The sequence below is a fragment of the Peribacillus psychrosaccharolyticus ATCC 23296 genome (assembly GCF_000305495.1).
Classification (GTDB): Bacteria; Bacillota; Bacilli; order Bacillales; family DSM-1321; genus Peribacillus; species Peribacillus psychrosaccharolyticus.
This window is the reverse complement of sequence record NZ_AJTN02000203.1, coordinates 1-52,216: the sequence shown is the minus strand read 5'-3', so window position 1 is coordinate 52,216 and position 52,216 is coordinate 1. Positions and strand designations below refer to the sequence as shown.

At 39.3% G+C, this 52,216-nt stretch carries 53 protein-coding genes, 2 tRNA genes and 1 pseudogene; 53 read left to right on the top strand and 3 right to left on the bottom strand.

The annotated features are described in order from the left end of the window. The 11 genes from WYK_RS25680 to rsmI all read left to right on the top strand — a co-directional run. On the top strand, nucleotides 1-199 hold a 199-nt coding region (locus WYK_RS25680), incomplete at its 5' end, for a hypothetical protein (protein WP_235782507.1). Nucleotides 200-581: 382 nt separating this feature from the next. Continuing rightward, nucleotides 582-776: a sigma factor G inhibitor Gin gene (locus WYK_RS13525; protein WP_051387511.1), complete on the top strand. Its 195-nt coding sequence runs from the start codon at nucleotides 582-584 to the stop codon at nucleotides 774-776. Between the two features lie 120 nt (nucleotides 777-896). Then, on the top strand, nucleotides 897-2,318 hold the full coding sequence (locus tag WYK_RS13520) for an aminotransferase class I/II-fold pyridoxal phosphate-dependent enzyme (RefSeq protein ID WP_040375006.1): 1,422 nt from the start codon (nucleotides 897-899) through the stop codon (nucleotides 2,316-2,318). Nucleotides 2,319-2,378: 60 nt separating this feature from the next. Then, the gene (tmk, locus tag WYK_RS13515) at nucleotides 2,379-3,014 is read left to right on the top strand and encodes a dTMP kinase (protein WP_040375005.1); all 636 of its coding nucleotides are present in this window, start codon (nucleotides 2,379-2,381) and stop codon (nucleotides 3,012-3,014) included. Between the two features lie 104 nt (nucleotides 3,015-3,118). Further along, nucleotides 3,119-3,448 carry a cyclic-di-AMP receptor gene (locus tag WYK_RS13510; protein WP_040375004.1) on the top strand — a complete coding sequence of 110 codons (330 nt, stop codon included), beginning with the start codon at nucleotides 3,119-3,121 and terminating at the stop codon, nucleotides 3,446-3,448. Between the two features lie 83 nt (nucleotides 3,449-3,531). Continuing rightward, on the top strand, nucleotides 3,532-4,518 hold the full coding sequence (gene holB / locus WYK_RS13505) for a DNA polymerase III subunit delta' (protein WP_040375013.1): 987 nt from the start codon (nucleotides 3,532-3,534) through the stop codon (nucleotides 4,516-4,518). Beyond that, nucleotides 4,511-5,338, top strand: coding sequence for a PSP1 domain-containing protein (locus tag WYK_RS13500; protein ID WP_040375003.1), 828 nt, complete (start codon nucleotides 4,511-4,513; stop codon nucleotides 5,336-5,338). The genes holB and WYK_RS13500 overlap by 8 nt, the downstream gene beginning before the upstream one ends. 18 nt (nucleotides 5,339-5,356) lie before the next feature. Beyond that, nucleotides 5,357-5,722, top strand: a complete 366-nt coding sequence (yabA, locus tag WYK_RS13495) for a DNA replication initiation control protein YabA (protein ID WP_040375002.1) — start codon at nucleotides 5,357-5,359, stop codon at nucleotides 5,720-5,722. An 85-nt stretch (nucleotides 5,723-5,807) separates the two neighbouring features. Next, nucleotides 5,808-6,548 (top strand): tRNA1(Val) (adenine(37)-N6)-methyltransferase, encoded by a 741-nt coding sequence (locus WYK_RS13490; protein WP_040375001.1) that lies wholly within the window; start codon nucleotides 5,808-5,810, stop codon nucleotides 6,546-6,548. After that, nucleotides 6,535-6,792: a GIY-YIG nuclease family protein gene (locus WYK_RS13485; protein ID WP_040375000.1), complete on the top strand. Its 258-nt coding sequence runs from the start codon at nucleotides 6,535-6,537 to the stop codon at nucleotides 6,790-6,792. The genes WYK_RS13490 and WYK_RS13485 overlap by 14 nt, the downstream gene beginning before the upstream one ends. Nucleotides 6,793-6,799: 7 nt before the next feature. Then, entirely contained in the window at nucleotides 6,800-7,678 is an 879-nt protein-coding gene (gene rsmI / locus WYK_RS13480) for a 16S rRNA (cytidine(1402)-2'-O)-methyltransferase (protein WP_040374999.1), read from the top strand. 76 nt (nucleotides 7,679-7,754) lie between these two features. On the opposite strand, the pseudogene WYK_RS13475 reads toward rsmI, so the two are convergent. Further along, nucleotides 7,755-8,035: pseudogene (locus tag WYK_RS13475) on the bottom strand (AbrB/MazE/SpoVT family DNA-binding domain-containing protein). 638 nt (nucleotides 8,036-8,673) lie between these two features. On the opposite strand from WYK_RS13475, the gene metG reads away from it, so the two are divergent. From metG to WYK_RS13345, 26 genes are all read left to right on the top strand, one after another. After that, nucleotides 8,674-10,638: a methionine--tRNA ligase gene (gene metG, locus WYK_RS13470; protein ID WP_040374998.1), complete on the top strand. Its 1,965-nt coding sequence runs from the start codon at nucleotides 8,674-8,676 to the stop codon at nucleotides 10,636-10,638. Between the two features lie 145 nt (nucleotides 10,639-10,783). Next, nucleotides 10,784-11,551 carry a TatD family hydrolase gene (locus WYK_RS13465; protein WP_040374997.1) on the top strand — a complete coding sequence of 256 codons (768 nt, stop codon included), beginning with the start codon at nucleotides 10,784-10,786 and terminating at the stop codon, nucleotides 11,549-11,551. A 293-nt stretch (nucleotides 11,552-11,844) separates the two neighbouring features. Continuing rightward, nucleotides 11,845-12,966 (top strand): ubiquitin-like domain-containing protein, encoded by a 1,122-nt coding sequence (locus WYK_RS13460; RefSeq protein ID WP_328286291.1) that lies wholly within the window; start codon nucleotides 11,845-11,847, stop codon nucleotides 12,964-12,966. Between the two features lie 161 nt (nucleotides 12,967-13,127). Further along, entirely contained in the window at nucleotides 13,128-13,691 is a 564-nt protein-coding gene (gene rnmV, locus WYK_RS13455) for a ribonuclease M5 (protein WP_040374995.1), read from the top strand. After that, the gene (gene rsmA, locus WYK_RS13450) at nucleotides 13,684-14,562 is read left to right on the top strand and encodes a 16S rRNA (adenine(1518)-N(6)/adenine(1519)-N(6))-dimethyltransferase RsmA (protein WP_040374994.1); all 879 of its coding nucleotides are present in this window, start codon (nucleotides 13,684-13,686) and stop codon (nucleotides 14,560-14,562) included. Before rnmV ends, rsmA begins: the two co-directional genes overlap by 8 nt. A 140-nt stretch (nucleotides 14,563-14,702) precedes the next feature. Then, nucleotides 14,703-15,575 carry a sporulation peptidase YabG gene (yabG, locus tag WYK_RS13445; protein WP_040374993.1) on the top strand — a complete coding sequence of 291 codons (873 nt, stop codon included), beginning with the start codon at nucleotides 14,703-14,705 and terminating at the stop codon, nucleotides 15,573-15,575. Between the two features lie 237 nt (nucleotides 15,576-15,812). Then, nucleotides 15,813-16,064: a biofilm formation stimulator Veg gene (gene veg, locus WYK_RS13440; RefSeq protein ID WP_040374992.1), complete on the top strand. Its 252-nt coding sequence runs from the start codon at nucleotides 15,813-15,815 to the stop codon at nucleotides 16,062-16,064. 189 nt (nucleotides 16,065-16,253) lie between these two features. Next, nucleotides 16,254-16,430, top strand: coding sequence for a protein sspF (locus tag WYK_RS13435; protein ID WP_081704885.1), 177 nt, complete (start codon nucleotides 16,254-16,256; stop codon nucleotides 16,428-16,430). 264 nt (nucleotides 16,431-16,694) lie between these two features. Then, nucleotides 16,695-17,564: a 4-(cytidine 5'-diphospho)-2-C-methyl-D-erythritol kinase gene (ispE, locus tag WYK_RS13430; RefSeq protein ID WP_040374990.1), complete on the top strand. Its 870-nt coding sequence runs from the start codon at nucleotides 16,695-16,697 to the stop codon at nucleotides 17,562-17,564. A gap of 60 nt (nucleotides 17,565-17,624) precedes the next feature. Next, nucleotides 17,625-18,452: a pur operon repressor gene (gene purR, locus WYK_RS13425; protein ID WP_040374989.1), complete on the top strand. Its 828-nt coding sequence runs from the start codon at nucleotides 17,625-17,627 to the stop codon at nucleotides 18,450-18,452. Between the two features lie 15 nt (nucleotides 18,453-18,467). After that, nucleotides 18,468-18,842, top strand: a complete 375-nt coding sequence (locus WYK_RS13420; RefSeq protein WP_040374988.1) for a RidA family protein — start codon at nucleotides 18,468-18,470, stop codon at nucleotides 18,840-18,842. 256 nt (nucleotides 18,843-19,098) lie between these two features. Then, the gene (gene spoVG / locus WYK_RS13415) at nucleotides 19,099-19,395 is read left to right on the top strand and encodes a septation regulator SpoVG (RefSeq protein ID WP_028390521.1); all 297 of its coding nucleotides are present in this window, start codon (nucleotides 19,099-19,101) and stop codon (nucleotides 19,393-19,395) included. 337 nt (nucleotides 19,396-19,732) lie between these two features. Continuing rightward, nucleotides 19,733-21,106 (top strand): bifunctional UDP-N-acetylglucosamine diphosphorylase/glucosamine-1-phosphate N-acetyltransferase GlmU, encoded by a 1,374-nt coding sequence (glmU, locus tag WYK_RS13410; RefSeq protein WP_040374987.1) that lies wholly within the window; start codon nucleotides 19,733-19,735, stop codon nucleotides 21,104-21,106. Between the two features lie 17 nt (nucleotides 21,107-21,123). Continuing rightward, nucleotides 21,124-22,077, top strand: coding sequence for a ribose-phosphate diphosphokinase (locus WYK_RS13405; RefSeq protein ID WP_040374986.1), 954 nt, complete (start codon nucleotides 21,124-21,126; stop codon nucleotides 22,075-22,077). 136 nt (nucleotides 22,078-22,213) lie between these two features. Then, entirely contained in the window at nucleotides 22,214-22,831 is a 618-nt protein-coding gene (locus WYK_RS13400; RefSeq protein ID WP_040374985.1) for a 50S ribosomal protein L25/general stress protein Ctc, read from the top strand. A 123-nt stretch (nucleotides 22,832-22,954) separates the two neighbouring features. Further along, nucleotides 22,955-23,518 (top strand): aminoacyl-tRNA hydrolase, encoded by a 564-nt coding sequence (gene pth / locus WYK_RS13395; RefSeq protein WP_040374984.1) that lies wholly within the window; start codon nucleotides 22,955-22,957, stop codon nucleotides 23,516-23,518. A gap of 100 nt (nucleotides 23,519-23,618) precedes the next feature. After that, complete coding sequence (locus WYK_RS13390; RefSeq protein ID WP_040374983.1) at nucleotides 23,619-23,849, top strand: anti-sigma-F factor Fin family protein; 231 nt, start codon at nucleotides 23,619-23,621, stop codon at nucleotides 23,847-23,849. A 106-nt stretch (nucleotides 23,850-23,955) separates the two neighbouring features. Continuing rightward, a complete protein-coding gene (mfd, locus tag WYK_RS13385) occupies nucleotides 23,956-27,486 on the top strand; it encodes a transcription-repair coupling factor (protein WP_040374982.1) in 3,531 nt (1,176 codons plus the stop codon). A 166-nt stretch (nucleotides 27,487-27,652) separates the two neighbouring features. Further along, nucleotides 27,653-28,189, top strand: coding sequence for a stage V sporulation protein T (gene spoVT, locus WYK_RS13380; protein WP_040374981.1), 537 nt, complete (start codon nucleotides 27,653-27,655; stop codon nucleotides 28,187-28,189). Nucleotides 28,190-28,666: 477 nt separating this feature from the next. Continuing rightward, a complete protein-coding gene (locus WYK_RS13375) occupies nucleotides 28,667-30,289 on the top strand; it encodes a putative polysaccharide biosynthesis protein (RefSeq protein ID WP_161629134.1) in 1,623 nt (540 codons plus the stop codon). A 4-nt stretch (nucleotides 30,290-30,293) separates the two neighbouring features. Then, nucleotides 30,294-31,769, top strand: a complete 1,476-nt coding sequence (gene yabN, locus WYK_RS13370; protein ID WP_040374980.1) for a bifunctional methyltransferase/pyrophosphohydrolase YabN — start codon at nucleotides 30,294-30,296, stop codon at nucleotides 31,767-31,769. Nucleotides 31,770-31,790: 21 nt separating this feature from the next. Then, nucleotides 31,791-32,054, top strand: a complete 264-nt coding sequence (locus WYK_RS13365; RefSeq protein WP_040375011.1) for an RNA-binding S4 domain-containing protein — start codon at nucleotides 31,791-31,793, stop codon at nucleotides 32,052-32,054. A 72-nt stretch (nucleotides 32,055-32,126) separates the two neighbouring features. Further along, nucleotides 32,127-32,435 (top strand): sporulation protein YabP, encoded by a 309-nt coding sequence (yabP, locus tag WYK_RS13360; protein ID WP_040374979.1) that lies wholly within the window; start codon nucleotides 32,127-32,129, stop codon nucleotides 32,433-32,435. Continuing rightward, on the top strand, nucleotides 32,432-33,055 hold the full coding sequence (gene yabQ / locus WYK_RS13355; RefSeq protein ID WP_040374978.1) for a spore cortex biosynthesis protein YabQ: 624 nt from the start codon (nucleotides 32,432-32,434) through the stop codon (nucleotides 33,053-33,055). The genes yabP and yabQ overlap by 4 nt, the downstream gene beginning before the upstream one ends. A gap of 15 nt (nucleotides 33,056-33,070) precedes the next feature. Then, nucleotides 33,071-33,463, top strand: coding sequence for an FtsB family cell division protein (locus WYK_RS13350; protein ID WP_040374977.1), 393 nt, complete (start codon nucleotides 33,071-33,073; stop codon nucleotides 33,461-33,463). Nucleotides 33,464-33,534: 71 nt separating this feature from the next. After that, nucleotides 33,535-33,993, top strand: a complete 459-nt coding sequence (locus tag WYK_RS13345) for a S1 domain-containing RNA-binding protein (RefSeq protein ID WP_040374976.1) — start codon at nucleotides 33,535-33,537, stop codon at nucleotides 33,991-33,993. Between the two features lie 428 nt (nucleotides 33,994-34,421). Here WYK_RS13345 and WYK_RS13340 read toward each other — a convergent pair. Both WYK_RS13340 and WYK_RS13335 read right to left on the bottom strand, forming a co-directional pair. Further along, nucleotides 34,422-34,493: transfer RNA gene (locus WYK_RS13340), tRNA-Glu, on the bottom strand. 8 nt (nucleotides 34,494-34,501) lie between these two features. Next, nucleotides 34,502-34,575: transfer RNA gene (locus WYK_RS13335), tRNA-Met, on the bottom strand. A gap of 327 nt (nucleotides 34,576-34,902) precedes the next feature. On the opposite strand from WYK_RS13335, the gene spoIIE reads away from it, so the two are divergent. From spoIIE to lysS, 16 genes are all read left to right on the top strand, one after another. Further along, nucleotides 34,903-37,374, top strand: coding sequence for a stage II sporulation protein E (spoIIE, locus tag WYK_RS13330; RefSeq protein ID WP_040374975.1), 2,472 nt, complete (start codon nucleotides 34,903-34,905; stop codon nucleotides 37,372-37,374). A 59-nt stretch (nucleotides 37,375-37,433) separates the two neighbouring features. Beyond that, the gene (locus WYK_RS13325; protein WP_268870058.1) at nucleotides 37,434-38,189 is read left to right on the top strand and encodes a vWA domain-containing protein; all 756 of its coding nucleotides are present in this window, start codon (nucleotides 37,434-37,436) and stop codon (nucleotides 38,187-38,189) included. Continuing rightward, nucleotides 38,155-39,141 (top strand): protein kinase domain-containing protein, encoded by a 987-nt coding sequence (locus tag WYK_RS13320; protein ID WP_407951435.1) that lies wholly within the window; start codon nucleotides 38,155-38,157, stop codon nucleotides 39,139-39,141. The genes WYK_RS13325 and WYK_RS13320 overlap by 35 nt, the downstream gene beginning before the upstream one ends. A gap of 94 nt (nucleotides 39,142-39,235) precedes the next feature. After that, on the top strand, nucleotides 39,236-40,630 hold the full coding sequence (gene tilS, locus WYK_RS13315) for a tRNA lysidine(34) synthetase TilS (RefSeq protein ID WP_040374973.1): 1,395 nt from the start codon (nucleotides 39,236-39,238) through the stop codon (nucleotides 40,628-40,630). A 32-nt stretch (nucleotides 40,631-40,662) separates the two neighbouring features. After that, on the top strand, nucleotides 40,663-41,205 hold the full coding sequence (gene hpt / locus WYK_RS13310; protein WP_040375009.1) for a hypoxanthine phosphoribosyltransferase: 543 nt from the start codon (nucleotides 40,663-40,665) through the stop codon (nucleotides 41,203-41,205). 129 nt (nucleotides 41,206-41,334) lie between these two features. After that, nucleotides 41,335-43,380, top strand: coding sequence for an ATP-dependent zinc metalloprotease FtsH (gene ftsH, locus WYK_RS13305; RefSeq protein WP_040374972.1), 2,046 nt, complete (start codon nucleotides 41,335-41,337; stop codon nucleotides 43,378-43,380). Nucleotides 43,381-43,521: 141 nt separating this feature from the next. Beyond that, the gene (locus tag WYK_RS13300) at nucleotides 43,522-44,292 is read left to right on the top strand and encodes a type III pantothenate kinase (protein ID WP_161629135.1); all 771 of its coding nucleotides are present in this window, start codon (nucleotides 43,522-43,524) and stop codon (nucleotides 44,290-44,292) included. Nucleotides 44,293-44,319: 27 nt separating this feature from the next. Beyond that, nucleotides 44,320-45,198: an Hsp33 family molecular chaperone HslO gene (gene hslO / locus WYK_RS13295; RefSeq protein ID WP_040374971.1), complete on the top strand. Its 879-nt coding sequence runs from the start codon at nucleotides 44,320-44,322 to the stop codon at nucleotides 45,196-45,198. 24 nt (nucleotides 45,199-45,222) lie between these two features. Then, nucleotides 45,223-46,107: a peptidyl-prolyl cis-trans isomerase gene (locus tag WYK_RS13290; protein ID WP_040374970.1), complete on the top strand. Its 885-nt coding sequence runs from the start codon at nucleotides 45,223-45,225 to the stop codon at nucleotides 46,105-46,107. 149 nt (nucleotides 46,108-46,256) lie between these two features. Then, nucleotides 46,257-47,180 (top strand): cysteine synthase A, encoded by a 924-nt coding sequence (gene cysK, locus WYK_RS13285; RefSeq protein WP_040374969.1) that lies wholly within the window; start codon nucleotides 46,257-46,259, stop codon nucleotides 47,178-47,180. Between the two features lie 134 nt (nucleotides 47,181-47,314). Next, complete coding sequence (folP, locus tag WYK_RS13280; protein WP_040374968.1) at nucleotides 47,315-48,148, top strand: dihydropteroate synthase; 834 nt, start codon at nucleotides 47,315-47,317, stop codon at nucleotides 48,146-48,148. Then, nucleotides 48,141-48,500: a dihydroneopterin aldolase gene (gene folB, locus WYK_RS13275; RefSeq protein ID WP_040374967.1), complete on the top strand. Its 360-nt coding sequence runs from the start codon at nucleotides 48,141-48,143 to the stop codon at nucleotides 48,498-48,500. The genes folP and folB overlap by 8 nt, the downstream gene beginning before the upstream one ends. Before the next feature lies 1 nt (nucleotide 48,501). Beyond that, nucleotides 48,502-49,029, top strand: coding sequence for a 2-amino-4-hydroxy-6-hydroxymethyldihydropteridine diphosphokinase (gene folK, locus WYK_RS13270; RefSeq protein WP_040374966.1), 528 nt, complete (start codon nucleotides 48,502-48,504; stop codon nucleotides 49,027-49,029). Continuing rightward, entirely contained in the window at nucleotides 48,981-49,199 is a 219-nt protein-coding gene (locus tag WYK_RS13265) for a helix-turn-helix domain-containing protein (protein WP_040374965.1), read from the top strand. Before folK ends, WYK_RS13265 begins: the two co-directional genes overlap by 49 nt. Nucleotides 49,200-49,221: 22 nt before the next feature. After that, nucleotides 49,222-50,220: a tRNA dihydrouridine synthase DusB gene (gene dusB, locus WYK_RS13260; protein ID WP_040374964.1), complete on the top strand. Its 999-nt coding sequence runs from the start codon at nucleotides 49,222-49,224 to the stop codon at nucleotides 50,218-50,220. Between the two features lie 249 nt (nucleotides 50,221-50,469). Continuing rightward, nucleotides 50,470-51,906, top strand: coding sequence for a lysine--tRNA ligase (gene lysS, locus WYK_RS13255; protein ID WP_051387513.1), 1,437 nt, complete (start codon nucleotides 50,470-50,472; stop codon nucleotides 51,904-51,906). Nucleotides 51,907-52,216: the final 310 nt, after the last annotated feature.

The following is a 52,216-nucleotide window of genomic DNA, read 5'->3' as shown; positions in this document are numbered from 1 at the left end:
ACCTATGGGGTATTTTAGAGCTGAAAATCATACTCAGACGGGAATAAGCATGATCCAGACGGGATTAATGGCCGGAATAGCCCAAAAACAGATAAAATACCCCCCATGGGAATCTAGAAGTCAGCATGTTTTCTTAAATGGGAATCATGATGCCCCATGGGTGCCTAGACGGGAATACGTTGCCTTTAGACAGGACTAACAGGAAGAGCATAAAAAAATCCCCCAAAGTCAACGGGTCTGCTTAAATAGTGTGCCTAAAACTCACAAATGTATTTTCAACCCCCGCTTAAAACCTATGGGGTATTCTTGTGCACTCAGACGGGATTAACAATTTAAGAGATATACTTTCATATAAACTGCCTCACCACGCAGCATGCTTGTGTAGGAATGAATCTAACTATTCAGGAACAGTAAAAAAATACCCTTTTCGTAGGAAATAAAACTTCTAGGGAGACATACACGATTGAATGGGTAACATCATAGATTGATATAGGCTAAAAAACCAATTATTAGTTAGAAAATTCAAAAAATAGTATACAATAGTTGGTTTATGGGAAGAATGGAGGGTACGGGAGGTGGAGATGTTGGATACAACAGCGGCCAAGCAATTGCCAGAGGAACTGTGTGTGGTTTGTGACAGGTATAAAGAATATGGCATCCGTCTATATACATCATATCTTTGTATAGATTGTGAAAAAGAGATAATCTCTACAGAAACTTCAGATCCGAAATATAAGTATTATTTAGAACAGCTTAAAAAAGTTACTTCTTCATAAATACCAGACGATGTTCTTACATAGGACATCGTTTTTTTTATCCAAATTGTTACGTATACATCAGGCATTTCATCATTTAGTTTGCTAAAATAAAGCTAGACTGATGACAGGGAGATATAAATGAATCAAAACGATGCGCCAATCTATCAAGCTTTAATCAATCATAAAGAAAAAGGCACGGTTTCTTATCATGTACCGGGTCATAAAAATGGATATATTTTTGAAGAATCGGCTCAAGAGGTTTTTCAACGAATTTTAGAGATAGATGTCACTGAATTAAATGGCCTCGATGATTTACATGCAGCAGAAGGTCCTATCCTTCATGCTGAAGAGCTGCTAGCAGATTTCTATCACGCTGCAAACAGCTATTTTTTGGTGAATGGTTCGACTGGCGGGAACTTAGCTATGATTATGGCTGTCTGTGAAGAAGGGGATACAGTTCTTGTGCAGCGTAATTGTCATAAATCAATTATCCATGCTCTAAGGCTGGCCAATGTAAATCCAGTATTTATTACACCGTCTTTTAATGAAGTATGGGGCGTAGCTGGTGGTGTTAAGGCAGAACATATATATAAAGCAATTGATATGTACCCTTGTGCACGTGCATTGATTCTGACGCATCCTACCTATTATGGGGAGGCACAATCAATCAGAGGGATTATCGAAGCTGCACATAATAAAGAAATCCCGGTGCTGGTGGATCAAGCGCATGGGGCTCATTTTGGTCTGCCTGGGTTCCCGGAGAGTGCTGTGGAAGCTGGAGCAGATATAGTGGTACACTCAGCACATAAAACGCTTCCTGCAATGACAATGGGGTCTTATCTGCATGTTAATAGTAAGCTGGTAAATAAAGAAGAGCTGGACTATTATCTTCAGGTCTTTCAGTCAAGCAGCCCATCCTATCCTATTATGGCATCACTTGATTTGGCTAGGGTCTACTTAGCTTCTTTTAATCATGCGGACACTGAACACCTACACAACTCTATTCGAAAGTTTCGTGAGTCATTGAGTAGAATTCCTGGGTTAAAGGTTATGGAAAATGATGATAGCCTAAAAGTTACTCTTCATTCTGAACAAATACCAGATGGTTTTCAATTTCAGACTGTACTTGAGGATTATGGGATTTATACAGAGCTGGCGGATACGGAGAATGTGTTACTAGTCATCCCGTTGCTTAAAGCTAACATGGTTTATCCTTTTACAGAGACTATTGATCAAATCAATCTTGCGTTAAATGGGAAGGAGATGGTCAAAAGGTCAGCATCACTCCCTGGCTTTGTAAATGATCATCTTTTTAGCACACTCTCCATGAACTATAAGGAGATGAAGAAGCTGCCGAAAAGATCAGTCCCTTTTAAAGAGTCCGTAGGTTATGTATCAGCAGAAATGATTATTCCTTATCCTCCTGGCATCCCGCTGATTATGGCTGGAGAAATGATTACGGCCGAAAAGGTTGCCTATCTTGAGAAACTAAGGAATAAAGGTGGACGATTCCATGGGGGGACAGTACTTTCCCGCGGCCTTTTATTGGTATATGGATAAACTCTTAAAAGACGAAATAATAGTGTATACTAATATGATATACACTGGAGGTAACGTGCAATGAAACAAGGAATATTTATTACAATAGAAGGTCCTGAAGGGGCTGGAAAAACTACCGTATTAAAGCTTATTGGAGAGTCTCTTAAAAACCTAGGTTTAGATGTGGTGTTGACTAGAGAACCCGGGGGCATCCCAATAGCAGAACAAATAAGAGAAGTTATCTTAAATAAAGAAAATACAGCAATGGATGGCCGGACCGAGGCCTTATTATATGCAGCAGCTAGAAGGCAGCATCTAATTGAAAAGGTGGTGCCTGCACTAAATGCAGGGAAGATTGTTTTGTGTGACCGTTTTATTGACAGTTCTTTGGCTTATCAAGGATATGCAAGAGGCCTAGGCATCGATGAGGTGTATTCAATTAACCAATTTGCTATTGAAGGGTTAATGCCTCAACTGACTATTTATTTCGATATTGAGCCTGCTGAGGGGCTAAAACGGATTAAAAAAAGCGGCATACGAGAAGTGAATCGTCTTGATTTAGAGGAATTACAGTTTCATGAGAAGGTAAGAGACGGGTATAAAAAGGCGATCGAACGCGAAAAAAGTCGATTTTTTGTGGTTGATGCCAGCTTACCGATTGAGCAAGTATCAGAAGCAGTAAAAGAAAAAATACTATTCGTTTTAAAGAACAATTAAAATAGATTTCATGGTAAAATAAAGATAATTTTACCATGACCCAATAAGAAAATTGGTATAATGGATTACAGGTAAAAATTAGGATTGAACGGAGGATGATAAGAATGAAAATGATTATTGCCATTGTTCAAGATAAAGACAGCAACGGCTTGTTAAGTAAGTTGGTTGATAACAACTATAGGGCAACAAAGCTTGCCAGCACAGGAGGATTTTTAAAGTCCGGAAACACGACCTTTATGATTGGTACGGAGGATGAACGTGTGGATCATGCTTTAAAAATCATTAAGGATAACTGTGAGTCGCGTCAACAGCTCATTGCGCCTGTATCACCTATGTCCGGAAACGCTGATTCATATGTTCCCTATCCAGTAGAAATTCAAGTGGGCGGAGCGGCAGTTTTTGTCTTGCCAATTGAACAATTTCTTCAATTTTAAGATAAAATGTTAAAAAGAAGATCATAATAGGTATTTTTAATTAAGATGTAAGTGAGTTGATTGTTTTGGTAACTTGGGAAGAGATGAGTGAGATACAACCGCAGATTACGACCATGCTGCAAAATAGTATGGTAAAGGGTCGTGTCGTCCATGCCTACCTTTTTGAAGGGGAAAAGGGGACAGGAAAGAAAGAAATGGGAATGCTCTTGGCAAAGGCCCTGCTCTGCCTGGACCCAACAGAAAGTCGTCTTCCATGTGAACAATGCCGTAACTGCAAAAGAATAGAGAATGGAAATCATCCGGATGTCCATGTACTTGAACCAGAGGGGCTTTCCATAAAGAAGGAACAGATTAAAAATCTTCAAGAGGAATTCTCGAAGAAGAGCGTTGAAGCAAACTTTAAAATTTATCTAATCGATAAAGCAGATAAGATGTCTGTACAAGCTGCAAATAGTCTCTTGAAATTCCTTGAAGAGCCGCCTAAAGATACAGCAGCCATTTTACTGACAGAGCAAATGCAGCGTTTATTGCCAACTATCTTGTCCAGATGTCAGATTCTCTCATTCAAACCTTTATCACGTATCCATTTACAAAAAAGGCTGATGGATCAAGGGGTGAACGAACAAAACTCTTCCATAATATCTCATTTGACTCATAATTATGTAGAGGGAATGGCGTTAAGTTCGGAGGAATGGTTTGCACAAGCCCAAAAAATAGTGGTAAGATTGTATGAAGTGATAAAAACAGATTCGCTGAAAGCATTATTATACTTGCAGCAGGATTGGTTTTTACACTTTAAGGAAAGAGACCAGCTAGATAGAGGACTAGATTTGTTATTTCTTATTTATAAGGATTTACTATATATTCAGTTGGATAAGCGAAACCTGGTTGTTTTTCAAAATCAAATGCAAGAATTGGAGTCTCACGCTCTCCATCTTTCTCAGAAACGCCTAGCCGATTATATGGGTGCGATTTTGGAAGCAAAAAGGAAGCTGCTTTCCAATACAAATCCACAACTGTTAATGGAACAGCTTGTGCTGAATTTGCAGGAGGGATCATCATTTGTATGATGTTGTAGGCGTACGCTTTAAAAAAGCGGGCAAAATATACTATTTTGATCCGGGTGAAATCAACATACCTAAGGACGAGTTTGTAATTGTCGAGACAGTTCGCGGCGTTGAATATGGTAAGGTAGTCACAGCCCGGAAACAAGTAGATGACCATGATGTTGTTCTGCCATTGAAGAAAGTACTGCGAGTAGCAGATGCAAAGGACAGGTTGATTGTAGAAGAAAATAAAGCTGCTGCAGCTGAAGCCTACGAAACTTGCTGTGTGAAAGTAGAAGAACATCAACTTGATATGAAGATGGTTGATGTTGAATATACATTTGACCGAAATAAAGTCGTATTTTATTTTACAGCGGACGGCCGAGTTGATTTTCGTGATTTAGTAAAAGATCTTGCGTCAATATTCCGAACTCGTATTGAACTTCGTCAAATTGGTGTCCGAGATGAAGCCAAGATGCTTGGTGGAATTGGTCCTTGCGGCAGGATGCTGTGCTGTTCTACATTTTTAGGTGATTTTGAGCCGGTATCAATCAAAATGGCAAAAGATCAAAATCTATCGTTGAATCCAACGAAGATATCCGGTCTATGCGGCCGATTGATGTGCTGTTTGAAATATGAAAATGAAGAGTATGAAATTTCAAAGGAAATGCTTCCAGACTTAGGTGAGGTAATTAGTACACCTAATGGAAAAGGCAAGGTAGTGGGGCTAAATATTCTAGAACGAGTGCTCCAGGTTGATTTAGTCGGGCAGGACCGAGTATTAGAGTATACGTTAGATGAGATTCTAAACGAGGGAGCCGTTTCTATTCAAGCCACAGATTGATTAAGGTGGTGGGAGAGCGTGGATAAAAAAGAAATTTTTGAGTCAGTTACAAATATGGAGGCTCAAATTGGTCAATTATACACTCAACTTGGCGAATTAAAGCAGCATTTAGCAGAAGTGCTGGAAGAAAATCAAGGATTAAAGATTGAGAATGAACATTTAAGATCTCGATTTGGCACTGTTACACAAAAAAACATAAAAGAAAAAGGTAAAACTAAGAACCTAAAAGCCGAAAGCATGGAAAAGGCATTGGATATAGGGGAAGGTTACGATAATTTGGCCCGTATCTATCAAGAGGGCTTCCATATTTGTAATCTTCACTTTGGTAGTCTTCGTAAAGAAGGCGATTGTCTTTTCTGTTTATCTTTTTTAAATAAAAAATAAAATGAGGCCTTTCCCTTTTAAGGGAAGGCTTTTTCTTAAGAATAGATTTTTATTGTAAATCGTACATCACAGAGGAGGCGAGAGAGTGGTTGAATTAGTTGGAGATGAACGTCTAGACTATCTCTTAGCAGAACAAATGAGAATTATCCAGAGTCCGTCTGTTTTTTCTTTTTCATTAGATGCTGTTTTATTATCGAAATTTGTCAGTGTACCTATACAAAAAGGAAAAATAGTCGATTTATGTTCAGGAAATGGAGTTATTCCACTGTTATTGAGCACGAGGACAAAAGGAAAGATTATAGGTGTAGAGATACAAGAGCGGTTATTTAATATGGCAGAGCGCAGTATTCGCTATAACAAACTTGAAGAACAAATTAGCATGCGTCATAGTGATATAAAAGAGATCGCTAAGGAAATTGGGTATAGCAAATATGATGTTGTAACATGCAACCCGCCTTATTTCCCAACGCCATCACAGGAAGAAATTAATAAAAACGAGCATTTTGCAATTGCTCGTCATGAAATCCTTTGTTCATTAGAAGATGTAGTTCAGACGAGTTCAAAGCTTCTTAGACAGGGCGGCAAAGCAGCATTTGTTCATCGGCCAGGCAGGCTAATGGACATCCTAAGTTCAATGAGAGCAAACCGAATTGAACCGAAGCGAATTCAATTCGTTTATCCTAAACCGGGAAAAGAAGCGAATATGCTGTTGATTGAAGGCATTAAAGATGGGAGTCCAGATTTAAAAGTCCTTCCCCCATTATTTGTGTATGATGGTCAGGAATATACGCCTGAAGTCAAAAGGATTTTATATGGAGAAGAATGAACACTTTTTTTATGTGTTGAAATGTAGAGATGACACTTATTATGCCGGATATACGAATAATGTCAGTAAACGAGTAAAGGTTCATAACGAAGGCAAGGGAGCAAAATATACCCGTGGACGTACGCCGGTTGAACTCGTTCATGTTGAAGGTTTTCCTACAAAAACAGAAGCAATGCAAGCTGAGTATCGGTTTAAACAATTATCGAGAACGGAAAAAGAAAAAATTATTTTGAAGGAGAAGTGACCTAGAGATGCAGCAGCAGAAGAGTTTTGCTAAAGAAGGAGCCGAGGCGGCGTTATACTTAGTACCCACACCGATTGGCAACTTGGAGGATATGAGTTTTCGGGCGTTACGTATTTTAAAAGAAGCAGATGTGATTGCTGCTGAGGATACAAGAAACACACGAAAGCTATGTAACTATTTCGAGATTGAGACACCGGTTATCAGCTACCATGAACATAACAAAGAAACGAGTGGAAGACAGATTATTGAACAGCTTCAACGCGGACAAGTTGTAGCACTTGTCAGTGATGCAGGGATGCCGACTATATCGGATCCAGGCTATCGTCTTGTTCAGGACGCGATTGAAGAGAACATAACCGTGATCCCTCTGCCAGGAGCCAATGCAGCATTGACGGCTTTAATTGCCTCTGGTATAGCCCCTCAGCCCTTTTACTTTTATGGATTCTTACAGCGCAGTTCAAAGGATAAAAAGAAAGAGCTTGAAAAACTAAAAAAAATTGAGTCGACTTGGATTCTTTATGAATCACCGCATCGTTTAAAAGACACCTTAAAAAGTATGCTTGATGTACTAGGTGACAGGAATATTGTTCTTTGCCGAGAACTGACAAAGAAATTCGAGGAATTTATTCGAGGCACATTGAGCGAAAGTTTAAAATGGGCAGTTGAGAATGAGATAAGAGGAGAATTTTGTCTCATAATTGAGGGAGCTTCAGAGCAAGAAGAATCTTCAGAAAGCCTTTGGTGGGAAGGGTTGGCAATTCATGAGCATGTTCAGCACTATATCGACCAAAAAGATTTGCGAACTAAAGATGCCATTAAACAAACAGCAGTTGATCGTGATGTGCCAAAGAGGGATATTTACCAAGCTTACCATGTAGACGAATAAGTAACGTTTCAGACATGACAAAACGAATTATAGTAAAAAGGCCGATTCCAAAGAAGGAATCGGCCTAGAATGTATATTATTTTGTTACAAAGTTTTCTTGGATTTCTTTCATCAATGTTTCTGCACCTTCACGGCTAAGGATTAGTTTTCCTCCAGCAAGTGTTAGGTTATTATCAGATACTTCACCTGTAACTTGGCAAGTCATGTTAGGCTTGTATTTTTTAAGATAATTTTTTCTTCATCAACATAAATTTCTAATGCGTCTTTTTCAGCGATGCCTAAAGTACGACGTAGTTCGATCGGAATAACCACCCGTCCTAATTCGTCAACTTTACGTACGATTCCTGTAGATTTCATAATTTTAAATCTCCTCTCAGAATAATCTAGACCCTTTATCTCTATCTTTTTCGTCATTATTCGACAATATTTTTTATAAATATAATAATACCAGCCATTCCCAAATGCGTCAATGATTTATTTTTAATGTTTTTTAAAAATGAAATATTGGAGTGTAAATGCGGTTATATCAAGGGTTTTAATCTGTGTATAGGTTATGTCGAAGGGAAAGAAGCGAATGGGTTAAATATGAATATGGTATACATAATCATCGAATAGTCAATAAATTAAAAGAATAATCGACAAAATAAGACAAAAATCAACATTCATAAAAGTAGTTTTCAATGATTGTTTTTTATAGTATACGACTAAATGACAATAAGTTACAAAATATTAGTCTCCGATTGTTAAATAATGAGCAATTAGATGGAGAAGGTATATATTATTGATTAAGGAGGTAATCTTTTAGATAGGTTAAAAAATGTCTTACAATAGGAAGTAGTTATGTAGAAGTGGTGGTTGTCTAGATGAAATGATAATAATTTGCGATGATTTATATTCGCTCTTACTATAGATAAGGTAAAATAGGAATAGTAGTATGTAAAATGGATATAGTTTCTTTCATTCTTACATCAATGATTTTAGGAGGGAAAACACACATGCAAGATAAGTTAAACACCTTTTATATTACCACCCCGATTTATTATCCAAGCGGAAATTTACATATAGGACATGCATATACAACAGTAGCTGGAGATGCTATGGCGCGTTATAAGCGGATGCGTGGATTCGATGTTATGTATTTAACAGGAACGGATGAGCATGGTCAGAAGATACAACGTAAAGCAGCCGAAGACGGTGTTACTCCTCAAGCGTATGTTGATAATATTGTGGATGGAATTAAAGTACTGTGGGATAAGCTTGATATTTCTTATGATGATTTCATTAGAACAACAGAAACCCGTCATAAAAAAGTAGTTGAAAAGATTTTTAAACAGCTCCTTGATCAAGGGGACATCTATTTAGATCAATATGAAGGCTGGTATTGTACGCCGTGTGAATCTTTCTTCACCGACCGGCAAGTTGAAAATGGAAATTGTCCAGATTGCGGAAGATCTGTAGAGAAAGTAAAAGAAGAGTCCTACTTCTTTAGAATGAGTAAATATGTAGATCGCCTGCTTGCGTTCTATGAAGCTAATCCTGAGTTTATACAGCCCGAATCTGGTAAAAATGAAATGATTAATAATTTTATCAAACCCGGTCTAGAAGATTTGGCTGTATCAAGGACAACTTTCGATTGGGGTGTCAAGGTCCCAGGGAATCCCGAGCATGTTATTTATGTCTGGATTGATGCATTATCTAACTATATTACCGCTCTTGGTTATGGTACTGATGATGATTCCAAATATTTAAACTACTGGCCGGCAAGTGTGCACTTAGTTGGGAAGGAAATTGTTCGTTTCCATACGATTTATTGGCCGATTATGTTAATGGCATTGGATCTTCCATTACCTAAAAAGGTATTTGCTCATGGTTGGTTATTAATGAAGGATGGGAAAATGTCAAAATCAAAAGGAAATGTGGTTGATCCCGTAACTCTCATTGATCGTTATGGACTTGATGCACTTCGTTACTACCTACTTCGCGAGGTTCCATTTGGTTCTGATGGAGTCTTTACTCCCGAAGGTTTTGTAGAACGTATTAATTTTGATTTAGCCAATGATTTAGGCAACCTCTTGAACCGTACTGTTGCCATGATTGACAAGTACTTTGACGGGGTTATTCCTGTTTATACAGGTTCTAACAGTACATTTGACCAGTCCTTACTGCAATTAAATCAAGAGACCATCAAAAAGTATGAAGAGGCTATGGAAAACATGGAGTTTTCAATTGCTCTTTCTACGATTTGGCAGCTTGTCAGCAGAACAAACAAATATATTGACGAAACACAGCCGTGGGCCTTGGCTAAGGATGATGCGAAGCGGGAAGAGCTTGGTACAGTAATGGTTCACCTGGCAGAGTCGCTGCGCAGAATCGCTATTCTTCTAAAACCATTCTTGACAAAAACTCCAGAAAAGATTTTTGCTCAGTTAAATATTACGGATGATTTGTTGAAAACCTGGGAAAGTTTAGAGGAATTTGGTCAAATACCTGCTGATACGAAAGTCGCTAAGGGAAATCCAATTTTCCCTCGTCTTGAGATGCAAGAAGAGATTGATTACATTAAGAAACAAATGCAAGGCAACGAGCCTGAAGTCGAAGAGAAGAAAGAATCAGTTATTGAAGAAATCCCTGAGGTAGATGAGATTACGATTGATGACTTCATGAAGGTTGAACTGCGCGTGGCGGAAGTACTAGAAGTGGAACCTGTAAAAAAAGCGGATAAACTTCTTAAACTTCAGTTGGATCTTGGTTATGAAAAACGTCAAGTTGTCTCAGGAATTGCCCAATACTATAAGCCGGAAGAATTGGTAGGAAAAAAGGTAATCTGTGTAACAAATTTAAAACCAGTTAAACTTCGCGGTGAGCTTTCGCAAGGAATGATTTTAGCTGGGAGTTCAGATGGAAAACTATCTGTAGCAACAGTGGATAATTCGCTCCCTAATGGGGCAAAAGTTAAATAAGGAAAGTATAAAAAAGCATAAGAATGTTTCATAAGAAACATTTTTATGCTTTTTTAATGTTTCAACTGTCATCAAATTGATATATAAATGTGAAACATGAAGGTAGTTGCTTTTAAATAGACTTAAATGAGAAAGGAAGAAATAGATGTTATTTGATACGCATGTGCATTTAAACGATGATCAATTTAAAGAAGATATTGAAGAGGTTATTAAACGAGCTCAGGAAGCTGGAGTTTCAAGCATGGTTGTGGTTGGATTTGATCGCGCCACGATTACGAGGGCAATGGAATTAATAGAGGAATATGCTTTTATTTATGCAGCAATCGGCTGGCATCCGGTCGATGCTATAGACATGCAGGACGAAGACTTAGCTTGGATTGAAGAGCTATCGTCTCATCCGAAGGTTGTTGCAATAGGAGAAATGGGGTTAGATTATCACTGGGATAAATCGCCTAAGGATATTCAAAAAGAGGTCTTTAGAAAACAAATTCGTCTAGCAAAAAAGGTGAAGCTGCCGATTGTCATCCATAATAGAGAGGCGACCGCTGATATTGTAGACATACTAAAAGAGGAACATGCCGAAGAGGTCGGGGGCATTATGCACTGTTTTAGCAGCAGTCCTGAGGTTGCAAAAGAATGCCTCGATATGAATTTCTATATTTCTTTAGGAGGTCCCGTCACCTTTAAAAATGCAAAAAAACCAAAAGAGGTCGCGGTAGAGGTTCCCCTTGATAAACTATTGATTGAAACGGATTGTCCATATCTTGCCCCGCACCCTTATCGCGGAAAACGTAATGAACCTGCCTATGTGAAATTAGTAGCAGAACAAATTGCTGAATTGAAAGGGTTGACGTTTGACGAAGTTGCTGCTGCGACAACTGAGAATGCAAGGAAACTATTCGGCATTAATTGACAAGGTTTCTTGTCAGGAAAACACTAAGGTTGTCCGGACGGACGGTATCCCCGTCCGTTCTACAAAACCTTCTCTTTTGGTAGAATAATGCTGTCGATAAGTCTTTCTTTTCAATGGTTAGGAGAGTGTGCATAATAGGAATTACTTTCCAAACTAGGTGTGAATAGGTTGACATCTCGGTATTTGTCTCTATATAATCACCGAGAGAAGGAGGAGTTTTCATTATTTTAGAAACTATGAAAAACCTAATTCCCAAGTCTTTTGGGAGAAAAAGAAGAGTTGTTGCGATCAGTTTGACGATTACGGTTGCTGCTGCACTAGGAATACTAATTTATCAAGGAACAAAACATACGGTTTTATTAACTTTGAACGGCCAGACTCAAACGGTGTCAACACATGCTCGTACTGTACATGATATGTTAAAAGAATTAGAGATTACTGTTCATGCTGAGGATTACCTGCATCCTTCAAAAGAAAGTGAAGTCAATGATAATTTGGCTGTTACTTGGGAAAAAGCGAAGCCTGTCAGTATTGATCTGAACGATGAAAAAAAGGAAATCATGACTACGGCTAAAACAGTTGAAGAACTATTACACATGCAGAAGATTGATATTACGAAGTGGGACAAAGTGAATCCATCTTTGGAAACAGAGCTGCAGGAAAACATGAAGATTGCTATCGAAAAAGCCTTTCCACTAAAGTTGGAAGTAGGCGGTATTGAAAAGCAAGTGTGGTCGACTTCGACTACGGTCGCTGACTTTTTAAAACAACAAGATGTAAAGCTCAATAAATGGGATCGAGTTGAGCCGAAATTATCGGAAAGAGTTCAATTAAAGAACAAAATTACCGTCATTCGCGTTGAAAAAGTCACCGATGTAGTTGAAGAACCAGTTCAGTTTGCTGTAATTACAAAAGAAGATGAGAACCTGGATAAGGGAAAAAAGAAGATCTTAACCAAAGGCAGAGATGGTCTCGTTTCCAGACAGTATGAAGTAATAAAAGAAAATGGCAAGGAAGTCAAACGTTCACTTATTTCAGAGGCTGTCCGGACCAAAAAGAAGGATAAAGTGGTCGCTGTAGGAACAAAAAGAGCGATTACACAAGTATCCCGGGAGTCAAATGAAGGAAAAGTTCTATATGTGTCATCTACGGCCTATACAGCGAGCTGTAATGGTTGTTCGGGGAGGACGGCAACAGGTATTAATCTTAAACAAAATCCGGGAGCTAAGGTCATTGCAGTTGATCCTAGAGTCATTCCACTTGGTTCCAAGGTTTATGTTGAAGGATATGGCTATGCGATTGCTGGTGATAAAGGCGGAGCAATTAAAGGGAATAAAATTGATGTTTTCTTTGCTTCTAAATCAGATGCCTATCGATGGGGCGTCAAAAAAGTTAAGATTAGAGTAGTAAATTAAATTTAGAAGTGGGAGATTGCCTATCTCCTGCTTTTTTGCGTTATAATGGTACGTACAACAATGGACATAGTAATAGAATAAGCGGCCGCCGATTGAAAAGGCGCCTTTAATAATAATGACGATCGTATGAATGAATTAGGTTCATTCATTTGGAGGGTACTATGGATAAAATTAAAGAAATCATAGTCGTTGAAGGTAAAGACGACACAGTAGCTATCAATAGAGCGGTTATCGCGGATACCATTGAAACAAATGGGTCAGCTATTAATGAATCCGTATTGCAGCAAATACAGCACGCCCAGGATACACGTGGTGTGATTGTGCTTACTGATCCTGATTTCCCTGGTCAGAAAATCAGAGGTATCATCACTGATCGGGTCCCAGGGTGCAAGCATGCGTTTATTACAAAAAAAGAAGGCCAGCCAAAATCAGGCCGGGGTATTGGGGTAGAGCATGCAAGTCCTGCTGTTATTAGGAAGGCGTTGAAGGGTGCTCAAACCACAAACGAACAAGCTGTAGAAGAGATTTCTCTACAGGATCTTTTTGACGCAGGTCTTATTGGCGGCAAAGGTGCCAGAGAAAGAAGAGAACAGATTGGCCAGATACTGAAGATTGGTTTTACTAATGGTAAACAATTGTATAAACGGTTGAAAATGTTCCAAATCACACAAGAAAAATTTGCAGAGGCAGTCACGCAGGTTAAACAGGAGGAAAAAGATGCATAAAGATATCGCAACCCCGCTTCGGACAAAGGAAATACTAAAAAAGTACGGATTTTCCTTTAAAAAAAGCCTTGGCCAAAACTTTTTAATTGATACGAACATTTTAAAGCGAATTGTCGAGCATGCTAATTTGACAGAAGAAAGTGGAGCAATAGAAATTGGACCCGGTATCGGTGCACTGACAGAACAGCTTGCAAAGGTTAGTAAAAAGGTAGCCGCATTTGAAATTGACCAGCGACTAATGCCAATCTTAGCTGATACACTTTCACCTTATGATAATGTGGCCATCATCTATGAGGATATCTTAAAGGCTAACGTTGAGCAGGCCATTGAAGAACATTTTAATGGGATCGATGATTTAATGGTTGTGGCGAACCTTCCGTATTATGTGACAACACCAATCATTCTAAAATTATTAAATGAAAATCTGCGTATACGGGGTATCGTTTGTATGCTTCAAAAAGAAGTAGCAGCACGTATTTCAGCAAGTCCAGGTACCAAAGAGTACGGCTCGCTGTCTATTGCTATTCAGTATTACACAGAAGCTGAAATGGTCATGATTGTTCCGAAAACAGTCTTTATGCCGCAGCCAAATGTAGATTCGGCAGTTATTAGATTGACCAAACGTGCTAAACCAGCTGTGGAAGTAATGGATGAAGAGTTTTTCTTTACTGTGACTAGATCATGCTTTGCACAAAGAAGAAAGACGATTCTTAATAACTTAACAAGTCAGCTTCCTGAAGGGAAATCAAAAAAAGAGCAGATCTTACAGGCGCTGGAACAAGCAGGTGTCGATCCTTCTCGTCGAGGAGAAACTTTGACAATTGCTGAATTTGGACTCTTGAGTGATGCATTACTACCGACATTTAAATAGATAGACCAAAAAGCAGGCTGTTCTGGGATTTCCAGACCAGCCTGCTTTTTTACGTGGAAGGAATGATTCGGGATAACACCATTAAGTGGTGTGATGCATACCTTAACATGTAAAAGACGCTAGGAGGCGGGGCAGTTAATATGAATATCCATGACATCGTTGGCCGCAAGTCTTATCACTGTGACATTATCTTTCGCATAATTGATATCCGTGATCGTGATGGAAAGCCGGAAGCAATTTTGTTTGGAGAGGATATGAGACTAATCGCGGACGCCCCATTTGATGATTTACTAACTTTAGATGAAAAAGAGCGTGAATATCGCCATAGAAACGATGAGGTTCTGCAGGAACAATCATTGTTGTTACTCTCTCAGGATCAAGAATTACAGAAACAGAAAAGTGAATATGAAGCCAGCGATGGATACCGCTACACAGGAGACTATTTTCAAATACCTGGTCGTGTCCTTCACGTGGACGGAGATGCCGTTTATCTGCAAAAATGTATGGATATGTATGAAAAAATTGGGATTCCGGTTCATGGGGTTTATTGTAATGAAAAAGAAATGCCATTAATGATTGGAGATTTACTTGATAAATATCGTCCAGACGTTTTGGTTATCACTGGACACGATTCTTATTCGAAGGCAAAGGGTTCCGTTTTTGATATAAATGCTTATCGACATTCAATCCATTTTGTTCAAGCTGTACGAGAAGCTCGAAAGAAGGTTCCTCATTTAGACCAACTTGTTATTTTTGCCGGCGCGTGTCAGTCACATTTTGAATCCATTATTCAAGCAGGAGCAAATTTTGCGAGTTCTCCATCACGAGTTAATATCCATGCGCTAGATCCGGTTTACATCGTTGCAAAATTAAGTTTCACTCCATATTCCGAACATATCCGAGTATGGGATGTACTGCGAAATACATTAAGCGGCGAAAAAGGATTAGGCGGGATTGAGACAAAAGGTTTGCTGCGTACAGGGATGCCTTATAATCAAGTCCCTGATGTATGAACGCTGCATTTTTCATGTATGCAGCGTTTCAATTTCGAAAGAAATGGCAGTAAACAGCCAGCGGAAAAATGGATACATATTTACCAATGAATAAGCAGATACTAATTTTGTAGAAAATTTGCGAACTTTGCGCAAAAAAATCATTGACAAACAATTTTATTTGCTGATATAATTTATCATTTTGTTTGCGTTTTAAAAGAATGTGTGTTATACTAAAATTAGTGAGGTGAACCGAAAATGCCAAAAACTTTAGCTGATATTAAGCATGCACTAGATTCAAACTTGGGAAAACGGTTGCTCTTGAAAGCCAACGGCGGAAGAAGAAAAACCGTCGAACGTTTCGGAACGTTATCGGAAACCTATCCTGCAGTCTTCGTTATTGAACTGGACCAGGATGAAAATGCGTTTGAAAGAGTATCATACAGCTATGCAGATGTATTAACGGAAACCGTACAACTTACATTCTTGAATAAGCAGCAGGAGATTTAAGCTTTAGAGTAAAGCAGCTAACCATTATGGTTTGCTGCTTTTTTAATTGGCCATTATAATATTTTCTATTATTGGACAAAATTATGGTTAAACTGTCTATTTTTCCTTAATAGGCGGATTTATCCGTTCATGATTAGATGAGTCATACAAATACTATCTATGTACAGTATGGGGAAGGGGTTGGTCAATTTGGGCAGAAGAAAAGGCATAATGACAGAAGGGTTCAAAGAGGAGCTTGCGAAGGAATTAGGCTTTTATGATGTCGTCCAAAGAGAAGGCTGGGGAGGTATACGGGCTGTCGACGCAGGGAATATGGTTAAGCTTGCCGTTGAAAAAGCACAAAGACAGATGAACGACAAAAGATAATAGTCCGTAACGATCTAGTAACCATACAATTAAACCATGCTGTACACGCATAAATGGCCGGATTCCTTTTACGCACATTGGCTTGTCAGCCGATGGACTAAAGGATTCCGGCCTTTTTACGTTTTTTACTACATCAGGATTTTAGGATCAATTATTACGTTAAACCCCTTAGGGTTTGAATATACAATGAAAAAACCTTTAGAATAAGTGCAAATATGATAAAATAAGACAAGAACTTTCAAGAACGTAAAGTAGGTGGAAATATTGAAGCTTATGGAGAAAGCCCCAGCTAAGATAAATTTGGCGCTGGATGTCCTTTTTAAGCGGCCTGATGGATACCATGAGGTGGAGATGGTTATGACGACGGTCGACCTTGCGGATAGAATTGAGCTGAAAGAAATCCGTGGTAATCAGATTGAGATTCTTTCACATAATCGATTTGTTCCAGATGATCAACGAAATCTAGCTTATCAAGCAGCTTATTTATTAAAAGAACGATTTGGTATAAATCAAGGCGTATCGATCGGTATTGAGAAAAATGTACCTGTTGCAGCAGGACTCGCTGGAGGAAGCAGTGATGCAGCTGCCACATTGAGAGGATTAAATAGACTATGGAAGCTCAATTTATCTCTTGATGAACTTGCGGTATTAGGAGCTGAGATTGGGTCGGATGTGTCGTTTTGTGTCTATGGAGGCACAGCCCTTGCACAAGGAAGAGGTGAGATTATTACTCACTTACCTGTTCCGCCTAAATGTTGGGTGATTTTAGCGAAACCAACACTCGGTGTATCTACTGCAGACGTATATAAGAGATTACAGCTATCACAAATGATCCATCCTAATGTCAAAGGCATGATAGGGGCATTAGAAGAGGGGGATTATGCAAATGTATGCAGCGGCCTTGGAAATGTCCTTGAAGAGGTTACGCTCCCTTTATATCCAGAGGTAGCTAATATTAAAGAGCAGATGAGAACCTTTGGTGCAGATGCTGTCTTAATGAGCGGCAGCGGTCCCACTGTTTTTGGACTGGTCGAGCATGAGTCAAGAGTGCAGCGGATTTATAATGGGTTAAGAGGATTTTGTGATCAAGTATATGCAGTTAGAATGCTTGGTGACCGTAATACCATTGAATAAAAACGGATAATAGTGGTATAGTACAGTAAAATATTCGGATTTAAGACAGGGGGTAGAAGGATGAAGTTTCGCCGGAGCGAAAGGCTGATTGATATGACTAATTACTTGCTGGAGCATCCTGGTCGTCTCGTGCCTTTGACCTTTTTTGCAGAAAGATATAGTTCGGCAAAATCATCAATCAGTGAGGATCTTGCCATCATCAAGGAGACCTTCGAAGTAAGGGGAATTGGTTCGTTAAATACTGTTCCTGGTGCAGCGGGCGGTGTAAGGTACATGGTTTCGATAAAGCCTGAAGAAGCAGTGGCTTTTATTGATGAATTGTGTGGAGTTATGACCAGTCCGAATCGACTCTTACCAGGTGGTTATTTATATTTGACGGATTTATTAGGAAATCCGGAAACCGTAAATAAAATCGGCCGAATCATCGCTGCAGCTTATGCGAAGAAAAAAGTTGATGTGATCATGACAATGGCGACTAAAGGGATTCCATTAGCTTATGCAGTAGCAAATTATTTAAATGTTCCCGTGGTTATTGTTAGACGCGATAACAAGGTGACAGAAGGTTCAACTGTCAGTATCAACTATGTTTCTGGATCTTCTAAACGAATTCAGACGATGGTACTGTCCAAACGAAGTTTAGCAGAAACATCAAATGTTTTAATTATTGATGACTTCATGAAGGCTGGTGGAACCGTCAACGGGATGGTCAGCTTGCTCGAAGAGTTTAAAGCAACGGTGGCAGGTATAGCCGTGCTTGTAGAATCAGATCACGTTGAAGAACGTCTGGTTGATGAGTATATTTCTTTAATTAAGTTATCCGAAGTGGATGAAAAGGATAAAACGATTCATGTCACTAGAGGAAACTACTTTACAAAAGAAGCATTTTAATAAGGAGGATCTACTATGAAATCGATACACACGAATGAGGCGCCAGCGGCAATTGGCCCATACTCGCAAGGAATCATCGTAAATAATCTTTTTTATAGCTCTGGACAAATTCCTTTAACTGCAGCAGGTCAGATGGTAGACGGTGATGTCCAGCAGCAAACACATCAGGTCTTTACCAATTTGCAGGCTGTACTGAAAGAAGCAGGTTCATCACTTGGTCAGGTTATTAAGACTACGGTATTTATAAAAAGCATGGACGATTTTGCGCAAATAAATGAGGTTTACGGTACCTATTTTGCGGAACATAAGCCTGCTCGTTCTTGTGTTGAGGTTTCAAGGCTCCCAAAAGATGCATTAGTTGAAATAGAAGTAATTGCGCTCGTTAAATAACTGCGAGCGTTTTTTTTATACAAAAAAATAAAAAAATCATCGCCTGAAAAATTTTTTTGAAAAAAGCTGAAACTGGGTAAAAAGTCGTAGGAACACTGTTCTATCAACATTTCCAGGAATATTAAATGTAACAGCGCTTAACAAAAATATAAAAACTATCTTTTTCAAAAAAATTTACAATTCTTAGAAGGATTTCACATTAATTTGTGGAATATGTACTTAAAGTTTCTAACAATTTGTGAAGGTGGTGAATAGAATGGAAGTGACTGACGTTAGATTGCGCCGTGTTAATACAGATGGCAGAATGAGAGCGATTGCTTCAATAACATTGGATAATGAATTTGTTGTTCATGATATTCGTGTAATTGATGGCAATAACGGCTTATTCGTAGCTATGCCAAGTAAAAGAACACCTGATGGTGAATTTAGAGACATCGCCCATCCTATCAATTCCTCAACACGAGGAAAAATCCAAGAAGCAGTACTAGCAGAGTACCATCGTTTAGGAGAGTTGGAAGTTGAATTAGAAGAAGCAGGAGCAGGAGCTTCTTAATAGTGTAAGAAATGTATAGCATCAAGAGCCTACTTCACAAGTAAGGCTCTTTTTATTGTGAGTAAATTTCTCTTTTCCTATTCCCCGGTCTATATTCAGCAAAACATTAAAAACACCATTTTTTTTTAACTATAAGTAGAAAAAATACAAAAAAACCGTCATAACAGTATATAATAAGGATAAAGGGAATAAAGGTATACATACTTGCGACACATTTGAGCAAGTTCTTTTGTGTGTAAACAATTGACAAAAATATGTATTTTATATCCTGCCTTGAAAACTAGTGATATATACGATAATATTTTTAATGGATAAAAAGCTTAAATGGAGGCCTGTAATGAGTAATCGTTATGCAATTATATTGGCAGCAGGACAAGGTACCAGAATGAAATCCAAGCTTTACAAGGTATTGCACCCTGTATGCGGGAAACCAATGGTACAACATGTTGTCGACCAAGTTAAGCAGCTTCGTACAGAAGAAATTGTAACCGTAATTGGCCATGGTGCTGAATTGGTACAAGACCAACTTGGGGCAAGTTCTCAATACGCCCTTCAAGATAAGCAATTAGGAACAGCCCATGCTGTTATGCAGGCTAAACAAATTTTAGCAGGGAAAGCTGGAACAACGCTTGTTATTTGCGGCGACACGCCTTTAATTAAGGCTGAAACGATGGAGGCTCTGATCAGCATCCATGAAGAAGCTGATGCAAAAGCGACGATTCTAACTGCAGCTGCGGATAATCCTGCGGGATACGGAAGAGTAATCCGCAATGAATTAGGGCAGGTTCAGAAGATTGTTGAACATAAGGATGCAAATGAATCTGAACTGACCGTAAAAGAAATTAATACGGGAACGTACTGTTTCGATAACGAAGCGCTATTCAACGCTTTAAAAAAGGTATCCAATGAGAACGTACAAGGCGAGTACTATTTGCCGGATGTTATTGAGATATTGAAAGCTCAAGGAGAAGTCGTGACGGCTTATCAAACGAATGACTTTAATGAAACAATGGGTGTTAATGACCGCATTGCTTTATCAGAGGCAGAAAAAATTATGCGTAAACGGATCAATGAATCCTTGATGAGCAACGGGGTAACGATTATCGATCCCGCGTCTACCTATGTGGATGCAGATGTCATGATCGGGCAGGATACCATTCTATACCCTGGAACAGTGATTCAAGGACAAACTCAGATTGGCACTGATTGTTTAATCGGACCTAATTCTGAACTGAAAAATGTCCAGCTAGGCAATCGTTCAGTAGTGAAGCAATCTGTTGCACATGACAGTTCAATTGGTTCAGATGTGAATATTGGACCGTTTGCTCACATTCGCCCTCAGTCAGATATAAAAGACGAGGTTAAAATTGGCAATTTTGTTGAAATCAAAAAAGCTTTATTCGGCAAAGCCAGTAAAGCGTCTCACTTGAGCTATATTGGAGATGCAGAAGTTGGGGAAGATGTTAATATAGGCTGTGGTTCCATTACGGTAAATTATGATGGTAAGAACAAACATCTGACTAAAATAGGCGACGGTGTATTTGTAGGCTGTAACTCTAATCTAGTAGCTCCAGTAGCTATTGGAGAAGGAGCATATATTGCTGCTGGTTCTACGATTACAAAAGATGTACCAGGAAAAGCAATGGCTATTGCACGTGCCCGCCAAACGAATAAAGAAGATTACGTTAATAAACTGAAATTCAACAATTAACCCAACGGAGGTTCATCATGTCAAACCAGTATTTAGATCCAAACCTGAAAGTTTTTTCTTTGAATTCAAATTTTAAATTAGCACAGGAAATCGCTGAAGCAATTGGAGTAGAACTTGGTAAATGTTCAGTATCACAATTCAGTGACGGTGAAGTGCAAATTAACATCGAAGAAAGCATTCGGGGATGTGACGTATACGTCATTCAATCGACCAGCCAGCCTGTTAATGAACATTTGATGGAATTGTTGATTATGATTGATGCCTTGAAACGTGCATCTGCAAAAACGATTAATATCGTTATGCCTTACTATGGATATGCCCGTCAAGATCGCAAGGCTCGCGCTCGTGAACCAATTACAGCCAAGCTTGTTGCAAATCTACTGGAAACAGCAGGTGCTGATCGTGTTATAACATTGGATCTACATGCACCACAAATTCAAGGTTTCTTTGATATCTTAATTGATCATTTAATGGGAGTTCCTATTTTAGCTGATTATTTTGAAGCTAAGAACCTTAGTGACCTTGTTATTGTATCTCCGGATCATGGAGGAGTTACACGCGCACGTAAATTGGCTGATCGTCTTAAAGCGCCAATTGCGATTATTGATAAACGCCGTCCGCGTCCAAATGTCGTAGAAGTGATGAACATCGTTGGTAATATTGAAGGAAAGACTGCTATCTTAATTGATGATATTATCGATACAGCTGGAACAATTACGCTGGCCGCTAATGCTCTTGTTGAAAACGGAGCAAAAGAAGTGTATGCATGTTGTACACACCCAGTTCTTTCTGGACCTGCTATTGAGCGAATTGAGAATTCCAAAATTAAAGAGCTCGTTGTTACGAATACCATCGCTTTACCTGATGAAAAACGTACAGCAAAAATCGTTGAATTATCTGTTGCCTCTCTTATTGGAGAAGCAATCATTCGTGTTCACGAAGAGCAATCTGTTAGTACATTATTTGATTAATACAAAAAACGGCGGAATTATATCCGCCGTTTTTTTGTTACTCCAAAGACACCGATGTTTAGAAAATATTTAAAAAGGGCATTGTAGAAGAGATAATATACTACTGAAAATGTTTATTAAGAGAGGCGGAGAGTATATGAGTAACGTATTAACTGCAAAAGAACGGACAGAATTTAAAGGATCGAACTTAACAAAACTAAGGAACGACGGAAATATTCCTGCTGTAGTTTATGGGAATAAAAATGATAGCAAAGCAATTACTATAAATAGTAAAGATCTTTCTAAAACAATAAAAGAAGTAGGACGTAATGGTATTATTTCTCTAGATGTTGAAGGTACTAGCTATGAAGTCATGTTATCAGAATATCAAAAAGATGCCTTGAAAAATAGAGTTTATCATGCTGACTTTTTAATTGTTGATATGAGTTCAGAGATTGAAGCACAAGTTCGTGTGGAACTTGTGGGCGATGCAAAAGGCGTGAAAGAAGGCGGTGTCTTGCAGCAATCTATTCATGAATTGAATGTAACAGCAAAACCTAAAGAAATTCCGGAATCAATTGAAGTGGATGTTACGGGTCTAGAAATTGGTGATACCCTGACCATTGCAGATATTAAAGGGAATTACAAAATTGCAAATGATGAAGAAGAAGTAATAGCTTCAGTTCTTGCTCCTCGTCAAGAAGAAGAAGTGGATGATGATATAGAAACAGAAACTGAGGTCGAAACTTCAGGCCAAGCTACACCTGAAGCGTAAACGTCTAAGTAACTAAAAAAAACATGCTATAATAGACGTAACCATCGTGGTTACGTCTATTATTGTATGAGATAAAAGATAGGTGTATTCGAATTTATTTTTAAGATTGACGGAGTGTGACGTATGAAAATTTTCATTGGCCTGGGTAATCCGGGAAAGCAATATGAGAAAACTAGGCATAATGCAGGTTTTGAGGTAATTGATTATTTAGCAGATAAATGGTCAATTAGTCTAGATCAAGCCAAACATAAAGGGATTTATGGAATAGGAACTGTAAAAGGCGAAAAAATATTGCTGCTAAAACCTCTTACTTACATGAACTTGTCGGGAGAGTCGATCAGTGCTGTATTGCAATTTTATAAAGTGGAAATTAGTGATTTAGTAGTAATATACGATGATTTGGATCTGCCGGCTGGGAAGATTCGTTTGCGTCAAAAGGGAAGTGCCGGGGGGCATAATGGAATTAAATCGACAATTGCACACTTAGGAACGCAGGACTTTAATCGGATCCGAATTGGGATTGGCCGGCCTGAAGGGCGTATTCCTGTAGTGGATTATGTATTAAACCGCTTTTCTGCTGAAGAATGGGTTAGTTTAGAAGCAGCTATAGAGAAAAGTGCCTCAGCTTGTGAGTCATGGCTTGAGCAGTCATATGTACAGGTCATGAATGAATATAATCAATCCTAAGAAATAAAAATATGAACAAAAATATAAACAAATCTCTGTGAATATTTAGACCCTCTTTCGGTTTATACTACTACTAAAGCGACAATAGGGGGTTAAATATATGGCTCTCCACTATCATTGCAGCCATTGCGGAACAAAACTTGGTACAATTGAGGCACAAGTACTGGATACAGAACAGCTTGGTTTTAATAAACTTACCCAAGAAGAACGCATGGACATGATTGTATATGACTCTGCCGGAGATGTTCAGGTTTCAGCGATTTGTGATGATTGTTATGAACTACTACAAAAAAATCCGGAATTGCATCAAAATGATTATATCATCCATTAGGCGGAAGGGAGCTTTGGACCGAATCCAAAGCATTTTTCCGTTTGTTTAATTTTATACAGCCATAGGGCTAAAGCCTACAGATGTACGAGAGAGAGGAGGGACCAATGTGAATGGTTTGCAAAATTTGTTTTCCAAACACGATGATGTCCACTCATTAATTACAGGAATTGATGAAGGATTAAAAGAGCAGCTAATATCGGGATTGTCTGGTTCTTCGCGGTCGATGTTAATTGCTTCTGTATATGAAAAAACAGGTCAGTCGATATTGATCGTAACGCCAAATTTGCTACAGGCACAAAAGCTGCAAGAGGACCTTGCTAATTTCATCTCAGATGAAGAGCTATTCGTCTATCCTGCTAATGAATTAATCGCAGCAGAACTGAGTGTAGCGAGCCCAGAATTAAGGTCTCAACGTGTGGAAGTGTTAAATCATTGGTCGAAATCAAAAAAAGGAATAGTAATAGTTCCTATTCCAGGTTTACGGAAATTACTACCGCCGAAGGAAGTATGGAAGACCTATCAATTTTCCTTTAAACTTGGAGAAGATTTGGATCTGGAAACAGCTATTCGAACTTTTATCTCCATGGGGTATTCTCGTGTTGAAATGGTCTCTTCACCTGGGGAGTTTAGTATCAGAGGCGGAATTATTGATATATATCCGATTACTTCAGCTAATCCAATTCGAATTGAGTTATTTGATACAGAAATCGATTCTATTCGAACTTTTTCGATTGAAGACCAACGCTCCATTTCTAAGCTCACCTCTATTGAAATTGGACCAGTAGTGGAAGCGCTTCTTGACTCAGGACATATCTCATCAGTCGTAGATAAACTAGAAAATGGTCTGAGCAAAAGTTTAAAGAAACTGAAGAATGAAAAAGTTAAAGAACTGTTAATGAATAACGTTAGTTCTGAGTTAGATTTATTGAAAAATGGCATTAAGCCTGACCAAATCTTTAAATATCTAAGCTTAGCCTACGACGTGCCGGCTAGTTTAATAGATTATCTACCGAAGAATGGTATCGTAATTATGGACGAAATTGGCCGCATTCAAGAAGTTAACGATATCCTTGAAAAAGAAGAAGCAGACTGGTATACCGGTCTGCTTGCTGAAGGACAGATCATTCATGATGTAAAACTAGCACACCGTTTACCTGAATTAACGAGTTATTCAGGACATCCGTTTATCTATCTTTCCCTTTTCTTAAGGCATGTCCCATATACTAATCCGCAGAACATCATTAACTTTACTAGTAAACAGATGCAAAGTTTTCATGGGCAGATGAATGTTTTTAAAACAGAAGTTGATCGGTGGAAAAAAAGTAAATATGCGGTGTTAGTCCTTGGACCTGATGAGGAACGAGTTAAAAAGCTTCAAAGCGTACTCGCAGATTATGAAATCGAAGCTGCTGTTCTTAAGGAAACAAGCGAAATTCTCCCTGGAAAGATTCAAATTATCCAAGGGAATTTGAATAATGGATTTGAACTGCCGCTTCAAAAATATGCAATTATTACAGAGCAAGATTTATTTAACAAAAAAACTAAGAAATCTGCTAGAAGGCAAAAGTTATCGAATGCAGAACGGATTAAAAGTTATTCAGAATTAAAGGTAGGCGACTTTGTCGTCCATGTTAATCACGGGATTGGTAAATACTTAGGGATTGAAACCCTATCTATAAATGGAGTGCATAAAGACTATATTCATATTCGCTATCAAGCGAGTGACAAGCTCTATGTACCTGTTGATCAAATTGATTTAATTCAAAAATATGTGGCCTCAGAAGGAAAAGAACCTAAGCTTTATAAGCTTGGCGGAACAGAATGGAAACGGGTCAAGAGTAAAGTTCAGTCATCTGTACAGAATATCGCCGATGATTTAATTAAACTATATGCAGAACGGGAAGCTGCAAAAGGGTATGCCTTTTCTCCAGATGGTGATCTGCAACGTGAATTTGAATTGTCTTTCCCTTATAACGAAACAGAGGACCAGCTTCGGTCGATTGTTGAAATTAAAAAGGATATGGAACGTGAACGGCCAATGGACCGGCTTTTATGTGGTGATGTCGGCTATGGTAAAACAGAAGTGGCTATCAGGGCGGCTTTTAAATCCATCATGGATGGCAAGCAAGTAGCATTTCTAGTGCCAACGACGATTCTCGCTCAGCAGCATTACGAAACATTACGTGAACGTTTTCAAGACTATCCCATTTCAATTGGATTGCTGAGCCGTTTCAGAACCAAGAAGCAGCAGACAGAAACATTAAAGGGATTAAAAGCTGGGACAGTTGATATCGTAGTAGGGACGCACAGGATATTATCCAAGGATATCATTTACCGTGATCTTGGTTTCCTAATTATCGATGAAGAACAGCGTTTCGGTGTTACACATAAAGAAAAAATCAAACAATTGAAAACAAATATAGATGTACTGACTTTAACGGCCACCCCAATTCCGAGGACTCTTCATATGTCGATGCTTGGCGTACGCGACCTATCTGTTATTGAGACACCTCCTGAGAACAGATTTCCTGTGCAAACGTATGTAATGGAATATAACGGAGCACTAGCTCGAGAAGCGATAGAAAGGGAGTTGGCACGGGGCGGACAGGTTTACTTTTTATACAACCGGGTAGAGGATATAGCAAGAAAAGCAGAAGAAATTTCCATGCTTGTACCGGAAGCACGTGTCATTTTTGCACATGGTCAAATGTCCGAGCAAGAGCTGGAAGCAGTGATGCTAGGTTTTCTTGAAGGTGAATATGATGTGTTGGTAAGTACGACCATCATTGAAACAGGTGTAGATATACCGAATGTGAATACATTGATTGTGAATAACGCAGACAAAATGGGCCTATCACAGCTTTATCAGCTGCGTGGTCGTGTAGGCCGGTCTAACCGTGTCGCTTACGCATTTTTCACCTATCAAAAGGATAAAGTACTAACTGAGGTGGCTGAAAAACGACTGCAATCTATAAAAGAATTTACGGAATTGGGATCCGGATTTAAAATTGCTATGCGAGATTTGTCGATACGTGGTGCTGGAAATATTCTAGGTGCTGAGCAGCATGGCTTTATTGATTCAGTAGGGTTCGATCTGTATTCTCAAATGCTGCAGGAAGCAGTAGAAGAAAGACGTAATAAAAAACCTGTAGATGTAACGCCTGCTCTCGAGATGGATATTGAGGTGGATGCCTATATTCCAGATACTTATCTTTCTGATGGGCACCAAAAGATTGAGATGTACAAACGCTTTAGAGGCATTACCACCTTAGAAGAACTTGAAGAACTGCAGGAAGAGATGGTAGACAGATTTGGCGACTATCCTCAAGAAATCACCTATTTATTTTTAATTGCAGAAATGAAGGTCTATGCTCTTAAGGCAGGAATCGAAGGAATTAAACAAGCTAAGCAGGAGATTTCCATCCTTATCTCAGAAAAAACAAGTGCACATATAGATGGTCAAAAGATTTTCCAATTAGGTTCGAAGTTTGGACGGATGGTTGGTCTTGGGATGGAAGGAAGCAAAATGAAGCTGGTTTTACACATCAAGGGAATCGCTGATGAAAAATGGCTGCAGATTTTATTTGAACTGGTTAAAGGATTGCAAAATGTAAAAAGAGAAAAGCAATCTCAGTAAAAGTCATTAGTAAAGCGAGCTTTTCAACTGTCTGAAAAAGAAATATTTTTTCAAAATGCATAGAACTTACCATTAGAAAAATACTAATGAAAATACTGATAATGATTTTTACAGAAACCCCATCATTATCGAAAAAATCAATTTGATGAAAGTGAGGCAACACAAGATGAAAGCAACTGGAATAGTGCGCCGAATTGATGATTTAGGCAGGGTTGTAATCCCAAAAGAAATCCGCAGAACATTGCGTATTCGTGAAGGAGACCCATTAGAAATCTTCGTAGATAGAGATGGAGAAGTCATTTTAAAAAAATACTCACCAATAAGTGAATTAGGTGACTTTGCTAGAGAATATGCAGAAGCTATTTTTGACAGCTTAGGAAACCCTGTACTTATTTGTGATCGTGACACATATATCGCCGTAGCAGGCGGCTCAAAAAAAGACTTTATGAACAAAAGTGTAGGCGATCTTCTTGAAAAGCTTATGGAGGACCGTCACTCTGTTATCGAAAAGACAAAAGGCACCATTTCGCTTGTTGATTCGGTAGACGAAGAGGTACAATCTTATACAATTGCACCAATCGTCGCCAACGGTGATCCAATCGGAGCTGTCGTTATCTTCTCTAAAGAATCAACTTTAGGAGAAGTGGAACAAAAAGCAGTAGAAACAGCAGCAAGCTTCTTAGCCCGCCAAATGGATTCATAAAATCATCTTTTAAAAAGACAGCCGATGGGCTGTCTTTTTTTGTACAAGCCCAAAATTGCTTTTCTTGTGATCTAGCTCCGGTGCCCTAGCCCCTGTGCAAAAGATGAGCGCCCTCAAAAGGCACAAACCGCCTTTCGGGTCCCTCCCTATTTGCTTCGGGGGCTGAACAGGCTGCCTGCGCTTTTCATGTTGTCTAGCTCCAGCGCCTAGCTCCTCGGGTCATAAGCCCATCCTCTATGCAGGGGAAGAACATCCTGCGTCGAGGCTGTTCTTATGCCTGTCGGAGCTGACCAGGCGCTTCCGCTTTTCTTGCTGTCTAGCTCCGGTGCCCTAGCCCCCTGTGCAAAAGATGAGCGCCCTCAAAAGGCACAAACCGCCTTTCGGGTCCCTCCCTATTTGCTTCGGAGGCTGAACAGGGCACCTGCGCTTTTCTTGTTATGTTATAATATTTTTACATATGTTTGGAAGGGGTCGTGTATGGCTGTGGGGCCTTTGGAGTCGTCGAAGATGCTTGTGAAGGGTGCGTTGGTTTTAAGTATTGCGGGCATCCTTGTAAAGCTGCTGAGTGCAGTGTATCGGATTCCTTATCAAAATATTGTTGGGGATATTGGTTTTTATATTTATCAGCAGGTGTACCCGTTTTATGGGATTGCGTTTACCTTAGCAACGATTGGGTTTCCTATGGTTATTTCGAAGTTAATTGCCGAACGAAACCAAGGGGACTCAAGTATATCCGTTAAAGATATTCTGTTTACAGCAGGTATTTTGTTGAGTGTGCTGGGTTTAGTATTATTTAGTGCGTTATATACTGGTGCGGAGCGGGTAGCGGCGATAATGGGTGATATTGAGCTTGCCCCGCTGCTTCGTTTAGTAGCTTTTTCATTTTTATTAATGCCTGCTAGTGCCCTCATCCGCGGTTTTTATCAGGGAAAGCAAGATATGATTCCAACCGCTGTATCACAGGTGGTTGAACAAGTAGTTCGTGTTGCCACTATCTTAATTATGTCCTTTTTCTTAGTAAATCAAGGGTATTCTCTATATGCAGCAGGTGCAGGGGCAGTGAGTGGATCGATTACGGGAGGCTTTGCAAGTCTAGTCTTGCTTTTAGGCTTTGTAGTGGTTCGTAAAGAGTGGAACCAGCCTGGCAGAGTGATGGTAAAGGCAGCTGACTTTTGGTTGATAACAAAAGCCTTATTTGCTCAAGGCCTAGCTTTTTGTCTAACTAGTTTAATTCTCGTTTTAGTGCAATTAATTGATTCACTGAACTTATATGCTTTGCTTCGTGAATCTGGGATCACGAGTACGCTGGCTAAGGAACTAAAAGGAGTATATGATCGAGGCCAGCCCTTAATTCAATTAGGGACAGTAGTGGCTAATGCTTTATCTCTTTCTATGGTTCCGCTGATTTCAAGCTACCTCTCAAAAGGAGAGCTGACTGAGCTGCATACAAAAACAAAGCTTGCTTTACGAATAAGTGCAAGTATCGGAATTCCTGCAGCCATGGGACTAATTTGTTTAATTAATCCTGTTAATAGAATGCTGTTTACGGACAGCAAGGGTTCGGGAACACTAGCAATATTAGCCTTGTCTATTGTTTTTACGTCGTTAATCATTACTAAAGCAGCCATCCTGCAAAGTATAGGACGGGCTAGGGTATCAATTCTAATTGTGATCGTTGGGTTAGTCTTTAAATTAATTCTCAATCAGGCACTCATTCCCCAATGGCAGATTGTTGGCGCTGCATGGGCAACAATTGGTTCCTTTTTCATTATGTCGTTGCTATTTTATTTGGTACTGCGAAAGGTAATGAAGCAGCCAATTGTTTTATTACGCGATGCAGGAATCATTTATTTGGGTACGGCTCTTATGTCAGGTATTCTGTACATATATAATAAACTATTTGCTTTCCTATATATGACCTTTGGGTTGGGGAGAATGCTCTCCGCCATTCATACTTTAACAGGCGTGATGATTGGTGTTGTTATATACGGTGCATTTATTCTGCGGTCGGGACTATATACGAAAGAGGAACTTTCTTTGGTACCGGCTGGAAATAAGCTCGCTGTGTTGATTAGAGATAGAAAAGAAGGAGCTAAGTAGAAACATGACATCTGAAATTACGATTATTGGCCTTGGTGCAGGTGATTTAAATCAGCTTCCCCTTGGTATTTATAAAAAACTTACATCAGCAGGCTTTTGCTATGTCCGTACAATGGATCATCCAGTAATAGCTGAATTATCAGCAGAAGGGATGACGTGGAGCAGCTTTGATTCCGTCTATGAAAAGCATGATCAATTTGAACAAGTTTATGAAGAAATTTCAGACACCCTAATACAATTGGCAGAAAAGGAGACCGTTTTATACGCTGTACCAGGTCATCCAATGGTAGCTGAGAAGACTGTTCAGCTGCTTCTTGAAAAAGGGAAAGAAAAAGGGATTGCTGTAAAAGTAGAAGGTGGTCAAAGCTTTTTAGATCCGTTATTCCTTGCTGTGCAAATTGATCCAATAGATGGATTCCAACTGCTCGATGGAACAGCTCTAAGGAGAGATGAGCTGCATATTACTCAGCATATGATTATTGGTCAAGTGTACGATGCATTTGTTGCATCCGATGTGAAATTGACCCTAATGGAAAGGTTACCTTATGATCATGAAGTCTATATCGTCACCGCTGCAGGTAGTGATGCGGAATCCATCGTCAAACTACCTTTATTCGAATTAGACCGTCAGATGGAGCTTAGCAATCTCACAAGCGTATATGTACCACCGGTAAAAGAGACTGCACAACAATACCGTGAATTTAACACATTACGGACTATCATTTCTCAATTACGTGGACCAGATGGCTGCCCATGGGATAAGAAACAGACGCACCAAAGTCTAAAAACTTATTTAATCGAGGAAGCTTATGAATTAATTGATGCGATAGACGAAGAAGACGATGAAGGTATGATTGGTGAACTGGGCGATGTCTTGTTACAAGTCATGCTTCATGCTCAGATTGGTGAAGATGAGGGAATGTTCACAATTGATGATGTGCTAGAGTCTATTTCTTCTAAGATGGTTCGACGTCACCCTCATGTTTTTGGTGATGTTCAAGCAGACACGGAGGAAGAAGTACTGGTTAATTGGCAAAAAATTAAACAACTTGAAAAAGAAAATAGTGATACCGTAAAAGAAAGTTCATTGCTTGATGATGTGGGAAAATCGGTGCCTAATTTAATTCGTGCCTTTGAATACCAAAAACGCGCGGCAAAAGTGGGCTTTGATTGGGATGAGGTTTCTGAAGCTTGGAAAAAGGTAAAAGAAGAAATAGTAGAAGTAGAACAGGAAATGACAGACGAAGTAGATAAGAGTCGAATGAAGGATGAATTAGGTGATCTACTATTTGCGATTGTGAATGTATTACGCCTCTATAATATTCAAGCAGATGAGGCAGTTTACGCAGCGAATCAAAAATTTTATCGCCGGTTTACCTATATAGAAGACCGCGTAAGAGAAAGTAATAAAGAATTCTCCGACTATAACTTGGAGGAATTAGATGGGTTTTGGAATGAAGCAAAACAAAATGGTCTATAAAAAGGAGAAATGAAAATGCCGATGCGACTTGATAAATTCTTAAAGGTCTCACGTTTGATTAAACGCAGAACACTTGCAAAAGAAGTAGCCGATAAAGGAAGAATTTCTATTAATGGAATACAGGCTAAGGCCAGTTCTACTGTAAAAGAAAATGATGAACTTGCGATCCTTTTTGGGCAAAAAAGAGTAACTGTTCGAATCGATAAAATTCAAGAAATGACGAGAAAAGAAGATGCAGCTGATATGTTTACCGTATTAAAAGAAGAAAAGCTCGGCGGAGAGTGATCAGCAGCTGGTTCTAAAACGTGCATCCCGCACATAAACTTGTACAAAATGTGTTATTGTGAGGGATGAAAAATGAGCCAATTTCAAGAACCAATCCAACATACGTCAAAAAGTACCGTACAAGAACACGATGTTATCATGCGTGGACGACGTCTTCTCGATATTACCGGAGTCAAACAGGTAGAAAGCTTTGATAATGAAGAATTTCTACTAGAAACTTCAATGGGCTTCTTGTCTATAAGAGGCCATAATTTACAAATGAAAAACCTTGATGTGGATAAAGGGATTGTCTCGATTAAAGGGAAAATTGATGATTTGGTTTATTTGGATGAGCATACAGGGGAGAAAGCTAAAGGTTTCTTTGGCAAGTTGTTCAAATGACACTTACCACACAGTTTTATACTCTTCTCGCCATGATCGGCATGGGCAGCTATTTTGGTGCTGCCCTTGATACGTATACCCGTTTTCTTAAACGGTCCAGCAATAGAGGATGGTTAATCTTTATTAACGATTTTTTATTTTGGCTGATTCAAGGACTGATTATTTTTTACGTATTATTTCTTGTGAATGAAGGCGAGCTCCGTCTGTATCTTTTCTTAGCCTTATTATGTGGGTTTGCTGCTTATCAAGCCCTTTTTAAAACGATCTACAAGAAAATGCTCGAGCTAAGTATTGATTCATTTATTAAAACGGTTCGACTAATCAATAAAATAGTACAAACTCTGATTTTCTTACCTATAAAATGGATAATAACCAGTTTGATCTTACTACTCGTAGGTATAGTAAAACTGGTGTTTTCCATTTTCAAATGGATTTTCAAGGTGATTTTATCCATTTTACTTGTCTTTTTAAAGCCGGTTTTTTGGTTATTTGAAATATTTTGGAATAAATTGCCGAAAAAACTTAAATTATTCGTCGTAAAGATTTATAATAAAATTACAGGACTTTTTACGAAATTAAAGAATGTACTTAATAGTATCGTGAAGAGGATTCGGAAATAAGGGGAGTTGAGATTTATGAGCAGCCTACGGAAAAAGAAAGTGGCTAAGATGGATAATCCATATGTCTATCAACAAGAAAAGAAAGTACAAAATGTAGAAAAAAAGAAGCGTGGACTGGTTCGACGCCTTAGTCTTTATGCGGTCTGTGCTGCCATTATTTTAATTCTGGGTATTCCTACACTAATCACTCAAGCGGGTGCGATCGAGCAAAAAGCAGAACAAAAGCAGGAATTTGATGAAAAGCTGTCTAAGTTAAAGAAGCAGGAAACACTCCTTCAAGAGGAAATTGTAAAGTTAAATGATGATGAGTATATAGCAAAATTAGCAAGACGTGATTATTTCTTATCCGACAAGGGCGAAGTGATCTTTAATCTTCCGAAAAAGGATCAAGATAATAACGAAGATTGACACTAATTTTTTCCTTTCTGTATATGATATAGAAGTGATAGTTACCATTTTAAGGGAGGAAAAATTTTTTTATGTCAATCGAAGTAGGCAGCAAAGTACAAGGTAAAATAACGGGAATAACTAAATTTGGTGCGTTTGTAGAGCTTTCTGGGGGTTCAACTGGTCTTGTTCATATCAGCGAGGTAGCTGATAATTACGTGAAAGATATAAACGATTATCTTAAGATTGGTGACCAGGTCGAGGTCAGGGTACTCAATGTTGAGAAAGACGGAAAGATTGGGCTTTCAATCAAGAAAGCAGCAGACAAACCAGAAGGGAAGACATCTTCTTATACCCCAAGACCGCGACAGGGACAAGGGAGAGGAAATGACACCCGCTCTAAAGACTTCCGCTCAAAAATGCTTTCCCAGCCAAAAGAAAACTTCGAGCAGAAAATGACTCGATTTCTGAAGGATAGTGAAGACCGCTTAACTTCTCTCAAACGAAGCACCGAAACAAAGCGCGGAGGCAGAGGGGGAAGACGAGGCTAACTTGCTGCTGAAAATGGCTAAAAAACTCTCGTATATGTAAAGCAGGCCCAGTAACTGTGCTTGCTTTTTATTTTGGGAAAAATATACCCCAAAGGGTATTTAAATAGCTCCAGACGGGAATATGAACTCTCCAGACGGGAAAAACACCACCTGAGACGGGATTAATGACATTCGTGAGTCATTTTTAAAACAAAATTACCTGAAGGTAAAAAAAGAAGATCTCCTCCCGATGTAGAAGGTCTTCTCTTTAATAAGGAAATAAAAAAGCGTCTTGGGATCTACCCAAGACGCTTTCGTTTTTCATATGTCTAGCTCCAGCAGCCAACTCACTGTGGAAAAGATGAGAGTCCTCAAAAGGCAAGGAACGCCTTTTGGTCCTCTCCCTATTTCCTTCATGAGCTAAACGGCTACTTTCGCTTTTCATGTTATGACCCCTACGGGATTCGAACCCGTGTTACCGCCGTGAAAGGGCGGTGTCTTAACCGCTTGACCAAGGGGCCAAAAAAAATAGCGGCAGAGGGGATCGAACCCCCGACCTCACGGGTATGAACCGTACGCTCTAGCCAGCTGAGCTACGCCGCCATATGCTTGAAGCACAAGTTATATCTTACATACAATTATTCGTAATGTCAACAAGAAATCCTGATTTTTGTCGGATTTTAAGCATAGGTAATTTATTCTAATTTTAAACCACGATAATAGGCTAAAAAATCCCTTTAAAACGGGTCTCTTGCTCATTTATTTCTGGTTATGTGAAAAGTTTTGTTCAAATTCTGTATAGATATGAATGTTTGCCATGAAACAAGTCGAACATTTTTTATAAAGATTATAAAATTCTGACAAATTCCTGATTGGGTCGTCTCTATAATTATGAGCATGGACTACAAAATAGATGGGAGTGTTCCATAGATGGCCAGAGTTGAAAGGAATTTAGTCGAACCGATTGTCAATGCTCGTCTTCAGGGGGGACGAGCTGCCGGCGTTAATTGGATCCCTGCCATACAGATGAAACTGGAGGATATCTTTTTTAAACGAGGGTTGTTCTTGGCATTGATTGGTTTTCTGTTAGGAAGAGCGTTAATCCTGTCACAGTTGTCTCCGTTTGGTTTACCTTTTTTCGCGGCTGTTTTTCTTATGCGTCGTGAACATGCGCCGTTGGCGTTGCTGGGTCTTCTGGTTGGGGCTTTTACAAATTCGATTGTTAGTGGGGTAACATTATTTGCTGCCGCCTTTATCTTATTACTTTTAAATAAAATCAAGACACCTGCAATTGAGTCTCATTTTAAAACAATGGCAGTTTATGTGTTGTTGTCTCTTGGTCTCGCGGATCTCGCTAGACAATACATTATGTTTCGTAGTGTAAATATATACAGCGGAATGATGATTGCAGTGGAAGCTGGCCTTGCCTTAATCCTCACGCTGATTTTTATTCAGTGTATTCCTTTAATGACAGTACGAATTAAGTCTCAAGCGCTTAAAACGGAGGAAATTGTCAGCGTGATTATTCTTTTAGCATCCGTCATGACTGGTACCATTGGCTGGGTAGCGTATGGATTATCAATTGAGCATATCCTGTCTCGTTATCTAGTTTTACTCTTTGGATTAGCGGGAGGAGCGGCGATTGGTTCAACTGTTGGGGTGGTTACTGGGTTGATTTTCAGTTTAGCAAGTGTCACAAGTATGTACCAAATGAGTCTTTTGGCTTTCTCGGGGTTATTAGGCGGCTTATTAAAAGAGGGGAAAAAGATTGGAGTCTCAATTGGTTTAGTTATTGCAACGTTATTAATGGGTCTATATGGAGAGGGTACAAATAATATTATGATAACGGTGTATGAATCCTTTGCTGCTATCCTGTTGTTTGCGCTGACACCAACCGCATTATTAGGGAGGATTGCTAAGCATATTCCAGGAACGGTTGAGCATACCAATGAGCAGCAGCAATATATGAGGAAAGTCAGAGATGTAACTGCGCAGCGGGTTTCGCAGTTTTCACATGTATTCGGAGCTCTTTCGGAGAGCTTTTCACATATAGATGAAAGCAGTAAAGCGGAGGAGGATGAAAAAGAACTCGATTATTTCCTGAGCAATGTTACCGAAAAAACCTGTCAAATGTGTTTTAAAAAAGAACAGTGCTGGACAAGCAATTTTCACACAACCTATGACAGCATGCAGGAAATTATGCATGAATTAAACGACAATGACGGTCAGTTATCTTCGCAAACCACAAAGGAATGGGGGAAATATTGTACACGCAGTCCACAAGTAATCGCTGCTATTTCTCAAGAGTTAAATTTCTTTCAAGCCAATCAACGCTTAAAACGTCAGGTTCACGAAAGCAGAAAGTTGGTTGCTGACCAGTTAAGAGGAGTTTCGGCTGTTATGGAGGATTTCGCTAAAGAAATTAGACGAGAGCGGCAGAATCATCACCAACAGGAAGAGGTCATTCTCGAGGCGTTAGAAAACTTCGGATTACAAATTGGCAATATTGATATTTATAGTCTTGAACAGGGCGGCGTGGATATAGAAATGAGTATCCCGGACTGTCAGGGAAGGGGAGAGTGTGAAAAGCTGATTGCCCCAATGTTGTCTGATATCCTTGGCGAAACGATTATTGTACATTCTGAACAATGTACCACTTTCCCCGGAGGACAATGTGTGGTGGTGCTGCGATCAGCTAAAAAATTCACCGTTGAAACGGGGGTTTCACATGCGGCGAAGGGTGGAGGGTTGGTTTCGGGTGATAGCTTTACAACGATGGATTTAGGTATCGGAAAATATGCGGTGGCGATTAGTGATGGGATGGGGAATGGCGAACGTGCTCATCTTGAGAGCACAGAAACGCTTTCCTTGCTTCAGAAGTTCTTAATGTCAGGAATTGAGGAGAAAATTGCGATAAAGTCGGTAAACTCGGTTCTTTCACTCCGAACGACAGATGAAATCTTTTCAACTTTAGACTTAGCCATGATTGATCTTCAAGATGCAAAAGCTAAGTTTTTAAAAGTCTGTTCGATTCCAAGTTTTATTAAGCGAGGAGAGAAGATTATTAAGATAGAGAGCAGCAGCCTTCCGATGGGAATCATCCCAGAATTTGAGGTTGATGTGGTAAGCGAGGACCTAAAGGCAGGAGATTTATTAATTATGATGAGTGATGGAGTGTTTGAAGGACCCACGCATATTGAAAACGTAGAGTTTTGGCTTAAGCGAAAGATTAAAGAGTTTGAGACAGAAGACCCTCAGGAAGTAGCTGACCTTATCCTTGAAGAGGTGATTCGTGTAAAAGGGATGATCGATGATGATATGACAATTGTAGTGACAAAAATCATGCATAATACACCAAAATGGGCGTCCATCCCTGTTCAGCCTAAACGAAAACGAGCCTGAAAGTTTCAGTCTCTTAACGTATAAATCCCTTTTTTTAAGTCAAAGATGGTAACAAATTCATAGAGGGGAGATTGACAATGAAACCAGGTACATTAAGGCAAATTTTATTGCTTACGGATGGCTGTTCAAATCAGGGGACTGATCCCGCCTTTATGGCTGCACGAGCTCATGAACAAGGAATCACAGTGAATGTAATCGGAGTTATGGAAAATGACGTGATTGATGAAAAAGGAATGAATGAAATACAGTCTATCGCCCGTTCAGGAGGAGGAGCTAGTCAAATTGTTTATACACAGCAACTTTCTCAAACGGTGCAGATGGTGACACGAAAAGCAATGACGCAAACGATCCAAGGGGTCATTAATCGAGAACTTCAACAGATTTTAGGCGACTCAACAACAATGGAGGATCTGCCTCCTGATAAACGTGGTGAGGTGATGGAGGTTGTTGATGAGTTAGGTGAGACAAGTAAACTCGAAGTGCTCATCCTTGTTGATACGAGTGCAAGTATGAAACATAAGCTGGAAATCGTAAAAGATTCTTTGCTTGATTTATCTTTAAGTATGAACGCAAGACAAGGAGATAATCAATTTTCGGTTTTTACTTTCCCAGGTAAAAAATACGATGTCGAGAAACTAGTAGATTGGACGCCGAAACTTGAGGTGCTGACAAAAATCTTCCCAAAGCTTACAACAGGTGGTATTACACCAACTGGACCGGCTATTGAAGAAGCTGTTGCTTATTTTAATAAAAAACGTTCATTAAGGGGATTGTTATCGAATGATGATGAACAATACTTTGAGGGATCAATGTAATCTGCTGCCAGGCAGCAAGATTACAGGCAAATGGAATAAAAACACCTATACCATTATTAAGGAGCTCGGGCAGGGGGCAAACGGGATTGTGTATCTTGCTGAAAGTAATAATAAGCGTGCGGCTTTAAAAATAAGCGATAACGGCGTCTCGATTATATCGGAAATGAACATTCTTAAAGCCTTTTCTAAGGTCCAGGGGTCTGCCCTTGGGCCTTCTTTATTAGAGGCAGATGATTGGGTGAAGAATAAAAGCATTCTATCTTTTTATGCAATGGAATACATAATAGGTGATGGATTTCTCGAATTTATCCATCGGAAAGGTCCTTCATGGACAGGAGTCCTAATGCTTCAGTTGCTGACAAGTCTTGTTTCGCTTCATAAACAAGGCTGGGTCTTTGGGGACCTAAAGCCGGAAAATCTCATTGTTACTATGCCTTCTTGTACCATACGCTGCATTGATGTGGGAGGTACGACATTAATAGGTCGATCCATTAAAGAGTTTACTGAGTTCTTTGATCGTGGATATTGGGGGCTGGGTTCTCGTTCGGCTGAACCCAGTTATGATTTATTTGCCGTAGCGATGATTTTTATTAATGCGTATTACCCTGTACGGTTTTCTAAAAATGGGGATGGCTACAAACAGCTTGTGGAGATGATTAAACAGAAAAAGGAGTTAGTCCCATACCGAGCTTTTCTTCAAAAAGCATTGTCAGGAGCTTACAATAGTGCAGAAGAAATGAGAAGTGATCTAGTTGAGATTTTACAGAATCAAAGAAAACAACCGGCAGCTCAAACTCCATCACCCCAAAAAGCCCCTGTAACGAGAACGAGAAAACACACTAAAAAAAGGGGAAGAGTACAGAGAAGAAGAGGCGGCCTGATTGAGACAATGCTGCTTGTTTCCATTGTTTGTTTCTTATATGTCCTCTATATATACGGTCAATTCTTATGATATAGTTAGTAAAGAATGGGTTTGAAAAGGTGAAACTAATTCGATGTGTAGATAAGAATACGCTCTAAAGAGCTTGACCAAAGAAGGTAATCATATGTTTGAACGAAAAGTTATAGAGTATATCGAAACACATCAGTTAATCCCAAAAGGTTCTCACATACTTGTAGGTGTTTCAGGAGGGCCGGACTCTTTAGTCTTATTGCATCTTCTTAAATCATGGCAGGAATTATTCGAGTGTCAGATTGTTTGCGCACATGTAGATCATATGTTTCGAGGGAAAGAATCCTTTGATGATTACGTATTTGTTGAAAAGACATGTATGGAGTGGGGTATTCCTTTTGAAGGGAAACAAATAGATGTGACAGCATATATGAATGCTTCAGGTGAGAGCACGCAACTTGCTGCTAGGAATTTAAGATATGCATTCTTTCAAGAGGTTATGGAAAAACACCATCTGAATCTGTTGGTATTGGGGCACCATGGAGATGATCAAGTGGAGACCATGCTGATGAGACTGACGAGAGGCTCTGCGGAAATGGCAAGAGCGGGAATCCCTGTTAAACGACCGTTTGCTTCTGGTTACATAGCAAGACCTTTATTATGTGCAGCTCGATCTGAAATTGAAGCGTATGCGAAAGAGCATGGGTTAGAGCCAAGAATGGACCCGAGTAACGAGAAAAATGATTATCTCCGTAATAGATTTCGACATGTGGTGCTGCCCTTTCTAAAAAAAGAAAACCCAAATGTCCATGAGCATTTTCAACGATTCAGTGAGGAATTAACTGATGATGAAGTCTACTTGCAGTCACTTGCCGCTAAAGAACTCGATGGTATTTGGCTTGAGAAGAAAAAGGACGGTTCAATAATAGATCTTGAGAGATTATTGATGGTACCAAAACCTTTACAAAGAAGAATGATTCATCTAATATTAAATTATCTTTATATAAAGAGACCTTCATCGCTTTCAGCTATACATATTGACCAGCTTTTAACGTTATTCACTAATCCTCATCCATCTGCTGAACTGCATCTCCCTGACGGACTTATCATTGAAAAATCATACCAAAAAGGTATTTTTCGGTTTTTCACTAATGAAAGCCCGGAATATTCCATCAAATTAGACGTTCCAGGTGAGACAATTCTTCCGAATGGATATATAATTAAAGCACACTATATAAAAGATGAAATTTCCGTATTAAATGGAAATCATTCTTTTCTAGTATCTGCTTCGTCAGTTAGTCTTCCGCTTACCGCACGAACACGGGTGAATGGTGACCGAATGACTGTAAAAGGACTTGGAGGAACGAAGAAGCTTAAAGGAATATTTATTGATAAAAAAATTCCCAGGCAGGAACGTACTACCTGGCCGGTCGTGGTTGATCAAGCAGGGGAAATTGTTTGGCTCCCTGGTTTGAAAAAATCGGTGCTCGAGTCTGAACATACTCAAAATGAAACGTCTTTCATTTATTTAGAATATAAAAAAGCTTAAATCTTCTTGGGGGGCAAACAATTACAATGACGATGCAAAATGACATTGAAAAAGTGTTAATTACTGAGGAAGAAATTCAAGGTAAAATAAAAGAGTTAGCAGCACAGCTGGAGAATGATTATAGTAATAGTTTCCCGCTGGTGATTGGAGTTTTAAAAGGTGCATTGCCATTTATGGCTGACTTATTAAAACGCGTCGATGAACATTTAGAAATGGATTTCATGGATGTATCCAGCTATGGTAATTCTACGGTTTCTTCTGGTGAAGTGAAAATCATTAAAGATTTAAATACTTCTGTAGAAGGCCGAGACATTTTAATCATAGAAGATATTATCGACAGCGGTCTGACGTTAAGTTACCTGGTTGAATTATTCCGTTATAGAAAAGCAAAGAGCATTAAAATTGTTACATTGTTAGATAAACCGACTGGCAGAAAAGTCGATATTAAGCCGGACTATACTGGCTTTATTGTACCTGATGCTTTCGTAGTCGGATATGGTCTGGATTTTGCAGAGAGATACCGTAATCTGCCGTACATTGGTGTTTTAAAACCAGAAATTTATACTACAAAATAACGATGACAAACAGATTAGTATCATGTAAATCCGGTAACAATAAATTGTAGTTCTAAAAATTGTCTTTCAATTATTTACTATGATACTATTTATTACTATAGTTTGTTTTTTCGTGGGAGGAGGTAAGGGATGAATCGGATCTTCCGTAATACAATATTTTATTTACTGATTTTCTTAGTGATTATTGGTATTGTGAGCATCTTTAATAATAACAATGAACCTGCTAAGAATATAACTCAAGATGATTTTTACCAAAGTTTGGAGAGTGGAAAGATAGCCTCCTTATCGATGCAGCCCGAGCGGTATGTATACGAAGTTAAGGGTCAGTTGAAAGGGTCCAAGGAGAAAGATTCCTTCTTGACGTACATTACTGACAGCGAGAGCAATCAAACACGTATACAAGCAGCTGTTGATAAAAATGATGTGAAATTGGAGGTGCTTCCAGCTAAAGAAACAAGCGGCTGGGTAACGTTCTTCACTTCCATTATACCTTTTGTTATCATCTTCATTCTGTTCTTCTTCTTACTTAATCAAGCCCAAGGCGGCGGTGGCGGACGTGTCATGAACTTTGGCAAAAGCAAAGCCAAATTATACGATGACAACAAGAAAAAGGTCCGTTTCAACGATGTAGCAGGTGCTGATGAAGAAAAGCAAGAACTCGTTGAGGTAGTTGAGTTCTTGAAGGATCCACGTAAGTTTGTTGAACTTGGTGCACGTATTCCAAAAGGGGTCTTGCTTGTAGGTCCTCCAGGAACAGGTAAAACGCTTTTAGCAAGAGCGGTAGCTGGTGAAGCTGGAACACCATTCTTCTCTATCAGTGGTTCCGATTTTGTTGAAATGTTTGTCGGAGTCGGGGCATCCCGGGTTCGTGATTTGTTTGAAAATGCGAAAAAGAACGCTCCATGTATTATTTTCATTGATGAAATTGATGCAGTCGGCCGTCAGCGTGGTGCTGGTTTAGGCGGAGGTCACGATGAGCGGGAACAAACATTGAATCAATTGCTAGTTGAGATGGATGGTTTCGCAGGCAATGAAGGCATTATTATTATTGCAGCGACAAACCGTTCTGATATTCTTGATCCTGCGTTATTACGTCCAGGTCGTTTTGACCGCCAGATTACGGTTGGCCGTCCTGATGTAAGAGGACGTGAAGATGTATTAAAAGTTCATGCGCGTAATAAGCCATTAGCCGAAGGTGTAGACCTAAAAGCTATCGCACAGCGTACACCAGGTTTCTCTGGTGCAGATCTTGAAAATCTTTTAAATGAAGCAGCTCTTGTAGCAGCTAGACAAAATAAAAAGAAAATTGATATGTCCGATCTTGATGAAGCTTCTGACCGTGTAATTGCCGGTCCAGCTAAAAAAAGTAAGGTTATATCTAAAAAAGAACGTAATATTGTTGCTTTCCATGAAGCAGGGCATACCATCATAGGACTTGTCTTGGATGATGCTGAAATCGTTCATAAAGTTACGATTGTTCCTCGTGGTCAGGCTGGCGGTTACGCTGTCATGCTTCCTAAAGAAGATCGCTTCTTTATGACTAAACCTGAACTTCTTGATAAGATTGCCGGTCTTTTAGGCGGACGTGTAGCTGAAGAAGTAGTCTTTGGTGAAGTCAGCACAGGTGCTCATAATGACTTCCAACGTGCCACTGCGATTGCACGTAGTATGGTCACTGAATATGGAATGAGTGAGAAACTTGGACCGCTTCAATTTGGATCTACACAGGGTGGAAATGTATTCTTAGGCCGCGATTTCAATAATGAACAAAATTATTCAGATGCGATTGCCTATGAAATTGATCTTGAAATTCAACGTATTATCAAAGAGGCATATGCTCGTGCAACGAAAATCATTACCGAAAAGCGTGATAAGCTTGACGTAATTGCAAAAACATTGCTTGAAATTGAGACGTTGGATGCAGAACAAATTAAACACCTCTTCGATCACGGAACATTACCGAAACGTTCTTATTCAGCCCTTAATGGCAATATGGAAAAAGACGATGATGTGAAAGTGAACATTAACATTAAGAAGGAAGAAAAAGAAGCACTTCTTAGCCCGTTAGATGAAAGAGGATCGGAAAATCTTGAAGTTCGATCTGAGGAAGTAATTCCTACAGAACCGATTAAAGAAGACACACCGTTCTCAAACGAAGATAATAAAAAGAGCTAATCATTATTAGTAAGGCAAACAGGTATTTCCTTCGGGAAATACCTGTTTTCTATTTTATAATAAGGGTCAAGGTCCTGCAGATGGCAAGCCATATGGCGGTATGATATGATGTTTGAGAATAATCTGGCGGAGTGTGAAATGATGATTTTTGTACTAGACGTAGGAAATACCAATACAGTTCTTGGTGTTTATAGTGAAGATACATTGAAATATCATTGGCGGATTGAAACAAGTCGTAATAAAACAGAAGATGAGTATGGAATGGTTATTAAATCTCTTTTCGCACATGAAGGGATAGCCTTCGAAGACATTGATGGCATTATTATTTCTTCCGTAGTGCCGCCCATAATGTTCTCAGTTGAGCGGATGTGTTTAAAGTACTTTGGTATGAAACCGCTCGTTGTTGGTCCAGGAGTAAAAACAGGTTTAAATATAAAGTATGACAATCCAAAAGAGGTGGGAGCTGACCGTATAGTGAATGCTGTAGCAGGAATTCATGAATATGGAAGTCCATTAATTATCGTCGATTTCGGTACCGCTACAACTTATTGTTATATAAATGAAATGAAACATTATATGGGAGGGGCTATCGCTCCCGGAATTGGGATTTCGACAGAAGCGTTGTATACCAAAGCTGCGAAATTACCTAGAATAGAAATTGCTCGTCCTGAGGGTATTCTTGGTAAGAACACTGTTTCTGCCATGCAATCGGGTATTCTATATGGATATGTCGGACAAGTTGAAGGGATTGTCTCAAGAATCAAATCCCAAAGTGAAACAGAACCGACTGTAATTGCAACAGGAGGACTTGCTGGATTAATTTCAAGTGAATCGGATGCAATTGATATAGTGGATCCTTTTTTAACATTAAAAGGATTGATGCTTATCTATAAAAGAAATCGGGAACAATGAAGAAATAGAATTGATGGGGGTAACAACATGAATGATTACTTAGTAAAAGCATTAGGTTATAACGGTCAAGTAAGAGCGTATGCAGTCAAAACAACTGAAACAGTGGGTGAAGGACAAAGAAGACACCAAACTTGGCCGACTGCCTCTGCAGCACTTGGTCGTTCAATGACAGCAGGTGTTATGCTGGGCGCTATGTTAAAAGGTGAGGAAAAGCTTACGATTAAGATTGAAGGCGGCGGTCCTCTAGGCGTAATTCTTGTCGACAGCAATGCAAAGGGAGAAGTTAGAGGATACGTAGGTAATCCGCAAACGCACTTTGATTTAAATGAGCATGGAAAGTTAGATGTTAAACGTGCAGTTGGAACGGAAGGAACACTGGCTATTGTTAAGGATATTGGTCTTCGTGATAACTTTACAGGACAAGTCCCATTGGTTTCCGGAGAACTAGGAGAAGATTTCACCTATTACCTGGTAACTTCAGAGCAAGTACCGTCATCCGTAGGGTTAGGAGTACTTGTGAATCCAGATAATACAATACTGGCGGCAGGCGGTTTTATTATTCAGTTGCTGCCTGGTGCAGATGATGAAGTTATTACAAAGATTGAACAAAGACTATCAGTTATAGAGCCAATTTCTAAACTAATTCAAAAAGGGTTAACGCCAGAACAAATTCTTGTTGAACTCTTAGGAGAGGGCAATGTAAAAATCCTAGAAAAAATGCCTGTGAAATTCAACTGTGAATGTTCAAGAGAACGAATTGCTAATGCACTAATTAGTTTGGGTAAGGAAGAGATAGAGGATATTATTCAGACAGATGGCCAAGCAGAAGCTCAATGTCATTTCTGTAACGAACAATACCATTTTACGGAGACTGAATTAAGAGAGTTAATTGATGAAGCTAAATAATAGGGTGTAATGGGGGATACGGGATTGTCTCAAAAGCAGCTGTTAGTTATTATTATCGGACTTATTTTGCTTAATATTGTGACTTTAATGGTGTATGTCATTAAGCCGTTTAGCTTATACAATGATCACGAGATTGTGGCATCTGTTGGAAAGAAAGATATTACAAGAGAGAAATGGCTGGCAGAGTTACAATCACGTTATGGAAAAGAAATTCTCGAAGAATTAGTAGATGCTGAGGTCATTCAGCAAACAGCTAAGAGGCATAATGTGTCTATTTCAGCTAAAGACGTTGAAAGAGAATATCTATTCACGAAATTGACCTACAGTACTAAGGGCATTTCTGGATCTAAGAGCGAAGAAGAGTGGAAGCAGCAGATAAGAACTAACATCCAGCTTGAAGAAATACTGACGAAGGACGTCACCATTCCGCAATCCGTATTACAGCACTATTATGAAACAAATAAACAACGATTTGCTATCCCGCAATCCTATCGGATATCTCATATTGTGACAGCAAGTAAAGAAGAGGCGGATCAAGTGATTCAGGAACTCCGGGAGGGATCTGCCTTTGATGTACTTGCCATGGAGAAATCATTGGATGAATTTTCTGCAAACGCAGGCGGGGATTTGGGTTATCTTACTGAAGAAAGTGGTCAGAAAGCTGAGAACTACCTCGACGAAGTTAAATTGATGAAAGAGCATACTTGGAGTCAACCAATAACAGTAACTGATGGGTATGCAGTTATTTATCTTCATGAAAAAGTGGAAGAGCATCAGTACAGCTTTTCTGACGTTAAAAAACAAATACATCGCACCCTCGCTTTAGAACAAATGCAAATGCCGGTTACAGGGAAGATATTTTGGGATGAATCTGATGTTAAATGGCAGTATAGAGAAGATGGAAAGTAGAATAATATGCCTAGTTGCTAAGTTTTTGTTTATGAGGTAAAAGTAACAGAAAATTAAGTAAATCAGTATAAAAAAATTGACAAATTTACGTGCTAAGATGTAACGTAAAATAAAACCAATAAAATTAGTAGGAATTAGGAGTGAAGAACATGTCAAGAATAGCAAATTCTGTAGTTGAATTAATTGGTCAAACACCGATTGTGAGATTAAACAGATTAAATGATGAAAATAGCGCAGAGATCTTTTTGAAGTTAGAGTACATGAACCCAGGGAGCAGCGTTAAAGATCGTATTGCTCTTGCCATGATCGAGGCAGCCGAAAAAGACGGCAGTCTTAAAGAAGGCGACACCATTATTGAACCTACGAGTGGTAATACAGGAATCGGTCTAGCTATGGTAGCAGCTGCTAAAGGGTATAAAGCGATCTTAGTTATGCCTGAAACAATGAGTATGGAACGTCGCAACTTACTTCGTGCGTACGGAGCAGAATTAGTATTAACGCCTGGTCCAGACGGGATGAAAGGTGCGATTGCCAAGGCAGAGGAATTAGCTAAGGAAAATGGCTACTTCGTTCCACAACAATTCGAAAATGAAGCGAATCCTAGAGTCCATAGAGAAACAACGGGTAAAGAAATTGTTGAACAAATGGGCGACCAATTAGATGCATTTATTTCCGGTATTGGTACTGGGGGAACAATAACAGGTGCTGGTGAAGTCCTTCGTGAACAATATCCAAACATCAAAATTGTAGCGGTTGAACCATCAGATTCACCGATTCTTTCTGGCGGCAAACCTGGTCCGCATAAAATTCAAGGAATTGGAGCAGGATTTATTCCTAGTATCCTAAATACAGAATTGTACGACCAAATTATCACCGTTACTACGGAAGAGGCTTTCGATTATGCACGCCGTGCTGCTAAAGAAGAAGGAATCCTTGGCGGAATTTCTTCAGGAGCTGCTATTAGCGCTGCTGTTCAAGTAGCAAAAGAGCTTGGCAAAGGTAAAAAAGTACTTGCGATAATCCCTAGTAATGGCGAACGGTACTTAAGTACAGCATTATACAATTTTGAGTAATTGGTACTAAATGGCTCCGGATATTCCGGGGCTTTTTTTATGGGAATAAAGAGAGGGGATTGTAAAAGCTCACTAGTAATACCCATCAAAGATAAGTACACTATAAATAAGACTAATCGTAGAGGAGTGCTAATATGCCCTCAATAATAAAATGCGGAAACCATACGTTAGATTATCAGAACAAAACAATCATTATGGGGATATTAAATGCTACCCCGGACTCATTTTCTGATGGGGGAAAATATGATCATGTAGATACAGCCTTAAGACGAGCTGAAGAGATGGTTAAGCAAGGCGTTGATATTATCGATATTGGCGGGGAGTCAACCAGACCAAATTATGATAGGATTTCCGAACAGCAAGAACTTGAACGTATCCTGCCTGTTATAGAGGCAATAACGAACAATCTTGATATTACACTGTCCGTGGATACCTATAAGTCTGTGGTAGCAAAGGAAGCAGTTAAGGCTGGGGCTCATATCATTAATGATATCTGGGGAGCAAAAGCGGATCCTGAAATGGCGAAGGTCGCTGCTGAGTATCAGGTACCGATTATCTTGATGCATAACCGTGAACAGATGAATTATGAACATTTTATTAGGGATGCTCTTACTGACTTAACTGAAAGTATTAAGATTGTGAAACGTGCAGGGGTACTTGATGAAAATATTATCTTAGACCCTGGTATTGGTTTTGCGAAAAACACTTCCTTAAATTTGGAAATGATAAGGAATCTTGATAAGCTAGTAGCAATGGGTTATCCGGTTTTACTTGCTGCTTCACGGAAATCAATGATTGGAGACGTCTTAAACCTTCCTCCAAATGAGAGAATGGAGGGAACAGGAGCAACTATTTGCTTTGGGATACAAAAGGGTTGTCAGATGATACGTGTACATGATGTGAAGGAAATGGCCCGAATGGCTAAAATGATGGATGCGCTTGTTGGAAAGGGAGAATATAGTGGATAAAATTTTTGTAAATCAAATGGAGTTTTATGGCTATCATGGCGTTTTTCCAGAAGAAAACCGTCTGGGTCAACGGTTTGTGGTAGACCTTATTATAGAAACAGATCTTTCTGCTGCCGGGAAAAGTGATCAATTAGATGATTCTATTAATTATGGAGAGCTGTATGCAGTGTGCAAAGAAGTTGTGGAGGGTGAACAGTATAACTTGGTCGAAGCAATAGCAGAACAAATTGCCTCACGTATGCTTACTCAGTTTTCTAATGTACAGACCTGTACTGTAAAAGTATTTAAACCTGATCCTCCCATTCCAGGACATTATAAATCTGTAGCAGTGGAAATAAAGAGGGGACGATAAGGTGAAAAATATTTCCTATCTGTCCATTGGATCGAATATGGGTGATCGGCTGCATCACTTTAAAAAAGCCATTGATTATATACAGGGTGATGAAAATATACGAATAAGTAATATCTCATCAATTTATGAAACAGAGCCTGTTGGTTATACGGAACAGGCGAAATTTTTAAATGCTGTCCTGAAGATAGAGACTTCCTACGAACCGGAGGAACTACTGCTTAAATGTCAGGAAACAGAGAAAATAAATGGTAGAATAAGGGATATAAGATGGGGTCCTCGTACAATAGACCTTGACATTTTGCTGTATAATTACGAAAATATTGAAACAGAGAGTCTTTCTGTTCCGCATCCGCGGATGTTGGAAAGGGCATTTGTACTCATCCCGTTATTGGAGTTAGATCCAAACATCACGCTGCCTGAGATGGATATACCTTTGGTTAATATTCTTGAGAATATACAGGATAGAGAAGGAGTTCGATTATGGAAGCTGAAAAGTGGGGAAGACGGATTAGGGCTTTTAGAAAGTTAAAGGGATATACACAAGAAGGATTTGCGAAGAAAATCGGCGTTTCTGTCTCTTTATTAGGAGAAATAGAACGAGGCAATCGTCTGCCATCAGAACAATTTTTAACTGAGGTGACGAATATTCTTCAGATTAGTATGGATGAACTTCAACCTCCAGAGGATAGAATAGAATAAAGACAACGAAGGAGGCTGCATCGTGTTAAAGATTGGCGATGTCGTAATGAGTAATCCAGTAGTACTTGCCCCTATGGCAGGGGTATGTAATTCAGCTTTCCGTTTAACGGTAAAGGAATTTGGTGCTGGCTTGGTTTGCGCGGAAATGGTAAGCGACAAAGGTATTGTATTGAAAAACAAAAAAACGATGAATATGCTTTATATAGACGAACGGGAAAATCCGCTCAGTCTGCAAATTTTTGGCGGAGAAAAAAAGACGTTAGTTGAGGCCGCGCAATTTGTGGATAAGAATACAAATGCAGATATTATAGATATAAATATGGGTTGTCCTGTACCTAAAATTACGAAATGTGATGCAGGTGCTAAATGGCTGCTTGATCCTAATAAAATATATGAAATGGTTTCTGCTGTAACAGATGCTGTAGACAAACCTGTGACAGTGAAAATGCGTACAGGCTGGGATGATGATCATATCTTTGCAGTCGAAAATGCATTAGCTGTTGAACGGGCGGGCGGTCAAGCTGTATCTGTTCATGGGAGAACACGTTATCAGAAGTATGAAGGAAAAGCAGATTGGGACATTATACGTCAGGTAAAGGAAGCGGTTAAGATTTCAGTCATTGGAAACGGTGACGTAGAAACACCGCTCGATGCAGAAAGAATGTTACAAGAAACCGGGGTAGACGGTGTAATGATTGGCCGTGCTGCACTGGGGAATCCATGGATGATCTATCAAACAGTTAGATACCTAGAGACCGGAGAACTAATAGGAGAACCTTCTGTTCGTGAAAAAATGGATGTTTGTATTCTGCATATGGATCGTTTAATCGCGCTGAAAAATGAAAGCGTGGCTGTTCGAGAGATGCGTAATCATGCTGCGTGGTATTTAAAGGGCATTAAAGGCAATGCAAGCGCAAGAAAAGGGATCAATGAATGTCACACTAGAGAAGATGTGGCTCATCTATTATATGGTCTTGTAGATGAGATTGAAGCAAAAGAACAAAATATTCAAATGGTGTAACGATTTGACATCATCTTGTGGTTTTTCTATAATACGCTTATCCGAACTGCCAGTTGAGTACTGGCAGTTTTTATATGTAGAAACACTTTTTTAGGCAAAGGGCTGTTCGATTCAGTCACTTTATGTAAAAATATATAGGTATGAAAAATTATAGTTACGTTTATTTGATAGATGAAGTGAATACGAAGATGGAGATGATGACACGTGAGCGAAGAAACTAATGACCAGCTTAAAGTAAGACGCGAGAAAATGGATGCGATGGTGGCGAATGGACAAGATCCTTTCGGCAGCCGCTTTGAACGTACGCATCTAGCAGCTGAAATTGTTGAAGAATTCAACGAGTTAACAGAAGAAGAACTAACAGAAGGAAAAGAAGTCGTACTAGCAGGACGGGTAATGACGAAACGTGGTAAAGGGAAAGCTGGATTTGCCCACCTTCAAGATATAAGCGGACAGATTCAAATCTATGTTCGTCAGGATGCTATTGGGGAAGAAGCGTACGATCTCTTCAAACAAGCGGATTTAGGCGATATTATCGGCATCAAGGGGAATATTTTCAGAACGAAGGTTGGCGAGCTTTCTGTTAAAGCAAAGGAGTTCACTTTCCTATCAAAAGCTCTTCGTCCGCTTCCGGATAAATTCCACGGGTTAAAGGATGTTGAAGAACGTTACCGTAAACGGTATGTCGACTTAATGACAAACGATGAAAGTAAACAAACATTTATTACACGGAGTAAGATTATTCGTGAAATGCGCAGATATCTAGATGATCATGGGTATCTAGAGGTTGAAACACCATTACTTCATACAATTGCAGGCGGTGCAGCTGCTCGTCCGTTCCTTACGCATCACAATGCATTGGATATGCCGTTATTTATGAGAATTGCGATTGAACTTCATCTTAAACGTCTAATTGTCGGCGGCTTAGAGAAAGTGTATGAAATTGGCCGTGTATTCAGAAATGAAGGTACATCAACACGACATAATCCAGAGTTTACGATGATAGAATTATATGAAGCATATGCTGATTATCAAGATATCATGAAATTAACGGAAAATTTGGTTGCGCATATCGCTCAACAAGTACTAGGTACTACGACAGTACAATACGGTGGACACGATATAGAGTTGAAGCCAGAGTGGACTAGACTTCATATGGTTGATGCGATTAAAGAACATACGGGTGTAGATTTCTGGAAACAGATGACGAAAGAAGAAGCACAGCAGCTGGCGAAGGAACACAACATCCAAATAAAAGATACAATGGAATTTGGTCATGTTGTAAATGAATTCTTTGAACAAGTAGTTGAAGAAAAACTGATTCAACCAACGTTTATCTTTGGTCACCCAGTAGAAATCTCTCCACTTGCTAAGAAAAATGAAAAAGATCCGCGCTTTACAGATCGCTTTGAGCTCTTCATTGTGGGACGTGAGTATGCGAATGCTTTCTCAGAGTTAAATGACCCGGTGGATCAAAGAGAGCGTTTTGAAGCACAAATGAAAGAGCGTGAGCAAGGGAATGACGAAGCTCACGAAATGGACGAAGATTTCTTAGAAGCGCTTGAATATGGTATGCCGCCAACAGGCGGTCTGGGAATCGGGATTGACCGTTTAGTTATGTTATTAACTAATTCTCCGTCTATCCGAGATGTACTATTATTCCCTACTATGCGTCACCGTTCATAATTAGCTGGCTGCAAGCAGTGTCTCAATCGTGAGGCGCTGCTTGTTTTTTGTTAGAAAAGGGATAATCAGTGTGCGGAAATTACAATACTATTGATGAGAAAAATAGAATCTAGTTTTCTGATTATTGCAGCTTTGTTATTTTAGAAAAACTTTTTCAAAAAGGTATTGCACCGGGCACGAGATGATGGTATATTTATATCTGTTGTTACAAACGTGTTACAAATGGATGAAAAACAGATAAAAAAGTTTTAAAAAATCCTTGACTCAAACAAACAACAATGTTATTATTAATAAGCTGTTCCGAAACAAA

What these genes read in the sequence shown, in the direction of transcription:
- WYK_RS13525 (WP_051387511.1), top strand. Translation starts at nt 582, where the DNA reads ATGTTGGATACAACAGCGGCCAAGCAATTGCCAGAGGAACTGTGTGTG.
- WYK_RS13520 (WP_040375006.1), top strand. Translation starts at nt 897, where the DNA reads ATGAATCAAAACGATGCGCCAATCTATCAAGCTTTAATCAATCATAAA.
- tmk (WP_040375005.1), top strand. Translation starts at nt 2,379, where the DNA reads ATGAAACAAGGAATATTTATTACAATAGAAGGTCCTGAAGGGGCTGGA.
- WYK_RS13510 (WP_040375004.1), top strand. Translation starts at nt 3,119, where the DNA reads ATGAAAATGATTATTGCCATTGTTCAAGATAAAGACAGCAACGGCTTG.
- holB (WP_040375013.1), top strand. Translation starts at nt 3,532, where the DNA reads ATGAGTGAGATACAACCGCAGATTACGACCATGCTGCAAAATAGTATG.
- WYK_RS13485 (WP_040375000.1), top strand. Translation starts at nt 6,535, where the DNA reads ATGGAGAAGAATGAACACTTTTTTTATGTGTTGAAATGTAGAGATGAC.
- rsmI (WP_040374999.1), top strand. Translation starts at nt 6,800, where the DNA reads ATGCAGCAGCAGAAGAGTTTTGCTAAAGAAGGAGCCGAGGCGGCGTTA.
- metG (WP_040374998.1), top strand. Translation starts at nt 8,674, where the DNA reads ATGCAAGATAAGTTAAACACCTTTTATATTACCACCCCGATTTATTAT.
- WYK_RS13465 (WP_040374997.1), top strand. Translation starts at nt 10,784, where the DNA reads ATGTTATTTGATACGCATGTGCATTTAAACGATGATCAATTTAAAGAA.
- rnmV (WP_040374995.1), top strand. Translation starts at nt 13,128, where the DNA reads ATGGATAAAATTAAAGAAATCATAGTCGTTGAAGGTAAAGACGACACA.
- rsmA (WP_040374994.1), top strand. Translation starts at nt 13,684, where the DNA reads ATGCATAAAGATATCGCAACCCCGCTTCGGACAAAGGAAATACTAAAA.
- yabG (WP_040374993.1), top strand. Translation starts at nt 14,703, where the DNA reads ATGAATATCCATGACATCGTTGGCCGCAAGTCTTATCACTGTGACATT.
- veg (WP_040374992.1), top strand. Translation starts at nt 15,813, where the DNA reads ATGCCAAAAACTTTAGCTGATATTAAGCATGCACTAGATTCAAACTTG.
- purR (WP_040374989.1), top strand. Translation starts at nt 17,625, where the DNA reads ATGAAGTTTCGCCGGAGCGAAAGGCTGATTGATATGACTAATTACTTG.
- WYK_RS13420 (WP_040374988.1), top strand. Translation starts at nt 18,468, where the DNA reads ATGAAATCGATACACACGAATGAGGCGCCAGCGGCAATTGGCCCATAC.
- spoVG (WP_028390521.1), top strand. Translation starts at nt 19,099, where the DNA reads ATGGAAGTGACTGACGTTAGATTGCGCCGTGTTAATACAGATGGCAGA.
- glmU (WP_040374987.1), top strand. Translation starts at nt 19,733, where the DNA reads ATGAGTAATCGTTATGCAATTATATTGGCAGCAGGACAAGGTACCAGA.
- WYK_RS13405 (WP_040374986.1), top strand. Translation starts at nt 21,124, where the DNA reads ATGTCAAACCAGTATTTAGATCCAAACCTGAAAGTTTTTTCTTTGAAT.
- WYK_RS13400 (WP_040374985.1), top strand. Translation starts at nt 22,214, where the DNA reads ATGAGTAACGTATTAACTGCAAAAGAACGGACAGAATTTAAAGGATCG.
- pth (WP_040374984.1), top strand. Translation starts at nt 22,955, where the DNA reads ATGAAAATTTTCATTGGCCTGGGTAATCCGGGAAAGCAATATGAGAAA.
- WYK_RS13390 (WP_040374983.1), top strand. Translation starts at nt 23,619, where the DNA reads ATGGCTCTCCACTATCATTGCAGCCATTGCGGAACAAAACTTGGTACA.
- spoVT (WP_040374981.1), top strand. Translation starts at nt 27,653, where the DNA reads ATGAAAGCAACTGGAATAGTGCGCCGAATTGATGATTTAGGCAGGGTT.
- WYK_RS13375 (WP_161629134.1), top strand. Translation starts at nt 28,667, where the DNA reads ATGGCTGTGGGGCCTTTGGAGTCGTCGAAGATGCTTGTGAAGGGTGCG.
- yabN (WP_040374980.1), top strand. Translation starts at nt 30,294, where the DNA reads ATGACATCTGAAATTACGATTATTGGCCTTGGTGCAGGTGATTTAAAT.
- WYK_RS13365 (WP_040375011.1), top strand. Translation starts at nt 31,791, where the DNA reads ATGCGACTTGATAAATTCTTAAAGGTCTCACGTTTGATTAAACGCAGA.
- yabP (WP_040374979.1), top strand. Translation starts at nt 32,127, where the DNA reads ATGAGCCAATTTCAAGAACCAATCCAACATACGTCAAAAAGTACCGTA.
- yabQ (WP_040374978.1), top strand. Translation starts at nt 32,432, where the DNA reads ATGACACTTACCACACAGTTTTATACTCTTCTCGCCATGATCGGCATG.
- WYK_RS13350 (WP_040374977.1), top strand. Translation starts at nt 33,071, where the DNA reads ATGAGCAGCCTACGGAAAAAGAAAGTGGCTAAGATGGATAATCCATAT.
- WYK_RS13345 (WP_040374976.1), top strand. Translation starts at nt 33,535, where the DNA reads ATGTCAATCGAAGTAGGCAGCAAAGTACAAGGTAAAATAACGGGAATA.
- spoIIE (WP_040374975.1), top strand. Translation starts at nt 34,903, where the DNA reads ATGGCCAGAGTTGAAAGGAATTTAGTCGAACCGATTGTCAATGCTCGT.
- WYK_RS13320 (WP_407951435.1), top strand. Translation starts at nt 38,155, where the DNA reads ATGATGATGAACAATACTTTGAGGGATCAATGTAATCTGCTGCCAGGC.
- tilS (WP_040374973.1), top strand. Translation starts at nt 39,236, where the DNA reads ATGTTTGAACGAAAAGTTATAGAGTATATCGAAACACATCAGTTAATC.
- hpt (WP_040375009.1), top strand. Translation starts at nt 40,663, where the DNA reads ATGCAAAATGACATTGAAAAAGTGTTAATTACTGAGGAAGAAATTCAA.
- ftsH (WP_040374972.1), top strand. Translation starts at nt 41,335, where the DNA reads ATGAATCGGATCTTCCGTAATACAATATTTTATTTACTGATTTTCTTA.
- WYK_RS13300 (WP_161629135.1), top strand. Translation starts at nt 43,522, where the DNA reads ATGATTTTTGTACTAGACGTAGGAAATACCAATACAGTTCTTGGTGTT.
- hslO (WP_040374971.1), top strand. Translation starts at nt 44,320, where the DNA reads ATGAATGATTACTTAGTAAAAGCATTAGGTTATAACGGTCAAGTAAGA.
- cysK (WP_040374969.1), top strand. Translation starts at nt 46,257, where the DNA reads ATGTCAAGAATAGCAAATTCTGTAGTTGAATTAATTGGTCAAACACCG.
- folP (WP_040374968.1), top strand. Translation starts at nt 47,315, where the DNA reads ATGCCCTCAATAATAAAATGCGGAAACCATACGTTAGATTATCAGAAC.
- WYK_RS13265 (WP_040374965.1), top strand. Translation starts at nt 48,981, where the DNA reads ATGGAAGCTGAAAAGTGGGGAAGACGGATTAGGGCTTTTAGAAAGTTA.
- lysS (WP_051387513.1), top strand. Translation starts at nt 50,470, where the DNA reads ATGGATGCGATGGTGGCGAATGGACAAGATCCTTTCGGCAGCCGCTTT.